This window comes from Pseudoalteromonas sp. MMG022 (genome assembly GCF_021654245.1).
Taxonomy (GTDB): Bacteria; Pseudomonadota; Gammaproteobacteria; order Enterobacterales; family Alteromonadaceae; genus Pseudoalteromonas; species Pseudoalteromonas amylolytica.
The window spans coordinates 1-57,671 of the sequence record NZ_JAKFZQ010000002.1 but is presented as its reverse complement, the minus strand read 5'-3'; the positions used below and the strand labels follow the sequence as shown (position 1 = coordinate 57,671).

Annotated in this window: 42 protein-coding genes (1 of these 42 running past the window's edge); 18 read left to right on the top strand and 24 right to left on the bottom strand. The window is 42.7% G+C overall.

Annotated features, from left to right (window positions below):
* From L1070_RS01995 to L1070_RS01960, 8 genes are all read right to left on the bottom strand, one after another.
* On the bottom strand, nt 1-1,714 hold the 5' portion of the coding sequence (locus L1070_RS01995; protein WP_237124272.1) for a pre-peptidase C-terminal domain-containing protein. The gene continues 476 nt to the left of window position 1, outside the view; only the first 1,714 of its 2,190 coding nucleotides appear in the window; the start codon lies at nt 1,712-1,714; its stop codon lies off the left edge, out of view.
* An 806-nt stretch (nt 1,715-2,520) separates the two neighbouring features.
* Nucleotides 2,521-4,533, bottom strand: a complete 2,013-nt coding sequence (locus L1070_RS01990; protein WP_237124271.1) for a TonB-dependent receptor — start codon at nt 4,531-4,533, stop codon at nt 2,521-2,523.
* 133 nt (nt 4,534-4,666) lie between these two features.
* The gene (locus L1070_RS01985) at nt 4,667-4,927 is read right to left on the bottom strand and encodes a hypothetical protein (RefSeq protein WP_070983101.1); all 261 of its coding nucleotides are present in this window, start codon (nt 4,925-4,927) and stop codon (nt 4,667-4,669) included.
* Nucleotides 4,928-5,087: 160 nt separating this feature from the next.
* Nucleotides 5,088-5,339, bottom strand: a complete 252-nt coding sequence (locus L1070_RS01980; protein WP_070983056.1) for a hypothetical protein — start codon at nt 5,337-5,339, stop codon at nt 5,088-5,090.
* Nucleotides 5,340-5,342: 3 nt separating this feature from the next.
* Complete coding sequence (locus L1070_RS01975; RefSeq protein WP_070983057.1) at nt 5,343-5,747, bottom strand: DUF1761 domain-containing protein; 405 nt, start codon at nt 5,745-5,747, stop codon at nt 5,343-5,345.
* A gap of 115 nt (nt 5,748-5,862) precedes the next feature.
* The gene (locus L1070_RS01970; RefSeq protein ID WP_070983058.1) at nt 5,863-6,387 is read right to left on the bottom strand and encodes a response regulator; all 525 of its coding nucleotides are present in this window, start codon (nt 6,385-6,387) and stop codon (nt 5,863-5,865) included.
* Complete coding sequence (locus L1070_RS01965; RefSeq protein ID WP_237124270.1) at nt 6,384-7,622, bottom strand: sensor histidine kinase; 1,239 nt, start codon at nt 7,620-7,622, stop codon at nt 6,384-6,386. The genes L1070_RS01970 and L1070_RS01965 overlap by 4 nt, the downstream gene beginning before the upstream one ends.
* 73 nt (nt 7,623-7,695) lie before the next feature.
* Nucleotides 7,696-8,097, bottom strand: coding sequence for a DUF4440 domain-containing protein (locus tag L1070_RS01960; RefSeq protein ID WP_237124269.1), 402 nt, complete (start codon nt 8,095-8,097; stop codon nt 7,696-7,698).
* A gap of 144 nt (nt 8,098-8,241) precedes the next feature.
* Here L1070_RS01960 and L1070_RS01955 point away from each other — a divergent pair, with 144 nt between their 5' ends.
* Nucleotides 8,242-9,306, top strand: coding sequence for a ketoacyl-ACP synthase III (locus tag L1070_RS01955; RefSeq protein ID WP_070983061.1), 1,065 nt, complete (start codon nt 8,242-8,244; stop codon nt 9,304-9,306).
* Between the two features lie 69 nt (nt 9,307-9,375).
* Complete coding sequence (locus tag L1070_RS01950; RefSeq protein ID WP_237124268.1) at nt 9,376-10,842, top strand: beta-Ala-His dipeptidase; 1,467 nt, start codon at nt 9,376-9,378, stop codon at nt 10,840-10,842.
* Between the two features lie 48 nt (nt 10,843-10,890).
* On the opposite strand, the gene L1070_RS01945 is transcribed toward L1070_RS01950, so the two are convergent.
* Nucleotides 10,891-12,258, bottom strand: coding sequence for a leucyl aminopeptidase family protein (locus tag L1070_RS01945; RefSeq protein ID WP_237124267.1), 1,368 nt, complete (start codon nt 12,256-12,258; stop codon nt 10,891-10,893).
* 65 nt (nt 12,259-12,323) lie between these two features.
* Complete coding sequence (locus L1070_RS01940; RefSeq protein ID WP_070983064.1) at nt 12,324-12,689, bottom strand: hypothetical protein; 366 nt, start codon at nt 12,687-12,689, stop codon at nt 12,324-12,326.
* A gap of 90 nt (nt 12,690-12,779) precedes the next feature.
* On the opposite strand from L1070_RS01940, the gene L1070_RS01935 reads away from it, so the two are divergent.
* From L1070_RS01935 to L1070_RS01925, 3 genes are all read left to right on the top strand, one after another.
* Nucleotides 12,780-12,959 carry an oxidoreductase-like domain-containing protein gene (locus tag L1070_RS01935; protein WP_237124266.1) on the top strand — a complete coding sequence of 60 codons (180 nt, stop codon included), beginning with the start codon at nt 12,780-12,782 and terminating at the stop codon, nt 12,957-12,959.
* Between the two features lie 242 nt (nt 12,960-13,201).
* Complete coding sequence (locus L1070_RS01930) at nt 13,202-15,844, top strand: TonB-dependent receptor (RefSeq protein WP_237124265.1); 2,643 nt, start codon at nt 13,202-13,204, stop codon at nt 15,842-15,844.
* A gap of 97 nt (nt 15,845-15,941) precedes the next feature.
* Nucleotides 15,942-17,411 (top strand): sulfotransferase, encoded by a 1,470-nt coding sequence (locus L1070_RS01925; RefSeq protein ID WP_237124264.1) that lies wholly within the window; start codon nt 15,942-15,944, stop codon nt 17,409-17,411.
* Here L1070_RS01925 and L1070_RS01920 read toward each other — a convergent pair.
* The gene (locus L1070_RS01920; protein WP_237124465.1) at nt 17,368-18,276 is read right to left on the bottom strand and encodes an alpha/beta fold hydrolase; all 909 of its coding nucleotides are present in this window, start codon (nt 18,274-18,276) and stop codon (nt 17,368-17,370) included. The two genes, L1070_RS01925 and L1070_RS01920, sit on opposite strands and share 44 nt — an antisense overlap.
* A 128-nt stretch (nt 18,277-18,404) precedes the next feature.
* Between L1070_RS01920 and rlmF the strand changes: the two genes are divergently transcribed.
* Nucleotides 18,405-19,265, top strand: coding sequence for a 23S rRNA (adenine(1618)-N(6))-methyltransferase RlmF (gene rlmF / locus L1070_RS01915; protein WP_237124263.1), 861 nt, complete (start codon nt 18,405-18,407; stop codon nt 19,263-19,265).
* A gap of 75 nt (nt 19,266-19,340) precedes the next feature.
* Here the strand turns inward: rlmF and L1070_RS01910 are convergent, their stop codons facing one another.
* Genes L1070_RS01910 through L1070_RS01890 form a run of 5 tightly spaced genes read right to left on the bottom strand, consistent with a single transcriptional unit; the run spans nt 19,341 to nt 23,626 of the window.
* The gene (locus L1070_RS01910; RefSeq protein WP_237124262.1) at nt 19,341-20,252 is read right to left on the bottom strand and encodes a DUF808 domain-containing protein; all 912 of its coding nucleotides are present in this window, start codon (nt 20,250-20,252) and stop codon (nt 19,341-19,343) included.
* 38 nt (nt 20,253-20,290) lie between these two features.
* Complete coding sequence (locus L1070_RS01905; RefSeq protein ID WP_070983069.1) at nt 20,291-20,881, bottom strand: thymidine kinase; 591 nt, start codon at nt 20,879-20,881, stop codon at nt 20,291-20,293.
* Between the two features lie 60 nt (nt 20,882-20,941).
* Nucleotides 20,942-21,757: an amino acid ABC transporter substrate-binding protein gene (locus L1070_RS01900; protein ID WP_237124261.1), complete on the bottom strand. Its 816-nt coding sequence runs from the start codon at nt 21,755-21,757 to the stop codon at nt 20,942-20,944.
* 43 nt (nt 21,758-21,800) lie between these two features.
* Nucleotides 21,801-22,265 carry a methylated-DNA--[protein]-cysteine S-methyltransferase gene (locus L1070_RS01895; RefSeq protein WP_237124260.1) on the bottom strand — a complete coding sequence of 155 codons (465 nt, stop codon included), beginning with the start codon at nt 22,263-22,265 and terminating at the stop codon, nt 21,801-21,803.
* Nucleotides 22,262-23,626, bottom strand: coding sequence for an AlkA N-terminal domain-containing protein (locus L1070_RS01890; protein WP_237124259.1), 1,365 nt, complete (start codon nt 23,624-23,626; stop codon nt 22,262-22,264). Before L1070_RS01890 ends, L1070_RS01895 begins: the two co-directional genes overlap by 4 nt.
* Nucleotides 23,627-23,800: 174 nt before the next feature.
* Between L1070_RS01890 and L1070_RS01885 the strand changes: the two genes are divergently transcribed.
* The 5 genes from L1070_RS01885 (at nt 23,801) to bfr (L1070_RS01865) (ending at nt 29,717) form a co-directional block, all read left to right on the top strand.
* Nucleotides 23,801-24,148 carry a hypothetical protein gene (locus L1070_RS01885; RefSeq protein ID WP_070983073.1) on the top strand — a complete coding sequence of 116 codons (348 nt, stop codon included), beginning with the start codon at nt 23,801-23,803 and terminating at the stop codon, nt 24,146-24,148.
* 133 nt (nt 24,149-24,281) lie between these two features.
* Nucleotides 24,282-25,430 (top strand): efflux RND transporter periplasmic adaptor subunit, encoded by a 1,149-nt coding sequence (locus L1070_RS01880; RefSeq protein ID WP_237124258.1) that lies wholly within the window; start codon nt 24,282-24,284, stop codon nt 25,428-25,430.
* Nucleotides 25,431-25,444: 14 nt separating this feature from the next.
* A complete protein-coding gene (locus L1070_RS01875; protein WP_237124257.1) occupies nt 25,445-28,576 on the top strand; it encodes a CusA/CzcA family heavy metal efflux RND transporter in 3,132 nt (1,043 codons plus the stop codon).
* A gap of 197 nt (nt 28,577-28,773) precedes the next feature.
* Nucleotides 28,774-29,244, top strand: a complete 471-nt coding sequence (bfr, locus tag L1070_RS01870; protein ID WP_070983075.1) for a bacterioferritin — start codon at nt 28,774-28,776, stop codon at nt 29,242-29,244.
* 8 nt (nt 29,245-29,252) lie between these two features.
* Nucleotides 29,253-29,717, top strand: coding sequence for a bacterioferritin (bfr, locus tag L1070_RS01865; protein WP_070983076.1), 465 nt, complete (start codon nt 29,253-29,255; stop codon nt 29,715-29,717).
* Nucleotides 29,718-29,781: 64 nt separating this feature from the next.
* Here bfr (L1070_RS01865) and L1070_RS01860 read toward each other — a convergent pair whose 3' ends face one another.
* On the bottom strand, nt 29,782-29,976 hold the full coding sequence (locus L1070_RS01860) for a bacterioferritin-associated ferredoxin (protein WP_070983077.1): 195 nt from the start codon (nt 29,974-29,976) through the stop codon (nt 29,782-29,784).
* A gap of 425 nt (nt 29,977-30,401) precedes the next feature.
* On the opposite strand from L1070_RS01860, the gene L1070_RS01855 reads away from it, so the two are divergent.
* Nucleotides 30,402-34,901 carry an EAL domain-containing protein gene (locus L1070_RS01855; protein WP_237124256.1) on the top strand — a complete coding sequence of 1,500 codons (4,500 nt, stop codon included), beginning with the start codon at nt 30,402-30,404 and terminating at the stop codon, nt 34,899-34,901.
* Between the two features lie 157 nt (nt 34,902-35,058).
* Here L1070_RS01855 and L1070_RS01850 read toward each other — a convergent pair whose 3' ends face one another.
* The 3 genes from L1070_RS01850 to L1070_RS01840 all read right to left on the bottom strand — a co-directional run bounded on the left by L1070_RS01850 (nt 35,059) and on the right by L1070_RS01840 (nt 39,492).
* Nucleotides 35,059-37,788, bottom strand: coding sequence for a hybrid sensor histidine kinase/response regulator (locus L1070_RS01850; protein WP_237124255.1), 2,730 nt, complete (start codon nt 37,786-37,788; stop codon nt 35,059-35,061).
* Nucleotides 37,789-37,968: 180 nt separating this feature from the next.
* Complete coding sequence (locus tag L1070_RS01845; RefSeq protein ID WP_237124254.1) at nt 37,969-38,859, bottom strand: cation diffusion facilitator family transporter; 891 nt, start codon at nt 38,857-38,859, stop codon at nt 37,969-37,971.
* A 150-nt stretch (nt 38,860-39,009) separates the two neighbouring features.
* The gene (locus tag L1070_RS01840) at nt 39,010-39,492 is read right to left on the bottom strand and encodes a GAF domain-containing protein (protein ID WP_070983081.1); all 483 of its coding nucleotides are present in this window, start codon (nt 39,490-39,492) and stop codon (nt 39,010-39,012) included.
* Nucleotides 39,493-39,562: 70 nt separating this feature from the next.
* On the opposite strand from L1070_RS01840, the gene L1070_RS01835 reads away from it, so the two are divergent.
* The 6 genes from L1070_RS01835 (at nt 39,563) to L1070_RS01805 (ending at nt 51,110) form a co-directional block, all read left to right on the top strand.
* Entirely contained in the window at nt 39,563-44,380 is a 4,818-nt protein-coding gene (locus L1070_RS01835; protein WP_237124253.1) for an ATP-binding protein, read from the top strand.
* A 34-nt stretch (nt 44,381-44,414) separates the two neighbouring features.
* Entirely contained in the window at nt 44,415-45,626 is a 1,212-nt protein-coding gene (locus L1070_RS20305) for an EAL domain-containing protein (RefSeq protein ID WP_275423226.1), read from the top strand.
* 114 nt (nt 45,627-45,740) lie between these two features.
* On the top strand, nt 45,741-46,985 hold the full coding sequence (locus L1070_RS01820) for a response regulator (RefSeq protein WP_070983084.1): 1,245 nt from the start codon (nt 45,741-45,743) through the stop codon (nt 46,983-46,985).
* A gap of 29 nt (nt 46,986-47,014) precedes the next feature.
* Complete coding sequence (locus L1070_RS01815) at nt 47,015-49,711, top strand: ATP-binding protein (protein ID WP_237124252.1); 2,697 nt, start codon at nt 47,015-47,017, stop codon at nt 49,709-49,711.
* On the top strand, nt 49,701-50,057 hold the full coding sequence (locus L1070_RS01810) for an Hpt domain-containing protein (RefSeq protein ID WP_070983086.1): 357 nt from the start codon (nt 49,701-49,703) through the stop codon (nt 50,055-50,057). Before L1070_RS01815 ends, L1070_RS01810 begins: the two co-directional genes overlap by 11 nt.
* A gap of 177 nt (nt 50,058-50,234) precedes the next feature.
* Nucleotides 50,235-51,110, top strand: a complete 876-nt coding sequence (locus L1070_RS01805; RefSeq protein ID WP_237124251.1) for a GyrI-like domain-containing protein — start codon at nt 50,235-50,237, stop codon at nt 51,108-51,110.
* 43 nt (nt 51,111-51,153) lie between these two features.
* Here L1070_RS01805 and L1070_RS01800 read toward each other — a convergent pair whose 3' ends face one another.
* The 4 genes from L1070_RS01800 to L1070_RS01785 all read right to left on the bottom strand — a co-directional run bounded on the left by L1070_RS01800 (nt 51,154) and on the right by L1070_RS01785 (nt 57,200).
* Entirely contained in the window at nt 51,154-51,324 is a 171-nt protein-coding gene (locus tag L1070_RS01800) for a PepSY domain-containing protein (protein ID WP_237124462.1), read from the bottom strand.
* Between the two features lie 304 nt (nt 51,325-51,628).
* A complete protein-coding gene (locus L1070_RS01795; RefSeq protein WP_237124250.1) occupies nt 51,629-52,549 on the bottom strand; it encodes a transposase in 921 nt (306 codons plus the stop codon).
* 189 nt (nt 52,550-52,738) lie between these two features.
* Entirely contained in the window at nt 52,739-56,278 is a 3,540-nt protein-coding gene (locus L1070_RS01790) for an amino acid adenylation domain-containing protein (protein ID WP_237124249.1), read from the bottom strand.
* A 364-nt stretch (nt 56,279-56,642) separates the two neighbouring features.
* Nucleotides 56,643-57,200 (bottom strand): aspartyl/asparaginyl beta-hydroxylase domain-containing protein, encoded by a 558-nt coding sequence (locus tag L1070_RS01785; protein WP_237124248.1) that lies wholly within the window; start codon nt 57,198-57,200, stop codon nt 56,643-56,645.
* Nucleotides 57,201-57,671 lie beyond the last annotated feature (471 nt).

The following is a 57,671-nucleotide window of genomic DNA, read 5'->3' as shown; positions in this document are numbered from 1 at the left end:
ACTTCACATACAAGTCAGCGTCTCCTGTGCCACCAGAAGTTGCAAACTGTAGATTCGATGCACCTGCAGGTACATTCATAACAAAGAACTGCTGTTCTTTTGAAGCGCCTGAAATGCCAGTGCGAGGTACGCCGTTGAAGATTTCTTCATCGGTAACAGGTCCACCACAATCACTACCTGAGCTTGCATCTGAGTTTACACCCACAGCAGCAAGTGCTGCTTTTACGTCGTCAGTATTAAAACCTAAGTCACAGGCCGCATCAATCGCACCATTACCTGCTAGATCCCAGTTCGTGCTCGCACTCCAGTACATCTGGTTAGCTCTTGCCATCACTAAGAAAGCTTTTTTTGTATCCCAACCTGTCGTAGTTGCTAGATTATAAAACGCTTTGTTGAACACACCTGAACTGTGGTGAACATCCATACCTGAAGTGTAATCAGATTGATGATCAATCGAACGACCATCCTGAGTTGGATTGTTCATGTAACGAAGCGCGCCATTGGCTTTGAAAATTTCTTGGCCAACTAACCAATCGTTTGTACCCTTCATGTAAAACTCAGCAGCCTCACCTGACATATCAGAGAAAGCTTCATTTAGACCGCCCGACTTACCACTGTATACAAGGCCTGAGTTTTGCTCTGTGAAACCATGGCTGACTTCGTGCGCCGAAACATCTAAGCTAACCAAAGGATAGAATCTATCTTTACCATCACCAAAGGTCATAGCGCTACCATCCCAGAATGCGTTCTCGTAACTGTTACCGTAGTGAACACGCATCTTAAGTTGGAATGACAACGGAGCTGTATTTAGCCAGTCGTTGTACATGTTAAACACAACATTGCCGAAGTAATGTGCGTCATTTAAAGGAGAGTACGCACCATTAATTTCTTTATGTGTATTCTCTGGGCATGTAAAGCTATAAGCCGTTGACCCTGAAGAGCCATGATTAAGGTTGATAGTTTTAACATTTGCGTTGTTCATCGTACATGTGCTGCCAGATTGAGCCACATCTAAATAGCCAAAGTCTGTTCCATACATGTATTTACCCGTTTTGGCATTACCACCTGGGCCTGTTGCATCAGCGTGTTGCAGGTTTTCATAGCTTAATAAAACCTCACCCGTGTTAGCGTCCACAATTTGATATGGGCGAGATGGGCTGTCACCATAAACAACGTATTCGATTTCATACGCTAAGTGTGCGTTTTGACTTTTAGGATCAACCCATACAACTAACTTTGAAGACTCGTTGTGCTTTTCAAGCTTTTTGCCCTGTGCATTCACAGCCGCTATACCGTGCGCTTGCTCAGCACTTGCCATTGCCATCGCTTTATCAAGCATTGGTGTAACAGATGGTACGTCAGCAGCGATATTATATACCGCAGCACCGTGTGCAAATTTTAACTGCTCATTTTTATCAAATGATAAAATCACTGTATCACCAACAACGGGAATACCTTTATACATCTGTTGGTAACGACGTGTTACACCGCCATTAGGTTGTTTAAACTCTTTAAGCAGTATCAGTTCACTGTCGTTGCCCAAGCCTAGTACCTGTGCAGGCTGAGATGACAATACACCAGCCGCTTGAGAATTGACGACATTGAGGACATTTGTATTTTGATTTAGAAACTGCTTGCTTGCAGCCGATGCTGTACCTGCTTGCGCTAATGCTAGCGCTGAGAGTGTGGCTAAAGTGATATGTGATAATTTCACGTTTACGCTCCAATTTGTTGTTTATGTTGTATCCGTCAGGTTCCTGACTTTTATTCAAGCTTCTTATTCAAGCTTTGATTTCAGTGGTGCTGTTTCACCACCTTATCCAGAGTAGACGAGTGAACAAAAAAAAAGCAATCTATTTAACAAAAAATAAACACTTCAGAAATAAAAAATATAAATTTAAAAAACATACAGTTATGAAGCACCTAAAAATCTTATCGTGATTTTTTGGGTAAAAACGTAAAGATGAAGTTACAAACATTAACAACTGTGATACATGAAACTTTAAAAAGTGTTGGCAAGGGTCTCAGTTAGTCAAAAGGTGAAATATTAAAGAATGGATTATGTATGTTAATTAAAGCTAGCAGCTAAAGTTGGTCGATTTATTCGTTTACAAATTCACTAAATGCTCAAACTCTCGTAAAGCATGAACAACACCCATCCGCAAACTTGCTCATTACTTGTGCAAAACCGCTAGAAAAGTGCGTTCACTCCCCTAACGTGCTTAGCATTGAGATGTCATAATTATTTATTTTCATTGTCATACAAACCCACTCAGGTACCTAAACGTCAGACTCAAATTGTGGTTTGTTGTTTTAAAACAGTATTGCTGCTTTAGAGACTTGCTCTAGCAATGGAACAAACGCTGCGAAAATTAAGGAAGTGCATGTAAAGGTTGGCAATTTCATTGACTACGAAGGGTTGCTAATGACATGCAGTAATATGCTGACGCCGATTTAGCAAGTATTTCTACTACTGAGGGGTTACACAGATCCCTGACTTACTCTTTTAGCTTACTAGCTCTAAAACTTTTGCAAATATTGGAGTTGAATACGACGCCCAGCGCCTTGAATTTTACCATCCAGCATACGAGGCTCAAAAACAACGTAGTGTTTATCAAACAGATTTTGCGCTTTGATTGAAAGCGAGCGGTTATCTCCTAAACGCCACGAAAGCACGGCTCCAACCAAGTTATAAGCGCTCTGGTCTACGTGGTCAATAACATCAGGCTCAGGACTGGGCACAAACACGCTATCTCGCCAAATAGTGTTAATGCTGAGTTGAAAAGGTTCCATGTTATGGGTGAAAGATAGGCTCGCAAAGCGTTTAAAACTTGGGCTGAATGGCTCATCAAACAAGTGTGTATAGCCCACCTCGAGCCATGTTGTATCTGATACATTTAACTTTGTATTTAATTCATACCCTTGCATATTGGTATTAAATGTATTCATGAATGTAAAGCGTCTTTGCTCGTTGGGCGAAGCCATTCCACGAATTGGCACTAAATTAATAAAATCTTTCAATTGATTGTCAAACAATACAATATCCAATTCCCAATCTGATTTTTTAGTGTGCCAAACTAGCTCGGTGGTTTTCACATACTCTGAAGTAAGGTTGGGATTACCAACTGTTACGTCATCATTAGAATTCAACTCATTGCTAACAGGCGTACGAAAAGACTCACCGTATTGCAATTTTAAAGTATTACTTGGTGAGAGCTTATATATCGCAGCAACTCGCGGGGATAGCTTACTATCAATGTCTTTAACATCATCATATCGCGCCCCGACGAATAGTGTTAAGTCATCACTGAAAATATGCTTAACTTGCGCGTAAGCCGCTGTTGAGTCAAATGATTGTAATAAACTATTAAACGGCTCATGAGGTTTCACCGTAATAGTGCCATTTTGATAAAATGGCTCGTCAATAAACACATCACCACGTGAAAAATCATAGTAACTGGTATTGATCCCCGCTTCTGACTGCTCTTCTTCGGAGTATTCCACACCCATATTAAAAGATGTAGATGCATTCAAGCGATAAGCAATATCAAGGTTAAGCGCTAGATCCTTGGATTGCCATGACGGCCCAACGAAAAAGTCATGTGCCAACCCAAGCTCTTCAGCAGAGGCTATTAAACCAGCGGAATAAATATTATGTTCGATGTGTTTTAGCGTGCTGCTGATATCCCAGTCGCTGTTTGCTAACCAATGATAAGTCATAGACAGAGCGGTATTTTGGCTTTTATGTTTGTTTTCATTAGACCACCCCGCTAAGTTAGCAAAGCCATTTAGCTGTGTTTGGTTATGCCACACAGACACGTTGAACTCGCGCCATTTTGCACCAAACTCCAAAAAGTAGCTGGCAAGTGGATCCCTGACTCCTTGAAAGTACTTCTCGCCATCTTGGCCTTGCCAAGAAACATTGCCATACACATATGTCTGCTCAAAGAGTGTTTTGTGAAAACTGCCTGCGACCTGCGTGTAACCGTGTTCACCAATGCCAATACTCATTTGGTTGCGCTGTTGAAAAGTAATAATATTCATCACGCCTAGAAATGCATTGCTGCCGTACAGTGCGGAGCCTGGCCCACGAATAAATTCAACTTTATCAATGATATCAACAGACACATGTGGCATGTATACCGACGCTTTACCAAATGATGCTTCATTTAGACGTTGTCCATTGAGCATCACTAATACATTACCACTGTCTAGAAACACACCACGAGTATGCTCTTTTGGCACAGCACCGACCCAATCTCCCCTAGTTGACTGAAAACCGGGCACATAATTCATCAAGTCATAAACATTATTTACACCAAGTAGTTCAATTTGCTGGCGAGTGAAAACAGTGGTGCTGGACGGAACCGTAGCGCGGGTTTCATCGGTTTTTGTCGCTAAATTAATATTTACATCAAGCAATTCTTCAAAAGATAGCGTAAATAGATCTTGTTCAGAGCTATATGCCAGAAATGGAGCGCTCAAAAGCCAAGCAAAAAACAGAGATAGCGATTTGTGTGGGTAGTTTATCATGATTCAGCCAAGCTACGTACACTGACTGAAACCAGATTGTTCAAATTGACAACAGCACAGCGACCTTTCACATCATATTAATAATACAAATGATAGGCTGCTGTGCAAGCTTTAAGATGTAATTTATTGAAAATTATGTGGCTATAGCTTCTTTGGCTTTGAAATATTTAACCAATCCGATAATAGATGCGGCTATCCAAAACAACTCTATAACAAAACTTGCCAAGTTAAAGTTATAACACAAGCTGATCAGCAATAAGATTGCGCCAGAAAGGTTCATAAGATTGTAAGTTAGGCTTTCAGGCGCAGCTTTACCCAGTTGCAGCATAAAAAATGCGCCAACAACTAACCCTGTTCCGCTCATACCTATCACATCAAACAATATATCAATCATGTTTTTGTCCATAGAAAATGCCATATTACTGGCCATCAATATTTCACCCAAACATCACTGGCCCGCTCCATGGGAAGGGTGACTTTCAATCGTTGAAACAGCACAAACGCGCCAATATTATCAGCTCGATAATCCAGAGACAGGATATTTGTCCGCTTGTTTATTTGAACCTGACTTTGCCACCCACGAACTTTAAAGCAGGCGTGCCTCGGATGAGTGTACTGCGGGCAAACTCTTGTTCGCAGTTAGGACAGTGAAGATTATCACGAGTATGATTTTTAACGATACGCTCTACAAAACACTTTACTAACGCCCCTTTGCCACCTTTTCTATATTTAAAAAGCGGTTGAGAACAGTTAGCGCAAAATATATCTATCGTACGAACAGGACCTTTCTTATTTGGCTTTGCCATCTACTACCCAGTAATACTTAAAACAGCCCCCATTAAAACAAATTGGCAGGTATAGTATCCACCATTAATTAAAAACAGCTTCAAAGGTCGCTGCTCAAAAATGTAACTAATGCCCAGTGCCGTTGTCACCAATCCCCCACCTACCAACACACCCAATACAATGGCATCCGTTAGCAATGGATCTTGTCCAAGCAATACTGACATAAAAAATGCTGCAAACAACGCCAACAAAAACGCAACGCCATAAATCAACTTTGGATCGCTCTGTTGTAGGTCAACCTCAGTTAAACCACAACCCTCCATCCATGGTCGACCAAACAACCATGGCGAATACCAAGCTCCACCAAGCATAAATGAAGAGAGCGCCGCCAGTAACACCGCCCAATAGTTCAAGTCGAACATTGACATAAAAACATCTTTCTTAACATTATTGTTTAAATTTAGGCAACTATTCACGAATGGGCAAATTGCCAGTATGCACTTACAATATAGATGATCAGCGTAATTTGACCTGACAAACTAATTACTTATGAGCGGGTCGCTTTTGAAGTTTACGCTGTAATGTTCTGCGGTGCATATTCAACTGTCTCGCTGTTTGTGACACATTACCATCGTTTGCCTTTAACGCTTGCTGAATATGCTCCCATTCAAGCCGGTCCGCTGACATTAGCTCGGTACTCGGCTCATAAGTTGTGCTAAGCTTTTGACCTAAAAGGGTTTGTGCTACTAAAGTGCTATCAGCAGGCTTTGACAAATAATCATCAGCACCTAGCTTAACCGCTTGTACCGCCGTCGCGATACTGGCAAAACCTGTCAGCAAAACCAGCCGACACTTTGGCCGTAACTTGCGGATCATAGGTATAAAATTAAGCCCTGATACACCATCGAGATTCATATCTAGTAGTACAAAATCTGGACACCATTGTTGGCATTGAGACTGAATATCCACCTCAGCGCTGACTATTCGTGTGTCAAAGTTATATCTTTTAAGCCTACGTGCCAATGCATTAGCAAACGCAATGTCATCTTCAATGATCAACAACTTCATGTATTTTTACTGCCCTTTGCCAGCGGAAGTACAACGCGGGTCGTCGTCCCTCTGTGTTGATTATTTTCTATGGTCATATGTCCATGTAAACGCTCTAACGTTGCATTTGACAGCAACAACGCCATACCCAAACCATGATCACTTTGCACCATTTCGTGCCCCAATTTTAATAGTTGTTGCGGTTCAATACCGGCACCATTATCTATGATGTTTAAATACCATTTTTGACTTTTTACGCTACTGTGAATGGTTATTTTATCATCACCCGCCTGGTCATTTGCGCGTGCCGCATTAGCAATAATGTTTAGCAACGCAGGTATAAGCATCGGATCAAACAAAACGACAGCATCATGATGATTGTTATTGATAACCAACTGTTGTTCAGGGTATTGCAACACAATTAATGTATTAAGTTCCTGCAAAATATCTTCAATTGGTATTACGTTTTCAACTTTTGTGCTTTTCAGGTAATCCGCTTGTGTTCTGAAACTATTCAACTGTGCTTTGCACTGTTCTAATGCTAACGCAATGTCATCCCAAACTAGCAGGTCCGGATTTGATTCTTGCACTTCTTCAAACAATAGGTGTAATGTAGCAATGGGTGTGGCCAATTGATGTGTTGCTTGTGCTGCGGCGGCACCCAATGCCATCATCTGTTCATTTTTCAATTGCGTTTCTCGAACTTGTGCTAGTTTTTTCTCTCGTATTTGCAGTTGTTTTGCCAGTACCATCACCACCAGCACCACAGCGAACACACTAAAAACAAAGTTTACCAACATACCCAAAAAGTGTTGATGCATATCCATATGGTTAAGGTGTTGGTCTGGAAGTGTAAAAAACAGGTAGCAGTAACTCACAATCGCACTAAACGCGGTAATTAGCACATAATATCTTGGTAAAATCACCGCAGCAATCATGATTGGTAGCAGTAGTAACGACACAAAAGCATTGCTTGCTCCACCTGAGAGGGACAGTAGCATCGTTAAAAAAACAATATCAGCCAACAGTTGCAACAACATACCAAGGTGGGCTGCCTCATGAGTTTTACGATAAGCATACACACTCGCCAACTGGAAGAGTGATTCTAGCGCAATAACAGATAAAGCTGGCAATATGTCTATATTTTTAGAATAAAAAAAGGTTCCTAACAGAACCATCAACAGTTGTACGACTATGGCAATGGTTCTCAGTAGCAACAACCGACCAATCGCTGAGTTTGGGGAAAAAGCAATCATATGAGAATATCATCGTAAGCAAAGGAGTAAATCTAATGATTTTGCTTCAAATAACAAGTACAAATAGAAAAATCTAATCGTCTAAATGTAAAATGAACTCCCCACAAGGCGTGCCTTGATGAAACACTAAGCGCCAGCTTTGTTGCTCTAAACGCCACAAAGACATTCGCACTGAATAATTTAGCTGACATTTTACACTACGCCGATAAGCCGCTTGGTAACTTAGCTGTGCCAATCCTTCACTCAACATGCGTCCATTAAATGCTTGATTGTAAAACTGGGGCACTTTTTCATCAGGTAAGCGCGACATGACATGTGCTTTGTTAAATATAAGACCGTTTGCAGAGATTTCATAAAAGTCGTCACTGAGTAAATGCGCGAGCTTTTCGCTTGACTGTCGAACGCTGGGTTCCAATAACTGACGCTCTAGCTCTATGAGTTGCTGTAGCAAATCTGCTTTGATTTTATTAGACATAATACCCTGAGGAACAATCTCTACTTTATTTATGAGTCTAGTCTAGACTAAACTCTAAAGACAACATCGGCTGGTGATCGCAAATGATTTTGCTATATAATGCCACGCTACGCCACTGGTCAGACTAGAGTTAAAGAGAACCACATGATTTACGCAAAAATTACAGGGTGGGGGAAATGTATTCCGCCGGCTTCAATTTCTAATGAAGATTTAAGTCAAATTGTAGACACCAACGACGAGTGGATAAGCACTAGGACGGGCATAAAAGAACGCCGTGTAAGTCACGTTACAACAGCAGAACTAGCAACCGTTGCAAGTCAACATGCGCTGGCTTGTGCAGGCCTCAAAGGTGAAGATATCGATTTAGTATTACTTGCCACCTGTACTCCATCAACTATGGTTGCCAACACAGCTTCATTAGTACAAAAAAATATTGGTGCTGTTGGTGCCGCAGCCTGTGATACCAACGCAGCATGTTCTGGTTTCTTATACGCTCTGCAAAACGCCACAGCTCAGATCCAAGCAGGTATGATCAAACGTGCCGTGGTTGTTGCTGCCGAGCGCATGACTTGGTATGTCAACTGGGCCAAAAGAGACAGCGCAGTACTGTTTGGTGACGGAGCTGGCGCAGTTGTTCTTGAAGCCAGCGATGAGCCTTGCGGCTTAATGGGCACAAAAACTGGCTGTGATAGCTCAGATAGAGACATTTTACATATCGGTAACTATGGTACGGATATGGACAAATATCAGCCTGCAGGCCCATCTGATCTGCTATTTGAAGGGCGTGAAATTTTCAAACGAGCGGTAAAAGGGATGAGCGAAGCCAGCGATGACGTGCTCTCACAAGCTAATTTGCAATTGAGTGATATTGATGTACTAGTTCCTCACCAAGCGAACCTGCGCATCATTCAAGCGATTCAGCAACGCTTAGATATTAGTGATGATAAAGTCATGGTAAATATCGACAAATATGGCAACACCTCAGCGGCCACTATCGCTATTGCCTTGTGTGAAGCAGTCGAAAATGGTCTTATCAAACCACACAGCAACATTATGTCAGCGGCGTTTGGCGCCGGACTAACTTGGGCCGCAAGCTACATCAAGTGGGGAGAGAGAGTTACGCCTATTGCAACCTGTGATGCCACTCTACCTGAGTGTAACCAAACAGGTTTAGAGTTAATCGAACCCGCAGTGAAAGCTTGCCAATAAAGCAAGCGCTTTTCGCAGCCCTACTTGAATGATAAAATTTCGATTATTCATTCAAGTAGGGAAAACATTGTGTTTAAACCACACAGCGAAATTAGCCAGCTAGAGCCTAAAGCTATCTGGCAATTCTTTGACCAAATTTGTGCTATCGCACATCCATCTAAACATGAAGAAGCCTTGGCTCAGTTTATTGTCGACTGGGCAACATCTCAAAACCTATCGGTACATCGAGACACAACAGGTAATGTATTTATTAAGAAGCCTGCAACGACTGGAATGGAAGACCGCAAGGCCGTGGTTTTGCAAGCCCATATTGATATGGTTCCGCAAAAAAATGATGACACGGTGCATGATTTTACCTGTGATCCAATCAAACCATATATCGATGGTGAATGGGTAACAGCCACCGGAACCACGCTAGGTGCAGATAACGGTATTGGCATGGCATCTTGCCTTGCTGTACTGGCTGCGGATGATATTTCACATGGCCCACTAGAGGTTTTACTCACTATCGATGAAGAAGCCGGCATGACTGGCGCCTTTGGCCTAGAAGAAGGCTGGTTAGAGGGAGAGATTCTGCTCAACACCGATTCCGAACAAGAAGGTGAGATCTATATGGGCTGCGCGGGAGGTATAGACGCAAGCCTGAAAGTAGCCATAGAACGAGAGGCACAAACTAATTTAAGCACCTATGAGTTGGTGCTTAAGGGCCTAAAAGGTGGCCACTCGGGCGTTGACATTCATACCGGCCGCGCAAACGCAAACAAACTACTTGCCCGCTTCTTACAAAACCATATTTCAGGTATCGACCTTAGGTTAGTGTCTATAAAAGGTGGCTCGTTACGCAATGCTATTCCACGCGAAGCCTTTGCTCAAGTAGCGATTCCAGCATCTCAGCTCGAGGAATTTCAGCAGCACCTTAAAGCTTTTGAAATCATATTAAAAAGCGAGCTAAGTTCTATTGAAACAGGATTAACCTTAACATTAAATGAGGTCAACACTGAACTTTCGCCAATGAATGTAGCATCACAATCTAGGCTATTGGCATTGCTAAACGCCTGTCCAAATGGTGTAGTCAGAATGAGTGACGACATTAAGGGCGTCGTTGAAACTTCACTTAATATGGGCGTGATCACAACTGACTCAGATAAAGTCGAAGTACTGTGTTTAGTCCGTTCACTAATTGATTCTGGTAGAGAGGATGTTGTCGGTACATTACGCTCTTTGGCCACACTGGCCGATGCGGATATTGAATTTTCAGGTGCTTACCCAGGTTGGAAACCGGACCCTGATTCTGAAATACTGCATATTTTCCGTGATGTATACGAAGAGATTTACGGTAAAAAACCTGACATTATGGTCATTCACGCAGGCCTCGAATGCGGTTTGTTTAAAAAACCTTATCCGCATATGGACATGATCTCATTTGGACCCACCATCAAGTTCCCACATTCTCCTGATGAAAAGGTTAAGATTGACACCGTGGGCTTGTATTGGCAGCAAATGAAAGCAATTTTAGCGAATATCCCTCGCAAATAGTATAGTTTTAAAAGCAGGCCGTAATCTGGCCTGCTTAAATACTATGATTTAACCTTGATAACGATTAACTAAGTAATCAAAGGTTGCACGTAAACCTAAACCTTCTCCACCCACTGGGCGGCCAGGTAGAGCGCGTACGTTCCATGCCATCACATCAAAGTGAATCCAAGGCGTTTGTTCTGGTTGAACAAACTCTTTTAGATATAGCGCAGCGGTTATAGCACCGCCAAATGGGGACGAACCACAGTTAGCTATATCCGCAACATCGCTCTTAAACAATTCTTTATACTGATCAAATAGCGGTAATTGCCATACAGGGTCTTGAGATTTCATGCCATACTCAACCAGCTGCGCTGCGACTTCATTGTCAGTCGAGAAAAAGCCAGGTAACTCTGTGCCCAATGCCACACGACAAGCCCCCGTCAGGGTTGCAAAGTCAACCAACAGATCTGGGGTCTCGCTTTGTGCTTCAGCCAAGGCATCGCACAACACCAAACGCCCTTCAGCATCGGTATTATCTATCTCTACCGTGATCCCCTTGCGCGTTTTGATTACATCTCCCGGTCTAAAGGCATTCTTAGATACCGCATTTTCAACTGCAGGCACCATAACACGTAACCGTACGGGTAAATTAGCCGCCATAATCATTTGTGCTAGGCCGATAACATGCGCAGCACCGCCCATGTCTTTTTTCATATTTCGCATACCCGAAGCTGGTTTTAAATCCAAACCACCCGAGTCAAAACATACACCTTTACCTACAAGCGTTAGCTTAGGGTGACTTTCATCACCCCATACAAGGTCCAACAAGCGGGGCTTATTGTCACTTGCTCTGCCTACCATATGAATAGTTGGATAGTTGTGCTCTAATAATTCATCACCGATTAGCTGTGTAAATTTACCGTCAAATCGCTCAGCTAACTCAGACATGGTTTCCGCCAAATGTTGAGGCATCATATCCGCAGCTGGGGTATTAACTAAATCTCGCACTAAATAAATCGCTTGAGCGCTTTGCGTTACACGTTCCAACATGGCGCTATCTTCAAGTGCCAGTTGCGCCTCTACTTTAGCCGCTGATTTATAAACTGAGAATTGATAGGCCCCTAATACAAAACTCAAGGCTTGCTGCTCAACAAACTGCTCTTCACCTTGTAACTGATAAACTCCTTTTGGTAACTGCTTAGCAAGATCACCTGCCAACCACATTGAATCTAAAGAGTCGACCAAGCACACAACACTACTGAGGCCACTGCTTTGCATATCTGGAATAAGGAATAATTTGGCGTTGTTTGTTTTTGCTGATGTAATGACAGTTTGAGTTATCGCAGACTGGCTAGTTAACCATTCATCTAACTGTGACTTAAGAATAAAATGAATAGGTATACCTGAGTCTGCTTGAAGGAGTAATCCGCGCATTATAATGTGTCCCGTACCTGTATAAAGTCTAACTTAAGAATAACAAGTTACGAGCCGTAAATCACTCATTTACGAGAAGGTTTATTAGTTGAAGAAAACGAACTGGGCAAAACATCTACACCGACCCATTGACCAAGTTTCACAATCAATGGAATCGTTATCGGCGCAAATGGCAATAATGCAAACACACCCAACCCCAGTCCTTTAAGCAAATCAAAAAACTGCTTATTAGCGATTTTGAGCTCTTCTTTATGTGCTTTACCTGTACTATATCTTTTATAGATATCCACCATCTCCTTGGTTTCTTGCTTTTCCTGAGATAAAGCCAGCTTGAGTTCAAGCATTGCACGTCGTAGCCTCATTTGCTGTCGACGCTTGGAGATTTTCGCTACCCGAATAGGTGCTTTGTGTACTACCTTGATAAGCCTCATAAAAGTGCCATCAATAAAACTCGTTGCTCCGAGTTTAGCAAAATTTTATTTAATGGTACTATGTGATTTTAGTCTTAAGCAAAAACAATCATGTCTATCAACTCCACATTAGCCCCTGTTAAAGAGCCCAAAAAACCAAAATCTGATGAGTGTTGTGGTGGCGGGAGTTGTTGTCCTTGCGTTTGGGATACGTACCGGCAAGAAAGACAAAAGTGGCTAAAATACCAGCAACAGAAAACAAGCTGTACAAATAACAGCCAAACAGAATAAATTTTAAAAATTATTTTTTCGTTGTTCCCCACCCTATATCTGCGCTAATTTACCCGTATTTAGGGCATTTCAAGAAAAGTTATTTAAAAATTTGCCTTTATTTAAATCAATGCTACGGTTAAATCGGGTGCAAAGAATGTTTGCATCACAAGTTAATGATATGTATATATAAGTTGCGATAAAAAGCAAACATGAGTTTTGTTTAAAGCTTATGACAACAATAATCAAACTGGGGAAACAGGATGAAACTACAATTAAACGCGATTAGTCGTGCAATAACTTATGCTATCGCTTCAACTGCGTCAGTAGGTATGATATCTACAACTGCATATGCAGAAGAGGAAGGCGCTAAGAAAGAAAAGATTGAGAAGATAGCGGTCGTTGGTTCGCGTGCTGCACCTCGTTCAGTCGGTGACTCACCGGTACCTGTCGATATCATCGGCGGTGACGAACTGAGCAAGGCGGGTGGCGATGATATGCTTGAGCTTTTAAAAGGCTCAGTACCTTCTTTAAACGTTCACCAAAATCCAATCAGTGATGCAGCTTCACTGGTGCGCCCTGCTAACCTTCGTGGTCTGCCTGCTGACAGTACCTTAATACTACTAAACGGTAAGCGACGTCATCGTTCTTCTGTTATCGCCTTCCTAGGTGGTGGTATCAACGATGGTGCACAAGGTCCAGACATCTCGGTTATTCCAAGTATTGCATTAAAGCAAGTTGAAGTACTACGTGACGGTGCTGCCGCTCAGTATGGTTCTGATGCGATTGCAGGTGTAATCAACTTCGTATTAAAAGATGCTTCAGAGGGCGGTAGTTTCTCTGTGAAGCAAGGACAATATTTTGAAGGTGATGGGGATACCACAACATTTGAAGGTAATATTGGTTTACCATTCACTGATGATGGCTTTGCTAACCTAAGCTTTCAATACAAAAATGCTGACGCAACAAGCCGAAGCGTACAACGTCCAGACGCTGCAGCGTTCACAGCAGCAGGTCTTGAAGGCGTTAGAAACCCAGCACAAGTTTGGGGTGCACCAGAAATTAAAGATGACATCAGTCTATTTGGTAATGTTGGTTTAGACCTGTCAAACGACTCTCAATTTTATATGTTTGGTAACTATTCTGAGCGTGATGTTAAAGGTGGTTTCTACTATCGTAACCCAACAACACGTCCTGGCGTATACGGCGGTACAATTCGTTTGGTAAACGGCGTACCAACGAGAAGACACGCAACAGATGCGGATCAACAGGCGTTGTGGGATGCAGCAACACCCACTGTATTAGTCGGTTCAAATGATGGCTATGATCAACAGTTAGACTGTCCAGTTGTTGAAATTCAATCAAATGGCCTACCTGATCCAGATGCTCTAGCGTCACTTGCAGCAAATAACTGTTTCGCGTTTAATGAAATTTTACCAGCAGGCTTCACGCCATTCTTCGGTGGTAATATCACTGATACATCTTTCACCATTGGTACTAAAGGTGAAATCACAGATGGCTTTATGAAAGGTGCTTACTATGACTTAAGTGGTTCTGTTGGCCGCAACGAGTCTCGTTACTTCATCACTAACACAGTAAACGCGTCACTGGGTGCTGAGACACCAATGGACTTCAGCCCTGGTAAATACATTCAACTTGAGAAAAACTTCAACGCTGACATCTCTAAAGGCTATGACTTTGGCTTAGCTTACGATGTAAACGTTGCGGGTGGTTTAGAATGGCATGAAGAGACTTTCGAAGTAATCGCAGGTGATGAAGCATCATTCATTGCAGGTCCGTTAACAGAGCAAGGTTTCGGTATCGGCTCTAACGGCTTCCCAGGCTTTAAGCCTTCTGCAGCAGGTGAGTTTACACGTCGCAACTACGCAGCTTACATTGACGTAGAAACGCCATTCACTGAAGAGTTCTTAATGGGTTGGGCACTTCGCTTTGAAGACTACGATTCATTTGGTTCAACAACAAACTTCAAAATCACAGGTCAATTCCAAGCAACTGATGACTTGTCATTCCGTGGTTCAATCAGTACTGGTTTCCGCGCACCAACAGTAGGTCAAGCAAACGTAAGTAACGTTCAAACGAACCTAAGCAGTGGTGTATTGGTAGATTCAGCGCTATTGCCACCTACAAACCCAGTGTCACAAATTCTTGGTGGTTCGGAGTTACAACCTGAAGAGTCAGAAAGTTACACATTCGGTGCGGTATATCAGTCTGGCGATTTATTCATGACTATCGATTACTACAACATCCAAGTGGAAGATCGCATCAGTCAATCAAATAAAATCGACCTATCGTTAGAGCAAAAAGCTGCACTTAAAGCGGATGGTGTACCAAACGTAGACAGCATCGCTCAGGTTAGTTTCTTCACCAATGACTTCGATACAACAACTCAAGGTGTTGACTTTGTAGCTAACTACTCAATGGACTTGCTTGGCGGCTATTCAACGTTTGCATTCGCATATAACTGGAATGAAACAGAAGTAGACCGATTCTCAGCAATCACTGGTGATTTCAAAGTACAGCGTTTAGAGAAGGACTTACCACAACACCGTGCTACGCTAACGTGGACGCAACAGTGGGAAGACTTCACAGGCTTCGTACGTTACAACTACTTCGGTGAGTACCAAGGTGTACACGTTGACTATGATGCAACTGCAATCATGGCAGACCCTTCTGTAACATTTGACGCTGAGTTAACTTACTTCGCAACTGAAAACATTAGCTTAACAGTTGGTGCAAATAACATCTTCGATCAAGAACCTGAAAAGCTTGATTTTGAAAGAGCCACAGGTATTCCTAATAACAATTGGGGTGGTAAATACTATGAGACGTCTCCGTATGGTATTAACGGCGGCTTCTACTACGTGAAAGCAACTTACACGTTCTAATTTTTACTGTAACCCAGCAGTAAAGGCGAAATGGCATTGGCTATTTCGCCTTTTTGTTTTTATCATCTAAATATATTAAGTCAGAAATAGTCAAAACATGTTACTGATCCAAAGAGCCTATGAATTAATGGCAGAAAACAGGCTTCGTGAAGCCGAGTTTATGTTTAAAGCAGTTCTCAAAGAAAATAACAATAATGGTCACGCCTTGTTTGGCTTAGGGCAATTGTGTATCGAACTCGCTGACTATGACAGCGCAATTTACTACTTAAGAAGAGCTTGTGAAAATCTTCCCAGAGAGTTAGACCCATTGTTCACATTAGCAAATTGCTTTGTTATCGTTGGATCCGTGGTTGATGCCAAAACCGTCTTGGAATATACCCTGTCCATCGCTAGAGCCAGCGCACGCGCGCACTATGAGCTTGGCCAGTTCTATCTCGACCACGGCTTTATTGAGAACGCCAGAAAAATCTTTGAAGAAGGCATTAGCTGCGAAAACGAACCGGTCACCCCGCATATTATTTATGAAGCAGCTCAGCTCAGTGCAACCTCTAAGCTGCCCTCATATGTCAAAAAACTTGAGCACCTTTTAGAAATATACAGCAACGATCAACAGTTAAAGGTGGTGATTTACTATGCCTTAGGTAAATGCCAACACCGTTTAGGCAACTATCAGCAGGCTTTTGATGCATTTAAGATGGCAAATGACACACAGATACAATTGTGCGAGTTTCGAACCAAAGATATGCTGCCTTTTTTCACCCAGCTCAGAGAGCACTTTTCCGATATCTACTTTAATCAGCCAACCAATAAAGTAACGACGACATTTACACCGACATTCATTGTTGGTTTGCCCAGAACTGGTTCAACATTGCTTGAGCAAATGCTAGTGCAACACAGCAACATTGGCTCGATTGGTGAATGCACCGTACTAAGTGACACAATCGTGCCATTTTTGGCAAAACGTGCAGAGGCACCTTTCCCTTATTGTGTCTCTAACTTAAATACTTCCGTGCTCGATTACTGCCGTAATCTGTACATTGATGAGATCAAAGATATGCGTGTTGGTAACGAAGTGGTGATCAATAAACTGCCCGCAAACTTCCAAAATATTGGTATGATTTATAAAATTTTCCCCAATGCGCGCTTTATCCATTTAACGCGTAATTTTGGTGCCACGGCCTGGTCTGTATTTAGCAATCACTTTGGTGCCAACGAACCCTATTTTTGTTCCCTCACTGAGTTTAAGCTGTATGCGCAGGCGCAAATCGATATGATGGAGCACTTTAAAAAATACATTCCACAAAATATATTCACATTAAGCTACGAAGATTTACTCAAACATCCTGCTAAAGCACTCAATCAAACACTACACTTTCTTGAGCAAAAATTTGAACCTGAATGCTTAGAGTTTTACCTTGATAAACGCTCCGTATCGACCTTGAGCAAAGCGCAAGTGCGAAAGCCAATAAGTAAGGCGCCACTCACTAACTGGCACCATTACGAAACGTATATGTCCGAGTTACTTAATGACGATCATAATGCGCAAACCAATCTAGCAAGTCCTTAAATTGATCATGCACAGCATGTTTGTGCGTGAGCATATCGATATGGCCATAATCATGTTTATGGCCATGCTTTCGGCCGTATAGCTTCATCTGTTGCACACCTTGTCCAGACTCCTCCATAAACTTTTTAATATCGATAGGTTGAGCGAGTGCTTTGTCTTTAATTCCCGCAATGTGTAACGTTGCTGGCAAGCGCATATTTCTGAGCACCGCCGCATAGTCAAAGCCATCGTCACTATCAACCCAAGGTTTGCGCTTGGCCCATTCCATACCCTGGCGATGTGACTTTGCCGTTTCATCATCACTACCCCACTTGAGCGCTTTTGACGGTAAGTAGCCATGCTTTTTGGTGTATAGCGGCGCAAGGCCATACCAAATCAAATTTGCTTGAAAGTACTTACTAATGTGTTTGTTGTGCAAACTACGTTTAGAGCCAAAGTAAACACATGCATCCACTTTCTTCACTTGGGATGGAAAACGTGCAAAGTAGCTGTTCATCAGCACTCCGCCCCACGAGTGAGCAACCCAAAAACGAGGAAATTCTCCACTATGCTGTTCGATATACGCCAACATTGCAGGTATGTCTTCTAAGATCGACTCAGTTTGGCCATACTCCGAGTTTGCCGATATTGCTGGCAAACTTTGACCTCTACCACGCAAGTCAGCGACATAACAGCGATAGCCTTGCGAAGCTAAAAACGGTGCTAAGCCTTTATTGCTCTTGGTGTAGAAGATTTTGCCATTTTCCACAGCCCCATGCATGAAAAATACAGCAGGCCCAGTGCTGCCAGCTTGAGCTATGTACCTTAGGTGTAATGATTGCTCTTCGCTAAGGGGCACTAACAGAGACGTTTGTTCAATCATAATTTATTCTAATTGTTGTCTTATTAACTCATCCTACCAGTAGTAAAACTGACTCGCAACGCATACCTAATTGTCACCGATAGTAACTCAGCGATATAATGGCCAGCCACTTAATACAAAGCGCTCAAACAATGCACAGTAGAAACAAACATCGCAATGGTTACGACTTTAAAGCTCTCTGCACCACCTTGCCTGAACTGGCAAACCACCTCATCAACACGGTAAAGGGCAATACCAGCATCGATTTTAGCAACAGAGAATCACTAATATGCCTTAACAAAGCGCTGCTTATGCACTACTACGACGTTAAATACTGGGCGTTGCCAAAAGACTTTTTATGTCCACCAGTCCCAGGACGAGCGGACTACATTCATGCGTTAGCCGATTTGCTCCACGCTAATGAGCAAGAGGTTACACAAAGTTCAGCTGTGAAGGTGTTAGATATTGGTACTGGGGCCAACCTCATCTACCCCTTGATAGGCCATGCTGAGTATCAGTGGCAATTCTCAGCGTCAGACATCAACCCAGAAGCACTAAAATGTGCTAAAGCCATCGCTCAGGCCAATGCTCTGGACATAAGGTTACAGCAACAGCCCAACACAGAGCATGTTTTCCATAATGTGATAAAGCCTGGTCAGTACTTCAACCTAACCATGTGTAATCCACCGTTTCACGCAAATCAAAAAGAAGCAGAGCTTGGTACCCGTCGTAAGTGGCAAAATCTAAAACAAAAACCTACCAGTAAATTAAACTTTGGAGGGCAAAGTCAGGAGCTTTGGTGCGACGGTGGTGAGAAGCGCTTTATTAAAACTATGATCCGAGAAAGTAAAGATTATGCCGATCAAGTAGGCTGGTTCACCTGTCTGGTCTCCAATAAAGAGAACTTATCATCGCTGAAGCTCACACTAAAAAAGCAACAGCCCAAGGAAATCAAAACGGTGAAAATGACGCAAGGCCAAAAGATTAGCCGATTTTTGGCTTGGAGTTACTAGCCGCCAAGCTAGCTGAACCAAGGATGGTAGTCGTTACGCACAAAAGTGAATGTTAGCGGTAATTACCGTTAGCATTCACACTAATTTTGGCTTTATTTTAGCTAAAATAAAACCTAACAAAACAACTACCGAGCCCGCGATTAAGCCAAATATTGCGCTCATTATACTGGGCAAAATATATTCCAACCATGAGAAGCTTAATGTGGCGATATCTGCACTGATGGAGTTTATCCAAAGCGATAGTGTATGCCAACCATGAACCAAGATCCCACCGCCCACCATAAACATGGCAACGGTTCCAACAACAGCCAGCACTTTCATCAAGTTAGGAGCTATGATCAAAAGCGATGAGCCCAACGCTTTTTTGAGACCGCTGACATTGGGTGTAGAGAGGAGATAAAGGCCAATATCATCAAGTTTAACAATGAGTGCCACAAGGCCATATACACCAATTGTCATAGCGACGGCAATAATGCTGAGAACGCTCAATTGCATAGTCAAATTTTGCATTGCTACTGTGCCCAAAGATATAACGATTATCTCCGCCGATAAAATAAAGTCGGTTCTTATGGCACCTTTGATTTTATCCTTTTCATAGCTAATTCTGTCCGTAATCAATGCGTTGGCTTCGCTGTCATGAGGTTGCTTACCTTGAAACAATTTTTCGAAAACCTTCTCGGCGCCTTCAAAACACAAAAACAATCCACCAAGCATTAACAAAGGTGTGATTAGAAATGGTAAGAAAGCACTGATTAAAAGCGCTGCGGGTACCAGTATGAGCTTATTGACAAAAGAGCCTTTTGCAACAGCCCATACGACTGGTAATTCTCTATCTGCCGACACTCCCGTCACTTGCTGAGCATTGAGCGCAAGATCATCACCTAACACACCCGCAGTTTTCTTCGCCGCCGTTTTAGACATCAGTGCAATGTCATCCAACAATGTAGCGATGTCATCTAGCAACGAAAGTAAACTTGCCCCAGCCATATCATTCCCTTTGTTTAATTTGTAAGCGCCTGCAAAAACTAGTTTTTTGAAACTTTGCTTAGTTCAGCCTTATAATGTTCACGACACATTGAGACGTATCTATCATTACCACCAATTTCTACCTGAGCGCCATCAGCTATTGCTACGCCGTGCTCATCCGTGCGCAGCACGCGATTAGCCTTTCGTCCACAATGACAAACAGTTTTAAGCTCAATTAACTTATCAGCCCATGCTAGCAAATACTGAGAGCCTTCGAATAGCTCACCTCTGAAGTCAGTTCTTAAACCGTAACATAAAACCGGTATATGTAGCTCATCAACAACATCAGTCAAAGCGCTGACTTGCGCCTTACTCAAAAACTGACACTCATCAACTAAAATGCAATCAATTTTTTGCTCGCTATGATGCTCATCGACCAAATGTTTAAGATCTGTGTGTGCGTCATAAATATGGGCATCAGCTTCTAAACCAATACGTGATGCGACTTTACCTACACCAGCACGATTATCAATTGCCGCTGTTAATATAAACGGTGTCATGCCTCGTTCACGGTAGTTAAACGCTGACTGTAATAAAGTGGTTGATTTACCAGCATTCATTGCTGAATAATAAAAATAAAGTTGTGCCATTTGAGAGTCTTAAAGCTTGAAAAGCCGTTAGTCTACCCAAAGTTCATATTGTTTACTACGTTACTGTGAGCTTGCTGCACTTTGAGGGTCACTCTCTTGCGGCACCTTCTTATCATTCTCTTCTAGGTATCTCATGTACACTTCTGCAAATGGAAAGCTGGCTAACTCCCCCCATACTTGTTTAGCTAACTCTTTGTTATTTTCGTAGAAGTTCTTAGAAAAAGCCAAAAAGCCATAACTCATATCAAATGGTGGGTATTTGGCATGTAAAACACCTGCGTAGGGGTAAGCACTGACCTGTTCACCGTTTATCATACATAGTCCAAACGTGCCATCGACTACTTCTTTACTCACCAAGTCAAAAGCATCTTTTTGCGATAGGGTGTCTACTTTGGTGAAACGCGGGTCCGCTATTCGATCGGCTGACGAGTACCCTCTTGGAATAGCAATATTAAAAGTACCTTCATTCGCGTCCAGTTGCGACACAAACTCTTTACTGCCAACTAAACATCGCCCAAGCTTATTCAACGCCAGTGTGATGTCTAATTGTCCGCTTTCGCTGCTGGGAAAAATCATAAACTCTTGTCGGCTTTCTACATAGCTAGCTATAACGGCATCTACTTTATTACGCTTGATATCGTGTAAACAACGCTGCCATGGCTGGCGCACAAAAATAATAGTAAGCCCTCTTATGTTCTCCTCTACAGCCTGAAGCGCTTCGATACTTGCTCCGGGGTTTATTGGAGGAACCTCAAGCCCCTTGCCCATATAGGATGGAGCTAGTTCTTTGTCCTCGTAGCAAAAGGTTAGGGTCTGGGCAAATAAAGCCTGCATATGTAGCAACAAGTAACAGTAAATAATCCAGCGTACTAGCAATCCTTTGTTCCCCTAACGTTTGTTCACTTGTAGTTAAGTATATCTAAGTTTTTCTATTTTGCTGCTCATGTTCAAGTAACCAAGCTTTTTTTTCAACGCCTCCGGCATAACCTGTTAACGTACCATTTGCGCCTATGATTCTATGACATGGCACAATGATGCTGATCGGGTTTTTACCATTTGCACTACCAACTGCTCTCACAGCCTTTGGATTATTCAAACGATTTGCCATCCAGCTATACGTGTTTGTATCTCCGTATGGCACCATCATAAGTACTTCCCAAACAGATTTTTGAAACGCCGTACCATGCACATCAACTTCCACATCAAATTCGTATCGAGTACCTGAAAAATACTCCTTAAGTTGCTGCAAAGCTTTTTGTGTATGAGTATTATGCTGTTCACTGTGCAAGTGTATTGGTTTAAACCCTACATAAGTTAACCCTCTTTGGGATGCCTGTATGAAAAGCTCACCAATAGGGGTATTCATTGTATGCTGATAAATCATAGTTGTTGCCATAGTTGAAATGTTAGATAACTTCGAAATGGAGCACATGCAACGATATCCAGTGTTCCACATTGAGAAAATGCTTTTTTGACACCTAAATCTGACCCCAAATAAATATCGGGATTGCTCTGCCCACGCATTTTTGCGTAATCGACGGTCCAAGGACCGATGCCTTTAATAGCCAACCACTCTTCTAATTCGTTGCTAAGTGGGTTTTGCTGACTATATTGCGCAAGATATGCCAACGCCTCTTTGCGCCGTTGTGGCATGTTAAAAAACTCATACTCACAGTTCGCCATTACCGCAGAAGAAGGAAACAACACTTGCCCTTGGTGGTTTGTTTCACCAAGTTCCTTTATCAGCGTGATTAACAAATTTCTAGCAGCCGCAACGCTTACCTGCTGGCCCAGTACCGCACGCACACCGGCTTCGAATTCACTCCAGATCCCTGGAAGGCGTAAACCTGCTGTCAATTGAAATGACTCGGGCAACGATTGATATAAATGCTGATGAATAAAATTCGGATCGGCATCCAAGTCTAATACTCGTCTAATGTTACTGACAACCAAGTGCAAGCCAGCGATGTCATTGATTGTAATTTCTACCTTAAACCTGTGGTTAGGTTCGTCAAAATGCGCCTCAAAGGCACCATCATAACCATCAAGTCGATATGTTCTCCCATAGCTATGGTCTGTCAGCCATTCCATAGGTTCAATGAGTCGTTTGGATAGAAACCCGTGTAAAGCTTGCCAGTTGTATGGAGGTCGAAACGGCAAGTGCAGCGTAATGTGGGATTGAACCTGCTCACTTTCCCCTCTGAGTTGACTAGGCGTAAGCTGAAATAAGCGAACGAATGCGTCATTAAAACGGCGTAGCGAATGAAACCCACTGGCAAAAGCAATGTGGGCAACACTTAACTTGGTCTGCTGCAATAATTGTTTAGCAAAATCACATTGTTTATAGAGTGCGTACTGTTTGGGCGTAGTGCCATAATATTGCACAAACAATTTATTAAGATACCTTTGCGTGATCCCTAAGCGGTCTGCTAACTGGGCCACTGAGTGGTTGGATAATGCGCCCTCATCAATCAACTTTTTAGCGCGCACTGCGGTGGTTTGGGTACCAAGCCATGCATAACTGCCCGGTGCAGAGTCTGGACGACAGCGAATACATGGACGAAACCCTGCGTCCGCTGCATTATGAGCGTGTTGGTAATATTCAACATTTTTCTCGTGTGCCGCCGGTGCAGGACAGATCGGTCGGCAGTATATGCCCGTTGTTTTAACAGCGACATAAAACAACCCATCAAAGCGATGGTCGCGACTCTTTCTAGCTTTTTGGCAAACTTCAGGAGAAAACATAATCACGTTCTAATTTATTCATAATGGTGTCAGTGTATCGCAAAAAACACTTCACTATCGCCATATCTGGAACTAAACGTTTAAATCTAACTTTTGTCGTCAAAACATATACATTGACCCAATTTGCAATGTTTGTTAGCTTAGCGCTGTATCAATGTTTAGGTATAGACACACGTGAATTTGAGAGTACTTATCAGCATAATCATTACACTAACGATTGCTTTACAGTCGGTGGGTGCAATGGCGTCTGCGACCCAAACTCATCAAATTGACCTCGAACACCTACAAACCGAACATAGTCATGCAGAACAATACAATGCAGGTGAAGCACTGTACGATGAAGATGGCCATAACATCAAAGACTGTCATCACTGTGGTCATTGTAGTGGCACCCACTTGAGCTGGTACGTTACTAAGCCAACTTGTCAGTTGTCCTTCGAGCTTACACAGGGCGCTTATTCGCAAACGCCTTCTCATACTGTATATAGGCACGAGCCACAATTTAAACCTCCAAAAGCCTAATCTCGTTATCTTTTTGGGTCTGATGGCCCAACATAAAAAATTAATCCGTGATACAAAACCATTCAGCACCACAGCCGTATGCGTTTTTTCGATGGATATTCTTAACATTATTTTATATAGATAAGAGATTACTATGCGTAAATTTTACCTAGTGGGCGCTATTTGTTTGTCTTTCTCCCAGTTATTTATCAGCAATAGCGCACAATCAGCACAGTCGCACAATCACCACGATTCCGTAGCCAGTGCTGATACACATACTGAACACGACCAAACCCCCGCCCTCACTTTGAGCACCGTCCAGCAACAACTGGCAAAGATACATGTGACAGCGCTTAAAAAACATAAACCTAGCCAAAAGCTCTATGCACCAGGTGAGCTTAAAGAAAACGGTTATACCAGCTATGTCGTATCACCAAGAACGGACTCTGTCATTGTTACTCGTCATACCACGCTGGGAGAGAGAGTTAAGGTTGGAGATAAGTTGATCACGCTTTACAGCGAAACAATGGCGCAAGCTCAAGCCGACTACATGGTGTCAGCAAGCGAATGGAAACGCCTTGAAAATTTAACTGATCAGTCACTAAGTGACAGCCAACGTGTTCAAGCCAAAACTCGTTATCTGGCTAGTATGGGCAGACTCACGGCCTTGGGGTTAAGTTCACATGCAATTAGTCAGCTTGACGAACAATCAAATATTGAACTGGGCCAATACAGCTTGTACGCGCAAATAGCAGGGATTGTACTACAAGATGACTTTGCTCAGGGGCAACGAGTCAGCACAGGGCAAACACTCATGCGACTGGCTGATGAGCAAAACTTATGGGTTGAAGCTCGTCTATCTGTTAACGATAGCCAGCAAATTAGCCAACAAAGCCAAGTCGTTGTTGAGTATCAAGGACGAGCGTATCCTGCCAAAGTAATTCAGGAATCCCATACCATCGACCCTGTCACACGCACTCGCAACGTTCGGCTTCAGGTGAGCAATCAAGACCACCAACTTCATGCTGGCATGTTTGTGAATGTCCATTTCCTATTGCCAACACAACAGCCAATAGTGACAGTTCCGGAAACTGCGTTGGTGCGTTCAACTGATGGAGACTGGCAGGTTTTTGTAACTGATGAAACCAATCAATTTGAAGCGGTGCAAGTGCAACGAGGTCGAGCTTTTGGGGAGCAAATCGAAGTCATCGGAATTCCTGAGGGCACACATGTTGTCACTCAGGGCGCATTTTTTATATCGTCACAGCTGGCTAAAAGCAGCTTTGATCCACACAACCATTAAGCGAGGTGCCAAACATGTTTAATCGCTTAATTGATTGGTCTGTTAACTGTCGCATGGTGGTGGTACTGGCACTGCTAATCACCTTAGCAGTGGCGTCAGTAACGATTCCTAAACTCAACCTAGATGCCTTTCCAGATGTGACAAATGTGCAGGTAACGGTCAATACGCAAGCACCTGGACTTGCTTCTGAAGAAGTTGAAAAGCTCATTACTTATCCCATAGAAGCGGTGATGTACGCACTACCAAGCGTAGAACAAGTTCGTTCGGTATCAAAAACCGGCTTGTCCGGTGTCACAATCGTTTTTAAAGAAGGAACTGATATCTACTTTGCACGGCAACAAGTTTTCGAGCGCTTGCAAAGCGCTAAAGAACTCATTCCGACGGGGCTGGGTACACCAGAAATGGGCCCAAACACTTCAGGGCTTGGACAGATATTCCAATATTTACTCGTAGCAGAGCCTAATGCAGATGTTGATACAATGGCACTTCGCAGCATCAATGATTGGGTTGTGAAATTGTTGCTGATGCCCATTGATGGCGTTACCGACGTTCTATCATTTGGCGGGGATGTAAAACAGTATCAAGTTAACATTAATCCCACTCAGTTGCTCGCCTACTCCCTCACCCAACAAGATGTTATCAATGCAATTGAGCAAAACAACCAAAACGTGGGTGGCTGGTATATGAATCGCGGCCAAGAACAACTGGTTATCCGTGGAATGGGCTGGTATACAAGTGGTGAACAAGGGCTGGCAGAACTTTCCCAAGTACCACTAAAAAGCATTAATGGCACGGTCATTACATTGTCCGATGTTGCACATGTTCAATTGGGAAGTGAAATTCGCCAAGGTGCAGTCACCATGACACGCCGTGATGAACAAGGTAGTGTTGAACGCTTAGGCGAGGTTGTAACAGGTATCGTACTCAAGCGTATGGGGGCAAATACTAAAGCAACCATTGATGGGATAAATCAAAGACTTGATATCATTCAACGTGCACTTCCCAGTGGCGTGCGTTTGATACCCTTTTACGACCAAGCTGATTTAGTACAAAAGGCGCTCAGTACCGTTGTTAAAGCGCTGCTACTTGCGCTCATACTCATTGTGGTTATTCTCTGTTTGTTTTTAATGAGTTTACGCGCCACTTTGTTAGTGCTTATTTCAATCCCTGTTTCCATCGCTTTAGCGCTTATGTTTATGGCTTGGTTTGGTGTGTCAGCAAACTTAATGTCTTTGGGTGGAATCGCCATCGCGATTGGCATGCTCGTAGATGGATCAGTTGTAATGGTTGAAAACATGGTCAAACACCTCAACCAAGAAACATCTACTAATAGCAGTGAAACCATTAAGCTAGCAGGCAAAGAAGTGGCTCGCCCCGTAATTTTTGCAGCACTCATTATATTATTGGTATTCACGCCACTATTTAGCTTTGAAGGTGTCGAGGCTAAGCTTTTTCAGCCTATGGCTATCAGTATAATTTTATCTATTATTAGCGCGATTATTGTCGCTATTTTAGTGGTGCCTGCTCTGGCAAGTTATCTGTTTAAATATCAAGTGAATAATAGGACAAGCATTCTGCTCGAACCACTAGACAAAGGCTACCAATACCTGCTGAGCAAGGCGATACACCGCCCAAGCATCATCGTCGGCAGCGCTATTGCACTATTTTGCGCAGCATTGATAATCCTGCCAAAGATAGGCACTGAATTTGTACCCGAGCTAGAAGAAGGAACTATCAATCTCAGAGTCACCTTAGCCCCGTCAGCAAGCTTACAAACGGCGCTAGATGTAGCCCCAGTGTTGGAACAAACACTGATGTCGTTTCCTGAGGTAACGTATGCGTTGAGCCGAATTGGCAGGCCGGAGTTAGGCGGTGACCCTGAACCTGTTAATAACATTGAAATTTACATCGGATTGAAACCAAAACATCAATGGCAAAGTGCCTCCAACCGACTTGAGTTACAAAACCTGATGACCAAAAAGCTTGAAGATTACCCAGGACTACTGTTCACCTTTTCTCAGCCAATCGCGACCCGAGTTGATGAACTTCTGTCAGGGGTAAAAGCCCAATTAGCCATAAAGCTATTTGGCCCACAGTTGGATGTATTGGCACAAAAAGGCCAGCAAATCGAAGCGCTAGTAAAAACCATTGATGGCACAACAGATGTTGCGCTTGAGCAGATAGTTGGCGAAACACAGCTGGTCGTTACCCCAAACCGACAACAGCTCTCCCGCTACGGATTATCTGTGTCGCAGGTAATGGAAGTCGTACAAGATGGCCTAGGTGGTCGCTCTGCTGGTCAAATCATTAATGGCAATGAGCGCTATGACATTTATGTACGGCTAGACCAGTCATACAGAAAAGACATTACCTCAATACAATCGCTGAGACTCCTAGCTGCCAATGGTGCATGGGTCAAGCTCGCTGACGTTGCGGATATTCGCATGCAATCCGGCCCTCCGCTGATCCGGCGCGAAGATGTTCAACGTACCGTCGTGGTTCAGGCCAATGTTCAAGGTCGCGATATGGGAAGCGTTGTAGAGCAAATTAAGACGAGTATAGATAGCGCTATTGAATTGCCTTCTGGCTACTCTGTGGAAATTGGCGGCCAATATGAAAGTCAGCAACGCTCTGCAAAAAGGCTCAGTATTGTAGTACCACTGGCGTTGGCATTAATTGCGCTGTTACTATATTTTGCGTTCTCCTCAATCGCTCAAGCGATGCTCATTTTGCTGAATGTACCGCTGGCGGTCATAGGTGGCGTGTTTACCTTGTACCTGAGTGGGCAGTATTTATCCGTACCCAGCTCGGTTGGCTTTATCACCTTGTTTGGTGTGGCCGTGTTAAATGGTGTGGTGATGGTTGAAAGTATCAATCAAGGAATACGATCTGGGCAGTCTGAGTCACTTGCAATCTTTAATGGAGCCACATCACGGCTAAGGCCTGTGCTGATGACAGCACTAACTTCTGCACTTGGATTAACTCCTATGCTACTGGCAAGTACTGTTGGCGCAGAAATCCAAAAGCCGCTGGCCAGCGTGGTTGTCGGTGGGTTAATTAGCTCAACCTGCCTTACGCTTTTTGTACTTCCCGTGCTGTACAGCAAATTTTCTCGACACCGGTATGTTCATTTGAAGCAAGGCTAACTCTCGGGCTTGGCTTTGAGTAGCATCAAGACTCAAGGCCAAGCGTAAGCGCGTCAATAATCCCTATAATGATACAAAAATGAACTGTAATGCGAATCATAATCAATTTTTAACTATATGATTTTTATGGATTTTTTATTGACAGCATCACTCATTTAGATAAACTGGTCGCAATTAATCTTTTTAAGGCGGACGTTATGAAAGGTAAGCAAAGAGTTATTGATGCGTTTAATGCACTATTAGCCAATGAACTGGCAGCCATTGATCAATATTTTATCCACTCGCGCATGTATGACGACTGGGGGCTGAATAAGCTATATGAGCGTTTAAACCACGAGATGGAAGAAGAAACGACCCATGCAGACTGGTTGATAAAGCGTATTCTATTTCTTGAAGGCGTGCCCAATATGACCAAACGCCGAGATCTTTTAATTGGCCATGATGTGCGCTCAATGATGCAAAATGATTTAACCCTTGAGTTAGAGGTCGTTGAAAGCGTTAAAGAAGCCATCGCCATTTGTGAACAAGAGCAAGACTACCAATCGCGCGAGACGCTTGAGAAGCTATTGTTCGATACCGAAGAAGATCACGTTTATTGGCTGGAACAACAACTGGGGCTAATGGATAAGATTGGCATCCAAAATTATATTCAATCTCAAGTAGGTTAGGAGCCGATATGAAAGGAAACAAAGACGTCATCGCGGCACTTAACGCAGTTCTTGCTAATGAGTTAGTAGGTATCAATCAGTATTTTTTACATGCACGTATGTTTAAAGACTTTGGTTTTACAGCGTTAGACAAGGCTGATTATAAGACCTCAATTCAAAAAATGAAAAATGCAGATCGCCTAATTGAGCGCATTTTATTTTTAGAAGGCTTACCAAATCTGCAAAGCTTAGGCCGTTTACGTATCGGTGAAAATAGCGAAGAGATGATAGCTGCAAACATGGAATTCGAACAACTGTCGTTAGTTGATCTGAAAAACGCCATTGAACTTGCAGAACAAAAACGTGATTATATTTCACGCGAAGCGCTGGATGCTATTCTTAATGAGCAAGAAGAACAAATTGACTGGTTGGAAACCCAACAAAGTCTAATTAAAGCAATGGGTATTGAGAACTACTTACAGACGCAGATGTAACCATAAGCAACAAAAAAGGGCCAACAGGCCCTTTTTTGTATCATAAAACATCTATATTATTCGATTATGCAACTTGATCTGTAATATCCACAATTTCAATAAGCTTCTCGTTCAAGATCTTTTTTGTGCAGTTCGTGCATTTACCACATTGTGTCCCCACACCTAGCTCTTTACTTAATTCACGCATGCTGGTCGCCCCATCATCAATCGCCTGAGCAATCTTTTTATCTGTTACACCGTGACAAATGCAGATATACATGAATACAAACCAATCTCAATAACATTAACTGCTGATGAGTTTAATCTAAACAAAAATAGTTATCAACTACAAAAAGTCAAAAAATGATAATTATTGTCATTTAGCTTTCATGGCGTTACTCATGCCTACGCCAACGAAAGCGTTATTATTTTTTAACTTCTCCATAATTCTCATGTGATTAGTGAAAAAGTAGGCTAAAGTTTGGATATATAAGTAAGTAAAGATGTGTGTTAGTGTGCCGTGAAAAGTTAATATCGCAAGCTTATAGTCACAAACATAAATATTGTGTTAAATTAACGATTTGAACCCTCGATTTAACCAAACGGACTTACCTACTTGTGAAAAATGCTATTACGTAGCTAGCATACGCTTAAGTAGTCAGGAGACAGTTATATATAAACAATTTTAATTCAAAGGCTTAATTCATGTATCGTTGCTTTGCGCTCATTCTAATTTTGTGCTTTACAGCCATGCTGCAAGGTAAAGCTTTTGCGCAAAATAAAGGTAATACAATTAACCGACTGTCAACGGAAGAAGGGCTATCACAGGCTAGTATCAGTGGCATCGTGCAGGACAAGCATGGCTATGTTTGGATTGGTACCCAGTTAGGCCTTAACCGATATGACGGTAACAATATCACTTTGGTTAAAAGCCAGTTTAATCTAGCAACCAAACACATTTCCTACATCACGCTTGTTGACGCTGATTTACTGCTAGTATCAACTGCCTTTAGTGGCGCTTACTTGGTAAACGTCAATACTTTAGAGGTCGAACAAGTTTATTCTGGCAGATTAGTCACTAATTCTAACGCCTTTTCCGAAATCACCGCCGCGTTCAAAATCGGTAACATGCTATACGCAGGTATAGACAATTTTTTATACAAGATTGATTTAAACAACAAACGCTCCACCTTGGTGACAAGTTTTGAAAAACACAGTTATGTTCGAGCCATCGTACGACTTGATAAGGCGTTACTGATAGGCACCAATCAGGGCTTTTTCACCTATAATTTCGAATCCCGGCTATTAGTTGAGCAACAGTTTTTACCCAAGCAACAACGCAATAGCCTGAATAGCAATGTGAAACTGCTAAAATTTGACCCAGCAATCGGATTACTTGTTGGCACTGTGCAAGGGTTGTATAGCATCCCTATCATTAACAAAACCCTACAATTAGAATCGGCTTATACCCTTGTACCAGAATTAAATATCTGGGACCACGTAGTGACGCCGTACGGCGAGCTAATAGCAACCGAGCGTGGCGTTTATACCGTAGACAGAAAACGCCAGTCTGCCAGTTTACTGCTATCACTAAAAGACAGTAAGTTCGCGCTAGCACAAAGTAACGTTATTGACTTGATGTTTGATACCTATGGCAATATATGGATGGCAACACTCAATCAGGGGGCATATTACTGGCCGTTAACTTCACTTCGTTTTAAGACATTAAAAGCTGAGAATAAAGCATTCATAAACCACAACATCTGGTCTATTTATGAACAGAGCGAAAATCAGATCTGGGTAGGTACTGATAATGGCTTGATTCTGTTCAACGGCTTACAAGACACCAATCCCAAACACTACTATAAAAACACTGATCCTAAAGCCGCCTACGCGACTAATGCGATATACAAAACCATCGCTTTAAATCATATTGATGACAACGTTTTGTTTGTAGAAACTTTGTCTGGCCTACGCGTATTGAACAAAACTGACGATACCATTAGCCTGCCTCCCGTTGACAAGCAACAAAAAACCCCATTTGTAAGCTTGAACTGGGGAGCGGCTTCGGTCAGTAAAAATGAAATTGCATTCATCAGTAGTGAAGGCTTTTTCGTCTACGATGCACTTAATAAAAGTGTTCGTCCCTTAGTAGATCTAACACAAAAGCTAGAAGTAGACAGTGCCTACAAGTTTCTCCCTCCTCTGCCATCGCGTCAGGGGGAGTATTTACTCAGTACAGAGCGCAGCTTGATCAGTTACCATGAGCGTAGTGGGAAGTTAACCGTTATTTACGAATTTGGCCAGCAAGACGCGGAGCGATTTTCCGTGATCGATCACTGGGTCTATACCGAAGACGGTACACTATGGCTTGCCAGTTCAGTTGATGGCGTGATTGCACTAGACGAGCAAAGTTTGACGCTCAAATATAAGGTAAAAATTGCTGACGGTTCTGAACCTCAATCTGCATATCAACTCATTGCTGATAACTTCGGTTACCTATGGATTAGCAGTCAGTCCGGCTTGTATCGATTCAATATCAGCAACAGACAATTGCAAAAATTCGACGCCAGCCATGGTTTACCGAATAGCGAGTTTAACGCTGGAGCGAGTACTATCTTGGACTCCGGCCTAATGGCATTTGGTACCATCAATGGCGTAGTTTGGTTTTCTCCCGCTGATTTTCTTGAAAACAACTTATCAAAAGCCGAATTGGCAATAACAGACATCAACTTGATGTCTCGTAGTATTGACTTCTATCCAACATTCCTTGAAACCCAGCCGCTTGTTCTTAACCACGACGACCTGGGCTTGAAGATTATGTTTAACAATTTTGATTTTTCTAATCAGTTCGTTTTTCACTACCGCGCAAAACTAACAGGCCCAACCTCAATAGAATTTAGTAACTTGAACTCTAATTATCTATTTTTCAATCACTTAAAACCAGGTAAGTACACCCTACTGATCGAGCAACTCACACTTGGTAATCAACAGATAAAAGATGCTATTACCTTATCTTTTAATGTTGAACACTCATTATTCAACTCGCCACTTGCTTGGACTTTTTACGCCTTATCTATACTCAGCGTAGTCTTGCTTTGGCTCAAGCAAAACAATAAAAAGCAACGCACGATCAAAGCGGCGCTTAACGAAATGACCATCAGCAAGCAGCAAACTGAAATGGCACTTAATACGACCCGAAGTGGCATATGGCAAGTAGATCTCACATCAAAAACGGTTAAACAGCGCAGAAACTTTGACTGTTTACCCATGACCGCCGACACCGAGGTAGCAATACTTAATGACTACTTTGAACGCGTCCACCCAGATGATAAAGAGCATTTACAACGAGTTTGGAAACAGTTTATTACTTCTCCAACAGATAAGCAGCTGTCTTTAACCTACCGCGTCAAAGGCATCGATGAGCCTTGGCTTTGGTATCATGACATCGGGCAGGTACAAAGCTATGATGAAAAGGGCAAAGTCAAAGACATCATGGGGATTTATACCAACATTACCGAGCAAAAAGCGACAGATCTACGGGCTACAATTCTTGGTGAAGCCTTTAGTCAGGTCAGTGATTGGATCCTTATTCTAGACGTAGATTTACACCCATTATCGGTAAACGCAAGTTTTTGTCACGCTTTTGAACTTGATGAAGAGAGTGCCGTGAAAGACCTTTCTTTCAAAAAGTTTACCAAAGTGGTTGGTTATAAAAAACTCAACAATTTGCTTAAACGAATTAAAAAACTAGGACCAAATCACCATATTAGGCAAGAACTAACGGTGAAAACTTCGCATCAGGACGCGCATCCGATCCACTTGAGCATTAATGCGATTTCTAAAAATAATCGTCAAATCGAACACTATGTAATCGTGATCTCTGACCTTACAGAGCAAAAGCAGGCTGAAAGTGAGCTGCGGTATTTGGCGAATTTTGATGCGCTTACTAAGTTGCCGAATCGCAACCTAATGCTACAACACATCGAGTTTGCGCTACATCACGCACAGTCGTCAGAGCGAAGTTGTGCTTTACTATTCATTGATTTAGACAAATTTAAGCCGATTAATGATGCCTACGGACACCATACGGGAGATCAGCTTCTAATCAAGATCACGGAGCGGATCAACCATGTGCTCCCCGCAAACTGTGTATTAGGTCGCCAAAGTGGTGATGAATTTATTGTGCTGGTTAAAGATGTTCGCTCACCTCACAAACTAAGTGAACTGGCGACGAAACTACTCTACAGCCTGCCTAAAAAGATTGAGATCGGCGGTATTACAATGAGTATTTCGGCAAGTATTGGTGTGGCAATGTATCCTTTTGACGCAAAAACACCAGAAATGCTGATCCGTAACGCAGACATAGCTATGATCCATGCAAAACAAGCTGGCAGAAACGGATTTAAGTTTTTCACAACACAAATGAATACCCAGTTTTCACGTAAACTCACCTTGGAAAATGCACTAAAAACTGCGTATCGAGATGAGCAGATTTATAACCATTACCAACCTATTGTAAATATCATGAGTGGCCGAGTCATAGGTGTTGAGTTGTTGATGCGCTGGCAATATGAAGGTGAAAACGTTTCTCCGATGGATTTTATTCCAATCTCTGAAGAGGTTGGTTTAATTGAATTAATGACCGAACAAGCCCTTAAAAGAGCATTGCGTGAGCTACGAGAGTTTATCGAACGTGACAGTGAGTTTTATTTATCACTTAACCTCTCTCCCGTCCATATTCTAAAATCTGATGTTGCTCAGAACCTAGTCAATATTCTCAACTCTTTTAATTTGAGTACCAGTGTGCTGCGGCTTGAAATCACCGAAAGCTCACTTATGGAAGATACTGATAAGGCAAAACGGTCTTTAAGAGCGCTAAAACGAGCAGGGTTTGTTTTACTGTTGGACGATTTTGGAACAGGCTACTCATCTTTAACCTACCTCAATCAATTCCCGATTGATATTATCAAGATTGACCAAGGGTTTGTCAGAAAGATGGACAGTCTAAACAGTAATAAGTCTATAATACGCACCATCTACTTACTCGCCGAAAGTTTGCAAATGTCCTGTATCGCAGAAGGGGTAGAAAATACCGAGCAGCTGGCATTTTTAAAGGAGCTTGGTTGTTTTTACATGCAGGGATACTACTTTTCAAAACCTGTTGGAGCCGAAGAGCTTGCTCAGGTTATAGAGCAGATTTAACGAATAGGTTTGCTAGGTAACCTCAACTACACATAAGATAATTGTTCCAATAAGGCTATTTTGCACACTATCTTCACTTGCAATAACGTGCTATTACTTCGCAAAAACGCCTTAATGTTGAACAAAAGTTCATCTTTGGATGTGAAACCGCAAGAGGTTAATTAATGTGTGACAGTGCTTCTGCAATCGCTTGATACAAAGTGTCTTTTTCAATTGGTTTAGCAACAAAGTTATCCATCCCCACTCGTAGGCACTTGAGGCGATCCTCACTGTATGCGTTGGCAGTAATGGCGATAATATAAGGTTTACCATATATATTCGGCTCCTTTCTTATCTGTTCGGTACATTCATACCCATCCATGTTTGGCATCTGACAATCCATTAAAACAATATCTGCACTGTGCTCTTTTAAAAATGATAGGGCTTCAACCCCATCCATGGTTTTATGTAAAATACACTGGGTGTCTTGCAATGCCTTCTCAAGTACAACCTGATTTACGATATTATCTTCGACTATCAAAACTGATGTATTACTTAAATCAGGCACATGCACTAATGCGTCTGTCTCTAGGGGGAGCTGGGCCACAGCTGCGGGTATTCTCAAAGTAAAGCAACTGCCCTCACCCTTCACGCTGTCAACTTCCAATTTACCCCCCATCAACTCAGCTAAACGCTGTGAGATAGTTAGCCCAAGCCCTGTTCCCCCATAACGACGGGTGGTAGATACATCCAACTGGGTAAACTCATTGAACAATAGCTTTTGCTGGTTGGGTGATATACCAATACCTGTATCTTTAATACTCACTATCAAATGATTATCTTGGTAATCCACCAATAGTGATACAGCTCCCTCCTCTGTAAATTTACCGGCGTTATGAAGTAAATTATTGACGATTTGATTGACTCTTAGAGAGTCGATTAACAAGCATGGCGGCAGCTTGGAAGATAGTTGATACTCGAACATAACCTGCTGTTTTAGCCCTGCTTGCTCAAATAGCGTCGCTATCGTATCAAATAGCTTAAATACATCTGTTGCATGCAAATCAAGAGCTAGTGCACCTGCTTCAATTTTGGAGTAATCTAAAATGTCATTGAGGATCAGCAACAGATTCTGCGCCGAAGTATGAACAATTTCGAGCTGTTTTAATGTTTCCTCGTCGCCTTTTTTCTGCTCAACAAGGATCCCCGTTAGTCCAATAATACCGTTCATAGGTGTGCGGATCTCATGGCTCATATTTGCTAAAAAGCGGCTTTTGGCTTTATTGGCATTGTTTGCAGCGGCAACAGCAGCCAGTAACTCTTCTGTTTTTTCATTAACTTGCTGTTCTAACTCGCGGTTAAAGTTTGTCAGCTTTTTATTAAGTTCTTCATTTTCACTGTTGGCTCGCTGTAACTTTGAAAAGTTCATATTGAGTTTAAAGGCAAGCTGATTAAAGTGTTGTTGCAAAGTAATTACTTCTAAGCAACTGGCGTGCTCGCCTGCGGAGTTACGTAACAAAGAACTGGGTTCAAAGTGATTAATATCTTCACTCAATGCCGCAATAGGCCTTACTAAATAACGAGAAAGCTGACTGACAAATATACTACTTAACACAATAATCACTAATGCTAGTACTAAGGACTTTCCCCATGCTGATGCAGCAGCAAAACGAATATGATGACCTTCTAGTAGTGTTACCACTGTCCAGTTTAAACCCTCAATTTTACTCGCAAAACGGTATAGGACCTTACCTTGAGGGTCGGTATAAGTGGAGTTAGTGTCATCCAACCAAGCGTCTAATACATCTGTCGGCAAAATATCCAATGCTTTGTAAGACGCCAATGAGCTGTATACCACTTGGTTGGTGTTATCTAGTAATATCAAATCACCACTATTTACTAGAATTTTTGGTCTGAACCGAGCGAATGACTCGAAAATCAGAGAAGCTTCAACAATCCCATCAAACTGGCCGTCGTTAAATAAAGGCGCTGAAATCGCAATGATAAGGTCACTGCCAAAGCCACGTCCTGTTAACATAGGAGAGATATATCCATTTGGATAAAATGGAGCCTGTACAAAGTACTCCCTATCTACAACAGACAACGCTTCTTCCATACGGTTATTTTTAAAAACACTGGGATAGAAAGTATCAACCATCCCCTTTGCATTAGCAGAAATAGCTGTGCGTAAATCTGGCTGTAACTCAATTAAGGTTCTAAGTGCTACCTGCTTGTCTAGGCCCTGTTCGACGTTTTGTGCAATGCCCACAACCGCACGCCGATAGCCTTTAAGATAATCACTAAGCTGCACGCTAATGTTTTTCGCTGCACCTTGTAGCTGTTCTTTAACTTCATACTCAATACGACTATTACTATTGTTCGTCAACACGATTGAAGTAATCAGAACCACCAAAACAATGAGAAGACTAATGGTGTAATTGAGAATTGCATTGAGTGGCTGTGCACGCCACAAGTGGCGTATGAAGAAAAAACTGAGTAAATCTACAATCGCCAGATATAACGCCGCATTAATAAAATACTTTGCTAATGCAGTGATAACCACCAAGTTGGGCAAACTTAAAATGTAATAGCCAAAAATGAGTAATATCGGGATCCCGAACACTAACCAAAAACCCAACCCCCGAATGAAAAAAGGCTTTCCCTTTCTCACACACAGCGTTTGCAACCAAATCACTTCGAGCACAAATACCAAAGAAGGCCAACAATGTCCCCAGCGATAGAAGATAAACCCAGCTCCAATGGCGGCGCAAACCAGCGCATAGCGCCAGCCAAATAGCATTAAAGTTAATAAAACAAAAAGTTGACCAAAAAGAAACTCTGAGGAGTCTAAAAAGAAAAACGGCAATAAGTTAGCTAAACCACCTGATATTCCCAGAAGGAGGGTCATTATCAATGGCATATATTTGTGAAGATAATTAGGCACAGAAAATTCCCAGAGCTACTACCCTACTAAAGGTAAAAGAAAACCCACCATTTGCCAACCTATTACGACGTTTTTACTAGTTTATTTGTGGTACTTGGACACATTTGAATAACACAATTGCTCGCTCGCGTAAGGGTCACTTCCTTAGTGATCTGGACATTGATGGCTTTCTATTTGTAGAACGCATTGTTCAACGTTGAACTTGCTTCTAAGTAACTTTTCCACCGTTACTCTACATAACGCGTCATGCTGCTCTATCGTACAGTGATGTTTCAATACAATATGCGCTCCCACAGCCAACTGCCCCTCTAGCTTGCTCACCGTGATATTGTGTACACTTTCAACATGCTCTGCACCCGATATTGCTTTTTCCAATGCAGCTATCTTAGGTAGTTTTTTCTCAGCAAAGAATAAACCTACCACACAACTTCGTATCACCTTGACGCCAGTTACCAGTACAAATACCGAGATCAGTAAACTGGATACAATATCAATTAATTCCCAACCTGTTGCATAAATGAGTACACCTGCAATGAACGTCGATACTGTGGAGAGCAAGTCAAAAAATGAGTGTAAAAACACAGCATATACATTAATGCTGTCTTTTCTTCCTTTGTATAATATCCACGTTGATAGGCCATGAAAAAGGAAGCCAATTGCAGCAATCACAGACATTAAGTATGAGTTAACTTCTAACTGATGCCCTTCAGTGTGGTGAAAAAACCGCTCGGAGCCTTCTATTATGATCAGTACTGAGATAGCTAGGTAGAGTAAACCATTGATTAGTCCGCCGATATATTCTGCTTTTTTATAGCCATCGTTAAACGTCTTAGCCAAATACACCGCGATACTGGACGCAATAACCGCAATAAATAATGAACTGTTGTGCACAAAAAGGTGCCCAGCATCAGCAAGTACAGCTAAAGAGTTAGCATAGTATGCACCAAACAACTGGATAACCATGAATGAGCAAGTGATTGCTAATGCAATCAGCAATCTTCTACGAGAAGCTTGATGAGTTGTGATGTCAGTCATCTACAGGGGGAAAACCTTAAAAATTGATATGCACCGAGGTCGGTAATGATATAAAATAACAATTGTAGCGACTTTTGCATCGCAGCGCATCAAAAACCTAATAGATCACGGCTTTTTCCTTCATTTAGGCTAATACTTAACCACAATTGTCTAATGGCAAAACTCCCACATCACTTTATCCGCAACTTCACGCAACACTTTAATGTCGTCGTCATCGAAATTACGTGGCTCAATGTCGATCAGACACAGTGTTCCTAGTGCACTACCATTATTATGTATCAATGGTGCTCCAGCATAAAACCGTATATACGGTGGGCCAGTTACCAGCGGGTTATCCTTAAAGCGTTCATCCTTAAGCGCATTGGGTACAACAAAGACATCAGGGCCCAAAATAGCGTGACCACAAAATGATACATCTCTAGATGTTTCACATGCCTCAAGCCCAACTTTAGACTTAAACCACTGCCTATCGCTGTCAACCAAGCTAATTAGAGCAACAGGTACACAAAATACATGGGCCACAAACTCAGTTAAACGGTCTAATTGTGGGTCAGGCTCTGAATCCAGCAATCCCAACTCGTTCAGAGTTTGAATTCGCAATGGTTCGGTTTTAGGTTTTTGCGGCTTTTTCATAACGGTGTTTGATAGCAATTTATTAACCTTGTTCTATAGTAGTTTATTAAACTGGCTATGTTCTACTCCTATGCTAAAAAAAATCAAAAAGTTACTTTGCTTTATTGCCTTATTCAGTTGCTTTTTAACACTTGACCACCTTCTAGGTCTTTATGATGAGGCAAAACTTGCTCATATAACCCACACACAAGTTGCTTTTAGTAGTGAACAACAACTACTGGTAGGGCAACTTGTCTTTTCCTTGCAACGAGAGCGAGGAACTAGCTTAATTTTTTATGCACAAAAAGATCTAAACCGTTTTGAAGTACTCAATCAATATAAAAAAGATACCGACCAACGCTTAACACAAGCGACCCACTACTTTAGTGAGCAGAAGGTTACTACACATTTACAAGGTCCTATCACAGCATTAAACAGTGCACCAAAAATGCTGGCAAAGCTAAGAGCTCAAGCACTTAACAAGGAAATCACGGAGCGTGAGCTATTCCAGCGTTATACTAAGCTAATTGATTCACTGCTTAGTACCCAATTGACCATATTGCAAAGTGGTATAAGTGCGACAAAAGACACTAAAAGCAGCGACTTTTCTGGCTATTTGAATTTGCTCTATAGCATAGAATATGCCGGTAAACTAAGAGCTAATGTTGGACGTTATTTACATGCCCCCCATCAAAAAAGTGCAACAAAAATTGCGAATATCTTGTACTTACATGCTAATCACAACCATTTGCTGCAAACAGTCTCTGCCAACGAAAAGCTAAGAAACGCAATTTTGGCGCTCTTAAACACCACCGAAAAAGGTCTCATTGACGGGATAATTGAACGCTTTCAAACAACAGGTAACGCAAAATTAGAGATATCAAACTGGTGGCTCGTTAGTACCGATTATATTAACCAATTGATTGAATTATCAGATTCTATTGCGCAGCAACACGCGCATAGCGCTACCCAAAATAAAGCAAGCTCTCAGCACCGCCTAGTCTTGCTCACATTTGCTATCGCGACGTTAGCGCTGCTCATCACTGTTATTTTGTACAAAGCATGGGGGTTTATGATGAGCCACAAAGATGGTCAAAACCTCCCTTTGAATTACTGGCAGTTGGCACTTATTTTCGTCACTTTTATACTCGTTATTTTAGTGACACATCGTTTTAGCCAACGTATCTTAAACGATGACTTAAATACTCAATTAGCGGGCGAACTTAGAAGCAATGCTATCCACACCTTACAAAGTGCAAAAGAAGTCTGGTACAAGCCTGTTAAAATACGATTAACAGAAGCTCAAGCATATTTGTCTAAAGTATCCGACAATGAGTTGAACAATAATACAACGCTCCAGACCTATATGAGCGCCAATAGCCTAGCCATATATGACCTTAGTAAACAAGCTTGGCTAATCAACGGCAGCGATAGCTTAGATGTTGCTAAGCAGCAAGCAGAATCCAAATTACAGCTCGCCAAACAAGGAAAGATTGTTTCAACTACGGTTTTTCTAAACGACACGCTGAGCGCACATTTTGCAACCACCGCCGTAAGTCAAAACGGCACCCGTCCCTACTTAATATGGTATTCACAAAGCGATTTTACGTCGCTCAAAACACTTTTAAAGTCACCTTTTCTGTCATCAGACTCGACCACATTTTATTTTGACAAACACCATATTGTTACTAGTTTTCATGAATATGAAAACCTTTGGTTTGAAAAGAACATCTATAACACCCACACCTCGCTCACACAGTTGGGCACGCAAATGCTGCAACCGTATGACAACTTCCTAGGTAAAAGTGTGTTAGGCGTATTTGCCTGGGATAATGAATTAGGTATTGGGATAGGATCAGAGCGAAAAATTTCTGCAATAAATTCGCTGGTAGACAATGTACAGAATGAGTTCACTATACAATTAGTTATGCTCTTATTGCTAAGCAGTGGTGCATTATTTGCCGCTTTTAGAGTACAAAATAGAGCAATTGAAAAACTTAGCCAGTCTGAGCAACAACTAGAGAAAGACAAAATTCAACTCAATATGGCTCAACAGATCGCCAATATGGGTTCTTGGGAATGGCAGCATGGTCAAAGAGACGTATTGATTTCAAATGAACTGGCAAATATGCTCAACCCATCCATAGATGTACAAACATGCTCTTTGAGAAGTTTACTACGCTTCCTAACAGCACATAGCCGTAAGGCCCTGTTCCTAGAGCTTAAAAAACATCATGAACTGCAACCAATCAAGATGCAGCTCACCACCCAAAACCTAATCGACATCACTCATATTGAGCTCGCGGCAAATTGGCAGGTGGTTCACAGCCCCCAAGAAAATAGACGTAGCCACACAACCAAAACCTTAGTTGGAATAGTTAAAAATGTCACCCGTATGGTCAAAGAGCAAAATCATCAACAACGACAGCAAGTAGCACTTAGAGCAGCGAGAGAGGCTGCTTTGAAGAAGATGGACGAGGCTGAGTTACAGCGCAAAGCTCTTGAATCTTCATTGGCGGAAAACAAGAAAACTGAAAAACTGCTACAAGAAACTATCGATAGTATCCCTGCTTTCATTTTGCTCCTTGACTCAAAAGCAAACATTAAGCTTGTTAATCAGTATGGGTTTAAGTCGCAACATACGGATCAGTTTCGCGCGGGGCTATTTTTGAATACACTTTTTCGCGTGGGCGATAGCTGCCTAGATGCTATAAATTCATTACCACTGAAACAAAAACGTCCACTGCTAGATGCAGTCAATGCTGCTCAATATCAAGATAACTATGTCAAAGAGCTAGAATGTGAATACAACGTAGATGGGACCACTCTTTGGTATGAAGTAATCATAACCACACTTGAAACTGATAATGACAAAGCTATTTTGTTGTACCAACACGACATTACACAACGGAAAAAAAATTCCACCCTTTTAGAAGAGGCCAAGGCTAAAGCCGAGTTGGCGAGCGATGCCAAATCTCGTTTTCTTGCAACAATGAGTCATGAAATCCGTACGCCCATGAATGGCGTTGTCGGCATGTTGGACCTGCTGCATCAAAGCCCACTCAGTCAGGAACAAAACCACCTGACATCAGTCGCAAAAAACTCCGCTTTAATGCTGCTTAGAATAATCAATGACATTCTAGACTTTTCTAAGATAGAAGCGGGCAAAATGGCCATTGACAAGGTGGCGTTTAATTGGCGTACCTTAGTCAAAGAAATTGCCGAGTTGCTCTCTCATCAGGTGAAAGAAAAAAACCTACAATTGTACTTTATGTTTGACCCAGAGCTTAGTTATTGGCAGTTAGGAGATCCCATAAGAATTAGACAGATCTTACTCAACCTGATTGGCAATGCGATTAAGTTCACGAAAACAACCTCCAGTAAAATTGGCGTTATCGAAATACAAGTAGGCAGCATAAGTGATAAGCAAAATCAGCTACAGATCAGCGTAAAAGACAACGGTAAAGGCATGACAGGTGAGCAACAAACAAGGTTATTTCAGCCTTTCACACAAGCTGATAGCACTATTCATCAACAATTTGGCGGAACTGGCTTAGGACTGTCAATCACCCAAAAGCTCGTAGCAATGATGCAAGGACATATCAAATGCCAAAGTCAAGAAAACGTCGGCAGCACATTCTCTGTAGAGCTGCCTTACCAAAGTCATGAAGTCAATCAAAGTGCATCGGAAATAGAAATTCGCTTTAACAACACAAAAGTTTACATACTGGGCGATGATGATGTGTTCGAGCAGGACCTGCGTGCCAATCTAATAGCCCATGGAGCTGAATGTCAAATAGACAACTGGGTGAATGTAAACAACAGCAAAATCAACTCACTTGATGTCAACTACATCATAGTGACGTTAGAACGTTATCAGCAAATCGTCACCTCTGACTATCAATTTCAACCTAATCATGACAATACGGTATACATCATTCTTGTTGGCGATAACTTCACCATCCCACTACCAAAAGAAAGCTGTTTTGAACCCATCTTCTACAACCCTTACTATAGTTTTAAAATCATTGAGCAGCTCGCTGTTAGAGAAGGCATTATAAGCCCTGAAGTTAAACTTGAACCTGTCGCGACACTTAACCAGCTTGAACTACCCAGTATTGAGCAAGCACAATTTAACAATCAGCTGATCTTGATAATTGAAGACAATGCTTACAATCAAGAGGTGTTTAGGCGCCAGTTAAGCCTATTGGGATACCAATGCATGATAGCTGAACATGGAGCGATGGCATTGGAGTTTTTGCAGAGTTACTCGTTCGCTTTGATCATTACAGACTGTCATATGCCAGTTATGGACGGCTATACATTTACCAAAGAGTTTCGTCAACTAGAAAAGCAAAACCAGCTAACCAAAGAAACCCCCATCATCGCAGCGACCGCAAACGCACTCAGTGGCGAGCGCAACAAATGCTTAGAAGCTGGCATGAGCGACTACATCTCAAAGCCAATTGAGCTGACAAAGTTAAAGCTAATTATCCATAAGTGGATGCCCTGTGTAGCATCAAGCACAGAGCCTGAGCACATCATAAATCATCATGATGACACCCAACACAACAAGCTTATTGACTTTGGGCAGCTAAGCGAGTTTGTGGGTGACGATAAAAGCACACAGCACCTATTTTTGAAAAGCTTCATGTCTGACTCATCACCACTGATGAAGTTACTCGTTGAACAACAATCTGACATTAGCCAAGTCCAAAGTTTTGCGCATCAGTTAAAATCCTCTGCCAAAGCAGTAGGCGCCGCTAAATTAGCCGAGAGTTATCACAAGCTGGAAGCCGCTGCCAAGGATAAAAGCCAAGACAGAATCGATAGTTTGTTCCCGCAATGTATTTCCCAGTTTGATGCAGTATGTTCTGAAATAACATCTATACTAAATTCTAGCGATTAGCTCCTGTTCTGAAATTAGTTCTTAAGGTTGTTTAATGGATGCCACAAAGACATTCAAAATTATTGCGATAGATGATAATAGCCTGATCCTCACACAGCTACGATTGTTGCTAAAACACAATTACTCCGTAGAGTTTTATGGTTTTACTAATGGCCCTGACGCGCTAGATATGATCGCCAAACATCATGTTGATGTTATTTTTCTGGATCTCAACATGCCAGACATGGATGGTATCGAGGTGCTCAGATACTTGTCGGATCTCAACGTTAAGTCCGCCATTGTTTTGCTCAGTGGTGAAGACAACACCATTATAAAAATGGCAAAAAACCTCGCTCAATTACGCAAGTTAAACGTTATTACGGGGATCGACAAACCCATTACGCAAATACAGATAAAACAACTGATGTCATCGTTATTCGATGAAGGTACACCATCCAATACGGAGTTAAGCACACATACTTTTGATTACGATGCTGTCAGTTTGGCACTCAACAACAAACAAATGTCTCTATATATACAGCCTAAAATGTCATTGCCCGAAGAAAATATCGTGGGAGGGGAGTTCTTAGTACGCTGGAACCACCCAGAGTTTGGTGTACTGACGCCCTATTACTTTATAGATATTGTCGAGCACTCGGATCTCGTACACGATTTTTCAATCTTAGTTGTCGATGAAGCCTTTGCTTTTATAGAAGAGCACTTTGCACAACTTAAGGGGCTAACATTTAACATCAACCTAAGTGTCAAGAACTTAGAAGATATCCATCTGCCAGAACGATTAGCAGAATTAGCCAGCAGCTACAACGTTCCACCACAAATGATCTCTTTTGAAGTAACTGAAAGCCTATTGATTGAAAACCTAGCGGAATCATTAGATGTGTTACTGCGACTCAGGCTTAAGGGGTTCTCACTGTCTATTGATGACTTTGGCACGGGCTACTCTTCGATAAAACAACTCAGCCAAATACCATTTTGTGAATTGAAGCTAGATAGATGCTTTATCCATGGTTGTGCGTTAGATAAAGATAAACAGGCGATCATTGAAGCAACCGTTGCACTTGCTCATAAGTTGCAATTAAAGATTGTTGCAGAGGGAATAGAAAACCCCAATGATCTAGGCTTTTTGAATCACTACAAAATTGATTATGGCCAAGGCTACTTATTTGCACTGCTTTTAAAAAAAGTCAGCTTTTTAAAAACGTTAGAGCAACAAAAACCTTACTCGGTACGCGAAAATTATAATTAACAACTATACTGAGCATATTAAATACTGCATAAAACAAGCTTAGTTAAAAAAGCGATGTTGAAAAAACAATAAGAGCTGACCCTTTTCTTATATTGCTAACTAGGAAGTGAAATTATGGCGCGTAAAGAAGTTGAGCACGTAGAGCGGCACCCCAAAGTTGTATTACTTTGCGATGATGTTGAAGAATTGGGGGGCGTTACTGAGGTTATTTCATCACAAATTACAGCATTTAGAACGCTCAGTAACTACGACAGTATGCAAGAAGTGCTGTTAGAAGCCGCTCCGCTTGTGATTATTATCGCCATGTCGAGTGTTAGTCGCAGTGTTGAACTATACAGTAAACTGGCCAAGCAAGGGGTGTTGGACTACCCCCATGAAAATATTCTGTTATGTGAAAACAAAGAATCAGGTGTTGGTTTTAGGTGCTGTATGAAAAGCATTTTCCGCGATTACTTTATATACAAGCCCATGTATGAAAACTATCGCTTGAGAATGATCTTACACAATGCTCTCATTCGCAGTAAAGAAGCCAGTGAAGTCACTAATATTAGCGAAGAACATTTTGGTCGAATTGATGATGAACTGAAGCAGCTCATCGATGATGCGGCCGAGTATCACAAAACCGCTGAGCAAACGCTCAAAGACGCCAGAGACAATCTAGACCAAACAGAAGGCATCAATGAAGTACAAACGGCGCTTATTCAGGAGCTCAAAAAACAACATATTACCCCTTTGCTGGACAAACTTGAAACACAGCTCTCAGATAGTGTTGCTGAACTTACAAGCAGGCTGAAGAACAAACAAATATCTGTCGCAGAGCTGTCCGCCCTATTAACTGAACGTTCCATTCCCAATACCAGTCACCACGCATCACAACTCAAAGAAGCCAGAGTTGTTACCGCAGTCAAGCAACCAAGCTATGAAGAGAGTTACGAAGACCAATTGGAACCGAGCCCTGCGCCCGAGCCAGAAGTAGAAAGTAGACCTAAAACCTCAAAAATTATGGTGGTTGAAGACAACGAAATTTATCGCGAGATGATCAGTAAAATACTCCGCGATGAGGGACATAATGTGGAAAGTGTAAGTAGTGGTTTAACCGCAATAAAAATGCTTAGAAAACAAAAATATGACCTAATTTTTATGGATTTATTCATGCCAGAATTAGATGGCTATAATACCACCAAAAACATACGCAACATACCAAACTGTAAATCCATCCCAATTATTGCGTTAACGAGTAATAAAAATAAAGATCTGATTAGAAAGTGGGCAAGTTTAGGGCTTGCAGCCTACATAGCAAAACCTTCAACAAAGCAATCCATTTTGAAGGCTGTAGAAAAATGTAACGTACATTCGTAACACAACATACTGTTGGATTGGCAACCGCTATGAAACTAGAGATAACCAAAACCCCTGCGCTGCTCATCGGTGATGACCTTACCATACTGGACCTAAATGATGCCGCGCTAATGCAACTCATGCTGAAAGTTGATGAGGTTAAAAATCAGCCCGTAGAGCAGTGCTTTGGATTTTCAGAAGAACCGACACTGCCATTACTGCACTCGTGGGCCCACACTCGAATTACATTAACCTTAAAAAAGCTTCAAGCTGATGTTGTGGTTCTTCCTCAAGAGCAAAATCGGTTTCTCTTTTTAATTATCAATACCATCCCACTAGATGCCTACGAACAAATAGCACCTGCTGAACAAGTGATTGGCAGCTGGATGTATAATGCCAATGAGCATACGTTTCAGCTTTCAAATACCTGCGCAGCATTACTGGCATTGACCGAAAAAACCGCAGTACCTTTAGATACGCTCGTTCAGTCTATCGACATGAGCGACCGAGAGTCTCTGTTAAACACCTTTAGCAAAGCAGACAAAGATAAAGAGCCTTTTCATCTTTCTTTAAAAACTGCACATACCCTAGACTCCACTCCCCTGCAACTGATTTGCCAAGGCACACAAGACGAAACCGACAAAGTGATCTTAAAAGGCTTGTTGAAAAGAGATATTTACTCTCAAGTAATCCATTGCAAACTTCATGAGCAAAATGAAAGCCGTAAACGGGCCCTTGAAGGAGGAAGAATTGGTACATGGAGTGCCACTCAAGTGGGAACACAGTGGTTTGTGCGGTGGGATGAACAAACGTGTAAACTGTTACATGAACCTCTTGATCAAAATTATGGCGATCTCGATAAGTGGATCAGCTTCATTCATTCTAAGGACGCAGAAGAGATAAAAAATGCGATTGAGCATTCTCTTAAAAGCCAAGAAAACTTTGAAAAAGAATATCGCTGTGTTTTAAATGATGGTAGTGCTTTGTATATTTACGCCAAAGGGGTGGTAAGTTATAACCAGCAAACTCAGACTAAGTGCCTCGATGGGGTAATCATCGACCATACATCCATCTACGAAGCCCGTATGAGATTGGAGGAGTCCAATCTACTATTAGAAGCCAAGGTAAAATCTCGTACCGAAGAGCTTAATCAAGCTGTTAAACATGCCGAAATGGCAAGCCAATCTAAGTCAGAGTTTTTATCTATGATGAGCCATGAACTGCGTACTCCCATGAACGCTATCATTGGTGCGCTTGACTTGTTAACCCATCAGGATAATAGCTTCGAGGAACAAGAGCTACTCGACACCGCAGCCATTGCTGCCAACAATCTCGTTTCGATTCTCAATGACATTTTAGATATCAACAAAATTGAAGCTGGCAAGCTTGAACTAGATTGCTATGACTTTGATGTCTCAGACATGCTCAACAACATTGTTGTAATATTTGGCCCCATCGCACAACAAAAAGGTGTAGAGCTCAGCTTGTTCGAATCAGTTGACATCCCTTTGCAACTTAATGGTGATGAAAACCGCATTCGACAGGTACTATTTAATCTGGTGAGCAATGCAATTAAGTTCTGTGGTAATAGCACAGATCAACCTGGGCATGTAATAATTGATGTTACCTGTGCACAGGTAAACCGTCTTGTCAACAAGCTCACACTCTCTGTGAAAGATGATGGAATTGGCATTGACGATGACACCTTGAAGCGACTTTTTACTCCTTTTACTCAAGCAGACAAAAGTACCACTAGACGTTTTGGTGGCACTGGCCTTGGTCTAGCTATCTGCGGCAGATTAATAGAGCTGATGGGTGGTGAGATCATCGTAAAAAGTGAGCTAGGTAAGGGTAGCGAGTTTATCGTTAGCATTCCAATTTGGAACTTTAAGCCGAGAAACCATGAAGCCATCTTCTCTTGCGCCAACCTATATCATCATATTAAAAATGAAAGCAAAGTGGAGTATTTAACCCAAAAACTGCAAATGTACATCGAAGACATTCAACAGAATCCACTTGAGCAGACCACAAACACCAACGGCAACGATGATGAGCTAAGTATCGTGGTCATTACAGACAGAGATGACATTCATGCCATAGACACGAATTCTTTGCCCCCAGCTGGCAGGTTGCTCATCCTTTATACCCTAAACATGTTTGAGCAATTAAAGGGGCGGTTTAGTGATGTTTTAATGCTTGATTTAAACACCTTAACGTTTTTTACGCTACATAAGTACTTACTAAGATTGAAAAATATAGATAGCAAAACTTGCCAACAACTCAACGAAGATGATTTTGAAATCGATTTAGGCCTAGAGCTAGGCCTTGATTCAAAAAGTAGTATTCAACCAGAGTCACCCGCAAAGCCAGATATGCTACCAATCCTCATAGTTGAAGATAATGAGTTTAATCAAAAGCTTATGGTTAAGCAGTTATCTCGTTTAGGTTATCAATGTGAGCTGGCTTCTGATGGAATGCAGGGCCTTAAAATGTGGCAAAAAGGCAATTATGCGCTTGTTCTAACGGATTGCCACATGCCTAGAATGGACGGGTTTGAGTTGACCAGACAGATACGAGCTGGCGAAAATCAAAATGTCCAAGACCCAATTCCAATTATTGCCGTCACTGGCGCCGCGATGAAAGGCGATCAAGACTTTTGCTTATCTGTTGGCATGTCTGATTTTATCAGCAAACCTGTCACACTTGAAAAATTTAAAAATACAATTGAGAAATGGTATGGACGTTAGTAACTTAGATAATTTGCAAGTACTTAATGAACAAGTAATGTTGGAGCTTTTAGGCGATGATACCACCGAAATTAACAGTTTTCGTCAACAGTTTTTACAACAAGCCAAAAGTAGCTTGCAAAAAATTGCAGCTTTATATCGTGAACAACAATTCAAGCAGATAAAAGATGAAGCCCATTATTTAAAAACCTCAGCCAAGGCCATCGGAGCTGAGCGATGTGCCTATTATTTACAACAAATTGAAGATGCTTCATTGGCGCTGGACAAAGTGCAATGCAAGCAACACATTCAAACACTAAGCGAAGAAATTAAAGGTGTTTTCAGGGCCTGTTCCAGCCAAACTTGAGTAATTTATACATGTCGTAACATATTACTTCCCTACCCTAGCTACCAAGTCAAAGTTCGCAAACATTATCAATCGCCCCTAGGTTACAGTGTTCCCAGTTGCCCCATAAACGAACAACGTTTTTGGTAGTATACTGCCCTTAACATTTATCAATGAGTATGGCCAAAGGATCTAAATATGACGCTCAAAAACACGACGAAACATATCTACAGACAAAGACTGCTGAAAGTGATCGACTATGTGTATGAGCACCTAAATGCAGATCTGGATGTCAATACACTTGCTGATCTGGCAAATATGTCAGCCTACCACTTTCACAGAATTTACCGTGAGTTTACCGGCGAGACAATCAATACCACGGTCAGAAGAATGCGTTTGTTTAAGGCGGCAGCATTGTTACTGCACAGTCAATTAAGTCAAGCTGATATTGCTAAACAAGTGAGCTATGCCAGTGTAGAAGCGTTTAATCGCGCGTTTACTAAGCATTATGGTGAAACACCTAATCACTATAGAAAGCACCGAACTTGCCAGCAGCTTGAACATGCTGTGTTTTACCCCTCGCATATAAAGGAGTACACAACCATGTATACCGTTAACCAAATTGAAAACGAAGCCTTAACACTTATCGCTTTGCCTCACCAAGGCGACTACATGCAAATCGGACAAGCATTTGAAAAACTGTTTATGTTGGCAGGAAGCGCGGGGCTGGTGAACGAACACACCCGCTCATTTGGTATTTACTATGATGACCCAAAATCAGTCGCTAAAGAGGACTTGCGCGCTATGGCATGTTTAAGCGTCAATAGTAAAGACATCCCACTGCCTGACCCAGATATCCAGTTCATTGAACTACCAAAGGGTAAAACTGTCAGCTTGCTGTTCAAAGGTGACTATACCGAGTTAGATAAGCCATATGACTGGTTATTTGGACATTGGTTGCCAAACAATCAGGTCGAGCTTGCTGACTTTCCACCATTTGAGGAGTATTTAAATGATGTCAAAGAGACCCCACCATCTGAACTACTCACTCGCATCAACTGCTTAATCAAGTAGTCTAGTAACGACAGCTGCACCTTAAATGCAGTTGTCGTATTAACTAACTAAGCGCTCTACTAACACGCTTTTTGGCGCGTTTATTACGCCTGCTTAGCCATAGATAGCCACCAGTCAGAGCGAGAATAACCGGCATAAACCCAGCAATACTGTAAATAGTCTTACTGAATAAACCAGCGAAATTACCAAAGTGCAGACGACGGAATGTATCCACTAGCACCACAATGAAACCTTGCTGACAATCAAAACTTAACAGCAGAGCTTAACGAGCCAGAGCTTAACGAGAGCTTAACGAGAGCTTAACGGACAGCCACTTTAAAAAGACATTAAAAAGAACCTTCAAAAAGCTCTCAATGACAAAACATCTGACTTTGTTGCTAGATGCTCCCAAAATCATGACTGATATGGGTAAGTGATTGCTGAAATTACCCGCTTTTTAATCTATTTCTCCCTCTTTAAACGCACGTATCCCTGCCATTTTAATAGCATAAAAGTAAATGAATGAAATAAGCTTTTTGTTAGCTTAGTAACGTTGTGCAATTTGAGATGCTGTGTCTTCGCTTATGTTGTTGTCGCTCGCAATACAAGTCCAGCGCACACTCTTTGCCTACCGCACCATGAAACACCTTCTCAAACTGAGTAGTGAGTTTTAACCAGTTGTCTGTCTTGATATTCAACCGCTCAAGAATCGGTGCTTGGTATTGCTCTATGTAGCCCCGTTTGTCTGTACGAATACACTTTCCTGTCAGTTCAACGAGTTCAAGGTAACTTTTAAGTTCAAAAGGTAGACCTTTGGGCATATGTTTTCTGGGGCTACCTGCAAAGCGTGCAAGTTTTTTTGGGTGTTTACCCTCTTTGGCTTGTGCACAGCGTATTTGAATACTGGTGTGGGCTGACTCGTCTGGTGTCTTTGCCATTTTGGCTCTGATTGGGTTTAAATCAACATACGCCATACAGGTCATCAATGCGGCCTCATCCAGTAACGCTTGGCTTTTAAAGCGCCCTTCCCAGAATCTGCCAGTACAACCATCTTCTTTATTTGCTTCACGTGCGATACCTTCGTTCAACACCCGCATAAACCAGCTAATGCTTGACAGTCGGCGTCGGTATTCTTTTATCTCTTTGTCTAAAAAGAATCTTTGACCTTCGTCTAGACGCTCATAGTGCAGATACTTATGACCCAGAATCGAGCCTTTAAACAACTTGTGCCAACGTATGAGTACAGCTCTGTCACTGAGTCTTTGGGCTTTTTTATCATCCACATACAGCACCACATGGGTATGATTGCTCATCACCGCAAACGCACATATATCAATGCAAAAGACCTGAGCTAAAAACAACAACCGTTCTTCTACCCACCCTCTGCGATGCTCATACGACTTACCCGTCAATTTATCTTCACCGCACAAAAATGCACGGCGTAAGAAAACTAAGGACACCCACCCCAGCAGGATAAAACTAAGAGGAGAAAACTAAGGACACCCACCCCAGCATGGGAAAAACTAAGGACACCCGGAAATAAGGAAAAACTAAGGACACCCACCCCAGCATGTACATTGAAATGGGTGTCCATGATTAAGTAATTGGCCGCAGCCCTAGCATTATAACTGTATAAATAAATGGTCGTTTTATGACAAAGTCTCGACAGCTTCAGGCATCACAGTGAACGGCTTTAGTCCAGTGGGCAATTCATGTAAACGGCCCATAAACCAAATGAAGGCCTCGCTTTGACCGCCCAGTTCGCATTCACCATCACAAATACACCGCAGCAGCGCCTGCACATCCCGTTCGGTGAATGCAGCAACAGCATCCGCGCTGTGGCAGTGGATATGGCACATCGGCAAGCGCATCGCGTCCTGCTTGCCTGTTATCACGGTATTCTGAGACACACACAAAGCATGACTACCGCTTGGTGTGCTCACCGTCAGCTGTAGTTCAGGTGCCTTTGCAGAGCGCGCCTTTACCCACTTTTCTATATACGTAGCAAAGCTGCTCCACCCATTGTCAGATACGCAGGCACTGTGTAAATCTCTTGCTTTGTCGGTGGATAAACTAGCAAGCTCTGCTTCTACCTCCTGTACTGATTCTTTTAATGCCACCAGCGTTGCATCCACGTCTTCCTTTGTATGGGCTGCTGAACAGATAAAACGTAATCTGCCACGGCCACTTTCTACGATCGGATAAGTCACGGCGGAGGCCTGAACGCCTTTTTCATACAAACGCTGCACAATCGCATACAGTTTATCTTTATCACCAAAATGGGGCGTGACTATCGGCCCGTCGCCGCTGCCCAGTTCAAAGCCCGCTTCACTGAATTGCACCCGCATATATCGGGCCGTATTCCAAAGCCGCTCACGCAGTGACTCATCCTGACTGAGACGTTGCAGCGCGGCCAACGCTGCGGCGATGTCTGCGGGGCTCACAGAAGCCTGAAAAATATAAGCTCTGGCTGAAGCTTTAAGCAAGTCAACGTACTCAGTGCTCGCGGCAACAACGCCGCCTAGGCTGCCGAGTGATTTGCTCAGCGTGGTCATAATAAAGTCAACCTCGTCGCTTACCCCCTGTTCAGCGCAGATCCCAGCCCCGTGCTCACCATAAAACCCGAAGGAGTGTGCTTCATCAACCAGAACCAGTGCTTGATAACGCTTAGCAGTACGAACAATTTTTGCCACAGGCGCCGCGCCTTCACCCATGCTGTAAACCCCCTCGATAATGACCAACACAGTTCGATAGGGGGAACTTTCGCTCTCAAGCACAGTAGCGAGATCATCGACATCGTTGTGCTTAAAGGTGCGTACTTTGGCACCACATAAGCGGGCACCATCAACAATCGAGGCATGGCACAGCTGATCGATCACCACCACATCGTTTTCACCCAGTAACCCCGCAACCGCACCGACGTTGGCGGTATAGCCGGTGGGGAACAAGCAAGCAGCGGGCTTGCCCACCACCGTGGCAAATTGTTGTTCAAACGCCAGATGCAGATCGGTTAACCCAGATGCGGCTGCAGAGGTGCCCATGCCGGTGCCAAATTCAGAGACGGCTTCACGCGCAGCTGCAACCACAGCGGGATCTCGGTTCAAACCAAGATATAAGTTAGTGGTCCAAATAATCGCCTCTTTCGCGTCATTGTGATAAGCATCTGCCACCGTACCGCGCGTGCCACTGCCGTCGCGCAGGACTTTGCTGTAGGGATTGGCTCGACGCTTGCTAACCATCTGAGTCGCACAGCGCACCAGCTTACTTTTATCTGCGGCCGACCAGCTTGGGGCTTTGGCCAGCGCAAAGGTCGGATGGCTGGCTCGCAACTGGTTTTGCAGCTCTCCTAGAGTATCGCGTAACGGCTCAGCAGACATTAGGGATGACGTACTCCCACGCACCCCCTGCAGATACGCCGCCAGACGTTGGGGCGTATTAAATTGATAAATTATCTGCATGGAGCAGTTCAATTCAAGCACCTTACTCAGGCGATTACTCAGTTCCAGCGTAGTTAATGAATCCAGTCCCGCCTGCTCAAAGGTTTGCACATTCGCAGCCTCTGTTACGTGACCCAACAAGTTACTCAGTTCATCACAGATAAGTTCAACAAGTGCTGGCTCCGAGCCTGTTACCTTACTAGCTCTAAGTTGTTGCGGCCGTGTAGGTGCACAGGGAAGGCTGTTGCGATCCAGCTTGCCGTTAGGTAGATAAGGCAATGAATCAAGAAAACATACACTGTGAGGGACCATATGATTTGGCAAATAACGGGCCACGAAGGATAGAATCACATCTGGGCTCAAGGTTTCTTCTTGCTGGCAAACAACACAGGCTTGTAATCTGGCCTGCGCACAAGTGCCCTGCAACACGTTCACAGCTGCCGCCGCAACACCCGGTATTTTACTCAGCACTGCTTCAATTTCTTCTAGTTCAATACGAAAGCCACGGATTTTTACCTGTTGATCAACACGGGAGATAAAACACAGTTCCCTCTTATCGCTCCACCGACATAGGTCGCCGGTTTTATATAAGCGCGACTGCGCAATACCACTAATAGGTGTAGGCATCACAAAACGCGCATCTGTACGGGGTGTATCAAACAAATAACCCGCAGCTAGCTTGTCTCCTGCAAGATACAGCTCACCCACTTCGCCAGCTGATACCGGCTGTAAGGCTTCATCAAGCAGGTAAGCGCAAGTATTCGCAACAGGTCGACCAATAGTGATTTCCTCCGCATCAGCACCCACCTCCACAGCCGTCGAAAACACCGTGTCCTCGGTCGGACCATAGACATTGACTACGCGCAGGTCCTCCTGCTGGCTAAATACTTGTTTTACCAGTGCAAGACTGAGTACTTCACCACCGAAGACCAGACAACGCAGCGTTTTTGGTAAGGTATAGCCACTGAGCAATGCCCGCATGGCCGAGGGCACAGCGACGCAAGTCCGAACACGTGCTAGGTGCGGTAGATCAGGTAATGCCAGAATATTTTTTGCTAGAAGCACCGTACCACCGAGTAATAAAGTACCGATGATCTCCATCACTGATGGGTCAAAACACACCGACGTGGCAGCCAGCACCCCGCTCAGCTCTTCTTCACAGAGCAGCGCGTCCATGGCAGTGCACATGGCAAGCACATTAGCGTGTGTTATTGCTACACCTTTAGGCTCGCCGCTCGAGCCTGAGGTGTAAATTACATAGGCCAGTGCTTGTGGATCACATTCAGGGTCTGCCAGAGACTGTGGCTCATCGTGCACGTCAGCCAGCAAAATATGTGTACTCACTCTTTGACATAACTCGGCCGACGCACTGCCATCAACAATAACCGCAGCGGCTTTGCTGTGCGCCAGCATATAGTCAATCCGAGCACGCGGATAAGCCGGATCTAGCGGCACATAAGTGCAACCTGCTCTGAGCACACCCAGCAAGGTTGCCACCAACTCCCAGCTGCGTTCCATACACACACCTACAATTGCACCAGGCTCAATGCTACTCTTTGCCAGTGTAGCGGCTATCGCCTCTGCACGGCGCAATAATGACTGATAGCTGATTTCCTGTGTACCATCAATCAAAGCGGTTTTGTTGGGGTGACGCTGTGCCTGAGCGGTAAATGCCATTACCACAGATTCCATATCCTGTGCTTGCCGATGCTGTTTTTGAGGCTCTAAGTGAGAGGGAGTTCGCTTGTTCATACCAATTTCCTTTGTTGTTTTTATTAGCCCTGCTGATGCCATTTGGGGCTCCTAATGTATCTCGCCAAACCTGTACAGATAGCGCCGATAAAAATGATGACAGGCAGAGCGCCCGTCATCATTCACATATTATCAACAAACAGGTTACATTAGTGGGTACAAAGAAGCTAGTCGGACTGTATGTCAGATCAGATGAAGTACTAGGGAGATAAGTAATAAATAACAGCGGTTAGTGTCACTGTCTGCTCGTTTTTAGGCTTGTTGACCCAATCATTCATTCCTTGAAGTTGGAGTTTTAAATGAATTTGAAGAAATTAAAGCTTAGACCAACCACCCCTGCGTTCAAATTGGGATGGGTGTCCACTTAATTCATTTGTTCTAACAACCAATCATTAACCTGCACATCTAGTACCAAATGTACTCGGTCACTGTGTCCTGCGTTTAGCACTGAGTGTGGGTCACTGAGTCGAAGATACCAACATTCTCCTGGGTTAAGCACAACACGTTGTTTGTTTAGACGAAAATCAACTTTCTCATTAGTCACTATGGGAATATGCAAGCGTGCGAGGCCATTTTCCACAGTCAAGTCGTGATCGGTGTGTTCCTTGATGTATGAGCCCGCAGTCAATTTCATCAAACGCGCCGCCATCAGCGGACACCGAAATGCATCAAGTACAGACTGAAAGTAGTCACATGCGGCGATAAATGGCGTGTTTGAAAAGTGCGTACAGGCAGGGTCTGAATAAATCATCATCACAGGATGGGTTGCTGATGCAGGGCCTCTCAGCGGGATCACGCTCCACTCCCCCGTGTAGTTTTGCGTTACAAAGTGAGCGATCCACGCTTCTTGTTGTAACTGGTGTAAGTCATTTTGCAATCGCTGTGGGTCAAAGTGTAGTTTTAGCTTAACGCGATCTAGCATGTGCCAATCCTCTTTATATAAGCTGCATTCAATGCACGACTGATGAGCAAACAATGTACATAAACCTAGCTGTGATGACCAGTGAATACGCTGTGGCTTATCAGTCCCTCATTATTAAACAGTAATTATTAACGTGGACTAATTATTAATACGTGAAATACGTGGACAGCCACTTCAAATAATTGAAATACGTGGACAGCCACTTCAAAAAAATGTTCTCAAAACCCAACAAAGTGACGTGCCAATATTGTCTCGCCTATATTATCAAACTATGTACCTTTAAAAGACTATTTAAAATGTCTCATATGGGCTGCTAGGTATTTATTCCTGCAGTTTGCCCACGACTACCCCTACCCTTTCTTTTTTGCATCTGAGCATATTATTTAGTGAAGTGGACTGAAATACGTGGACAGCCACTTCAAAAAAATGTTCTCAAAACCCAACAAAGTGACGTGCCAATATTTTCTCGCC

Bases quoted from the DNA above. Each gene is read 5' to 3' on its own strand.
- L1070_RS01990 (WP_237124271.1), bottom strand. From the start codon at position 4,533: ATGATAAACTACCCACACAAATCGCTATCTCTGTTTTTTGCTTGGCTT.
- L1070_RS01985 (WP_070983101.1), bottom strand. From the start codon at position 4,927: ATGATTGATATATTGTTTGATGTGATAGGTATGAGCGGAACAGGGTTA.
- L1070_RS01980 (WP_070983056.1), bottom strand. From the start codon at position 5,339: ATGGCAAAGCCAAATAAGAAAGGTCCTGTTCGTACGATAGATATATTT.
- L1070_RS01975 (WP_070983057.1), bottom strand. From the start codon at position 5,747: ATGTCAATGTTCGACTTGAACTATTGGGCGGTGTTACTGGCGGCGCTC.
- L1070_RS01970 (WP_070983058.1), bottom strand. From the start codon at position 6,387: ATGAAGTTGTTGATCATTGAAGATGACATTGCGTTTGCTAATGCATTG.
- L1070_RS01965 (WP_237124270.1), bottom strand. From the start codon at position 7,622: ATGATTGCTTTTTCCCCAAACTCAGCGATTGGTCGGTTGTTGCTACTG.
- L1070_RS01960 (WP_237124269.1), bottom strand. From the start codon at position 8,097: ATGTCTAATAAAATCAAAGCAGATTTGCTACAGCAACTCATAGAGCTA.
- L1070_RS01955 (WP_070983061.1), top strand. From the start codon at position 8,242: ATGATTTACGCAAAAATTACAGGGTGGGGGAAATGTATTCCGCCGGCT.
- L1070_RS01945 (WP_237124267.1), bottom strand. From the start codon at position 12,258: ATGCGCGGATTACTCCTTCAAGCAGACTCAGGTATACCTATTCATTTT.
- L1070_RS01940 (WP_070983064.1), bottom strand. From the start codon at position 12,689: ATGAGGCTTATCAAGGTAGTACACAAAGCACCTATTCGGGTAGCGAAA.
- L1070_RS01935 (WP_237124266.1), top strand. From the start codon at position 12,780: ATGTCTATCAACTCCACATTAGCCCCTGTTAAAGAGCCCAAAAAACCA.
- L1070_RS01930 (WP_237124265.1), top strand. From the start codon at position 13,202: ATGAAACTACAATTAAACGCGATTAGTCGTGCAATAACTTATGCTATC.
- L1070_RS01925 (WP_237124264.1), top strand. From the start codon at position 15,942: ATGTTACTGATCCAAAGAGCCTATGAATTAATGGCAGAAAACAGGCTT.
- rlmF (WP_237124263.1), top strand. From the start codon at position 18,405: ATGCACAGTAGAAACAAACATCGCAATGGTTACGACTTTAAAGCTCTC.
- L1070_RS01910 (WP_237124262.1), bottom strand. From the start codon at position 20,252: ATGGCTGGGGCAAGTTTACTTTCGTTGCTAGATGACATCGCTACATTG.
- L1070_RS01905 (WP_070983069.1), bottom strand. From the start codon at position 20,881: ATGGCACAACTTTATTTTTATTATTCAGCAATGAATGCTGGTAAATCA.
- L1070_RS01895 (WP_237124260.1), bottom strand. From the start codon at position 22,265: ATGATTTATCAGCATACAATGAATACCCCTATTGGTGAGCTTTTCATA.
- L1070_RS01890 (WP_237124259.1), bottom strand. From the start codon at position 23,626: ATGTTTTCTCCTGAAGTTTGCCAAAAAGCTAGAAAGAGTCGCGACCAT.
- L1070_RS01880 (WP_237124258.1), top strand. From the start codon at position 24,282: ATGCGTAAATTTTACCTAGTGGGCGCTATTTGTTTGTCTTTCTCCCAG.
- L1070_RS01875 (WP_237124257.1), top strand. From the start codon at position 25,445: ATGTTTAATCGCTTAATTGATTGGTCTGTTAACTGTCGCATGGTGGTG.
- bfr (WP_070983075.1), top strand. From the start codon at position 28,774: ATGAAAGGTAAGCAAAGAGTTATTGATGCGTTTAATGCACTATTAGCC.
- bfr (WP_070983076.1), top strand. From the start codon at position 29,253: ATGAAAGGAAACAAAGACGTCATCGCGGCACTTAACGCAGTTCTTGCT.
- L1070_RS01860 (WP_070983077.1), bottom strand. From the start codon at position 29,976: ATGTATATCTGCATTTGTCACGGTGTAACAGATAAAAAGATTGCTCAG.
- L1070_RS01855 (WP_237124256.1), top strand. From the start codon at position 30,402: ATGTATCGTTGCTTTGCGCTCATTCTAATTTTGTGCTTTACAGCCATG.
- L1070_RS01850 (WP_237124255.1), bottom strand. From the start codon at position 37,788: ATGACCCTCCTTCTGGGAATATCAGGTGGTTTAGCTAACTTATTGCCG.
- L1070_RS01845 (WP_237124254.1), bottom strand. From the start codon at position 38,859: ATGACTGACATCACAACTCATCAAGCTTCTCGTAGAAGATTGCTGATT.
- L1070_RS01840 (WP_070983081.1), bottom strand. From the start codon at position 39,492: ATGAAAAAGCCGCAAAAACCTAAAACCGAACCATTGCGAATTCAAACT.
- L1070_RS01835 (WP_237124253.1), top strand. From the start codon at position 39,563: ATGCTAAAAAAAATCAAAAAGTTACTTTGCTTTATTGCCTTATTCAGT.
- L1070_RS20305 (WP_275423226.1), top strand. From the start codon at position 44,415: ATGGATGCCACAAAGACATTCAAAATTATTGCGATAGATGATAATAGC.
- L1070_RS01820 (WP_070983084.1), top strand. From the start codon at position 45,741: ATGGCGCGTAAAGAAGTTGAGCACGTAGAGCGGCACCCCAAAGTTGTA.
- L1070_RS01815 (WP_237124252.1), top strand. From the start codon at position 47,015: ATGAAACTAGAGATAACCAAAACCCCTGCGCTGCTCATCGGTGATGAC.
- L1070_RS01810 (WP_070983086.1), top strand. From the start codon at position 49,701: ATGGACGTTAGTAACTTAGATAATTTGCAAGTACTTAATGAACAAGTA.
- L1070_RS01805 (WP_237124251.1), top strand. From the start codon at position 50,235: ATGACGCTCAAAAACACGACGAAACATATCTACAGACAAAGACTGCTG.
- L1070_RS01790 (WP_237124249.1), bottom strand. From the start codon at position 56,278: ATGAACAAGCGAACTCCCTCTCACTTAGAGCCTCAAAAACAGCATCGG.
- L1070_RS01785 (WP_237124248.1), bottom strand. From the start codon at position 57,200: ATGCTAGATCGCGTTAAGCTAAAACTACACTTTGACCCACAGCGATTG.